At 47.0% G+C, this 47,396-nt stretch carries 45 protein-coding genes, 1 tRNA gene and 1 pseudogene; 21 read left to right on the top strand and 26 right to left on the bottom strand.

Annotation, left to right across the window (positions count from 1 at the left end; all coding sequences use genetic code 11):
• Positions 1 to 192: 192 nt before the first annotated feature.
• Positions 193 to 405 (bottom strand): helix-turn-helix domain-containing protein, encoded by a 213-nt coding sequence (locus tag QUA02_RS24290; RefSeq protein WP_333031585.1) that lies wholly within the window; start codon positions 403 to 405, stop codon positions 193 to 195.
• A gap of 134 nt (positions 406 to 539) precedes the next feature.
• Here QUA02_RS24290 and QUA02_RS24285 point away from each other — a divergent pair, with 134 nt between their 5' ends.
• From QUA02_RS24285 to QUA02_RS24265, 5 genes are all read left to right on the top strand, one after another.
• Positions 540 to 764, top strand: coding sequence for a hypothetical protein (locus QUA02_RS24285; RefSeq protein ID WP_333031583.1), 225 nt, complete (start codon positions 540 to 542; stop codon positions 762 to 764).
• 299 nt (positions 765 to 1,063) lie between these two features.
• Positions 1,064 to 1,243 (top strand): SET domain-containing protein, encoded by a 180-nt coding sequence (locus tag QUA02_RS24280; RefSeq protein WP_333031581.1) that lies wholly within the window; start codon positions 1,064 to 1,066, stop codon positions 1,241 to 1,243.
• A gap of 853 nt (positions 1,244 to 2,096) precedes the next feature.
• Positions 2,097 to 4,004, top strand: coding sequence for a 1-deoxy-D-xylulose-5-phosphate synthase (dxs, locus tag QUA02_RS24275; RefSeq protein WP_333031578.1), 1,908 nt, complete (start codon positions 2,097 to 2,099; stop codon positions 4,002 to 4,004).
• 69 nt (positions 4,005 to 4,073) lie between these two features.
• Positions 4,074 to 4,391 carry a hypothetical protein gene (locus QUA02_RS24270; RefSeq protein WP_333031576.1) on the top strand — a complete coding sequence of 106 codons (318 nt, stop codon included), beginning with the start codon at positions 4,074 to 4,076 and terminating at the stop codon, positions 4,389 to 4,391.
• Entirely contained in the window at positions 4,388 to 4,756 is a 369-nt protein-coding gene (locus QUA02_RS24265; protein WP_333031573.1) for an aspartyl protease, read from the top strand. Before QUA02_RS24270 ends, QUA02_RS24265 begins: the two co-directional genes overlap by 4 nt.
• A gap of 34 nt (positions 4,757 to 4,790) precedes the next feature.
• Here QUA02_RS24265 and QUA02_RS24260 read toward each other — a convergent pair whose 3' ends face one another.
• The 7 genes from QUA02_RS24260 to QUA02_RS24230 all read right to left on the bottom strand — a co-directional run bounded on the left by QUA02_RS24260 (position 4,791) and on the right by QUA02_RS24230 (position 16,017).
• Positions 4,791 to 7,211: a sulfotransferase gene (locus tag QUA02_RS24260; protein ID WP_333031572.1), complete on the bottom strand. Its 2,421-nt coding sequence runs from the start codon at positions 7,209 to 7,211 to the stop codon at positions 4,791 to 4,793.
• Positions 7,212 to 7,512: 301 nt separating this feature from the next.
• Positions 7,513 to 9,585, bottom strand: a complete 2,073-nt coding sequence (locus QUA02_RS24255) for a Wzt carbohydrate-binding domain-containing protein (RefSeq protein WP_333031569.1) — start codon at positions 9,583 to 9,585, stop codon at positions 7,513 to 7,515.
• Positions 9,586 to 10,377, bottom strand: a complete 792-nt coding sequence (locus tag QUA02_RS24250; protein ID WP_333031568.1) for an ABC transporter permease — start codon at positions 10,375 to 10,377, stop codon at positions 9,586 to 9,588. It abuts the gene before it with no gap.
• Positions 10,374 to 11,624: a glycosyltransferase family 2 protein gene (locus QUA02_RS24245; protein ID WP_333031567.1), complete on the bottom strand. Its 1,251-nt coding sequence runs from the start codon at positions 11,622 to 11,624 to the stop codon at positions 10,374 to 10,376. Before QUA02_RS24245 ends, QUA02_RS24250 begins: the two co-directional genes overlap by 4 nt.
• 258 nt (positions 11,625 to 11,882) lie before the next feature.
• Positions 11,883 to 13,205: a glycosyltransferase family 2 protein gene (locus QUA02_RS24240; protein WP_333031564.1), complete on the bottom strand. Its 1,323-nt coding sequence runs from the start codon at positions 13,203 to 13,205 to the stop codon at positions 11,883 to 11,885.
• Positions 13,206 to 13,388: 183 nt separating this feature from the next.
• The gene (locus QUA02_RS24235; RefSeq protein ID WP_333031561.1) at positions 13,389 to 14,582 is read right to left on the bottom strand and encodes a glycosyltransferase family 2 protein; all 1,194 of its coding nucleotides are present in this window, start codon (positions 14,580 to 14,582) and stop codon (positions 13,389 to 13,391) included.
• A gap of 223 nt (positions 14,583 to 14,805) precedes the next feature.
• A complete protein-coding gene (locus tag QUA02_RS24230) occupies positions 14,806 to 16,017 on the bottom strand; it encodes a glycosyltransferase family 2 protein (protein ID WP_333031559.1) in 1,212 nt (403 codons plus the stop codon).
• Between the two features lie 209 nt (positions 16,018 to 16,226).
• Between QUA02_RS24230 and QUA02_RS24225 the strand changes: the two genes are divergently transcribed.
• Positions 16,227 to 16,367, top strand: coding sequence for a hypothetical protein (locus QUA02_RS24225; protein ID WP_333031556.1), 141 nt, complete (start codon positions 16,227 to 16,229; stop codon positions 16,365 to 16,367).
• A gap of 945 nt (positions 16,368 to 17,312) precedes the next feature.
• Here the strand turns inward: QUA02_RS24225 and QUA02_RS24220 are convergent.
• The 3 genes and pseudogenes from QUA02_RS24220 to QUA02_RS24210 form a co-directional block, all read right to left on the bottom strand.
• A complete protein-coding gene (locus QUA02_RS24220; protein WP_333031553.1) occupies positions 17,313 to 17,477 on the bottom strand; it encodes a hypothetical protein in 165 nt (54 codons plus the stop codon).
• Positions 17,474 to 17,887 (bottom strand): annotated as a pseudogene (locus QUA02_RS24215) (phycobilisome rod-core linker polypeptide). The gene QUA02_RS24220 and the pseudogene QUA02_RS24215 overlap by 4 nt, the downstream one beginning before the upstream one ends.
• A gap of 292 nt (positions 17,888 to 18,179) precedes the next feature.
• Positions 18,180 to 18,323, bottom strand: coding sequence for a hypothetical protein (locus QUA02_RS24210; RefSeq protein WP_333031552.1), 144 nt, complete (start codon positions 18,321 to 18,323; stop codon positions 18,180 to 18,182).
• A 980-nt stretch (positions 18,324 to 19,303) separates the two neighbouring features.
• On the opposite strand from QUA02_RS24210, the gene QUA02_RS24205 reads away from it, so the two are divergent.
• Positions 19,304 to 20,938 carry an MBL fold metallo-hydrolase gene (locus tag QUA02_RS24205; protein ID WP_333031587.1) on the top strand — a complete coding sequence of 545 codons (1,635 nt, stop codon included), beginning with the start codon at positions 19,304 to 19,306 and terminating at the stop codon, positions 20,936 to 20,938.
• 479 nt (positions 20,939 to 21,417) lie between these two features.
• Here QUA02_RS24205 and QUA02_RS24200 read toward each other — a convergent pair whose 3' ends face one another.
• On the bottom strand, positions 21,418 to 21,729 hold the full coding sequence (locus QUA02_RS24200) for a DUF6679 family protein (RefSeq protein ID WP_006633466.1): 312 nt from the start codon (positions 21,727 to 21,729) through the stop codon (positions 21,418 to 21,420).
• 189 nt (positions 21,730 to 21,918) lie between these two features.
• Positions 21,919 to 22,140 (bottom strand): hypothetical protein, encoded by a 222-nt coding sequence (locus QUA02_RS24195; protein WP_333031550.1) that lies wholly within the window; start codon positions 22,138 to 22,140, stop codon positions 21,919 to 21,921.
• A 361-nt stretch (positions 22,141 to 22,501) separates the two neighbouring features.
• Here QUA02_RS24195 and QUA02_RS24190 point away from each other — a divergent pair, with 361 nt between their 5' ends.
• The 6 genes from QUA02_RS24190 to QUA02_RS24165 all read left to right on the top strand — a co-directional run bounded on the left by QUA02_RS24190 (position 22,502) and on the right by QUA02_RS24165 (position 28,469).
• Positions 22,502 to 22,657, top strand: coding sequence for a hypothetical protein (locus QUA02_RS24190; RefSeq protein WP_333031549.1), 156 nt, complete (start codon positions 22,502 to 22,504; stop codon positions 22,655 to 22,657).
• A 12-nt stretch (positions 22,658 to 22,669) separates the two neighbouring features.
• Positions 22,670 to 24,751 (top strand): CapA family protein, encoded by a 2,082-nt coding sequence (locus QUA02_RS24185; RefSeq protein WP_333031546.1) that lies wholly within the window; start codon positions 22,670 to 22,672, stop codon positions 24,749 to 24,751.
• A gap of 135 nt (positions 24,752 to 24,886) precedes the next feature.
• Positions 24,887 to 25,756: an aldose epimerase family protein gene (locus QUA02_RS24180; RefSeq protein ID WP_445305201.1), complete on the top strand. Its 870-nt coding sequence runs from the start codon at positions 24,887 to 24,889 to the stop codon at positions 25,754 to 25,756.
• Positions 25,757 to 25,822: 66 nt separating this feature from the next.
• Positions 25,823 to 25,894, top strand: a tRNA-Lys gene (locus QUA02_RS24175).
• A 242-nt stretch (positions 25,895 to 26,136) separates the two neighbouring features.
• Positions 26,137 to 27,216, top strand: coding sequence for a class II fructose-bisphosphate aldolase (fba, locus tag QUA02_RS24170; RefSeq protein WP_333031543.1), 1,080 nt, complete (start codon positions 26,137 to 26,139; stop codon positions 27,214 to 27,216).
• Positions 27,217 to 27,806: 590 nt separating this feature from the next.
• Positions 27,807 to 28,469, top strand: coding sequence for a type I restriction endonuclease (locus QUA02_RS24165; RefSeq protein ID WP_333031541.1), 663 nt, complete (start codon positions 27,807 to 27,809; stop codon positions 28,467 to 28,469).
• 136 nt (positions 28,470 to 28,605) lie between these two features.
• Here the strand turns inward: QUA02_RS24165 and QUA02_RS24160 are convergent, their stop codons facing one another.
• The 3 genes from QUA02_RS24160 to QUA02_RS24150 form a co-directional block, all read right to left on the bottom strand.
• Positions 28,606 to 28,947, bottom strand: coding sequence for a DUF5615 family PIN-like protein (locus QUA02_RS24160; protein WP_333031540.1), 342 nt, complete (start codon positions 28,945 to 28,947; stop codon positions 28,606 to 28,608).
• 3 nt (positions 28,948 to 28,950) lie between these two features.
• Positions 28,951 to 29,292 (bottom strand): DUF433 domain-containing protein, encoded by a 342-nt coding sequence (locus tag QUA02_RS24155; RefSeq protein WP_242722218.1) that lies wholly within the window; start codon positions 29,290 to 29,292, stop codon positions 28,951 to 28,953.
• Positions 29,293 to 29,414: 122 nt separating this feature from the next.
• Positions 29,415 to 30,776: a helix-turn-helix domain-containing protein gene (locus tag QUA02_RS24150; RefSeq protein WP_333031538.1), complete on the bottom strand. Its 1,362-nt coding sequence runs from the start codon at positions 30,774 to 30,776 to the stop codon at positions 29,415 to 29,417.
• 259 nt (positions 30,777 to 31,035) lie between these two features.
• Here QUA02_RS24150 and QUA02_RS24145 point away from each other — a divergent pair, with 259 nt between their 5' ends.
• Positions 31,036 to 31,713: a hypothetical protein gene (locus QUA02_RS24145; protein WP_333031536.1), complete on the top strand. Its 678-nt coding sequence runs from the start codon at positions 31,036 to 31,038 to the stop codon at positions 31,711 to 31,713.
• Between the two features lie 149 nt (positions 31,714 to 31,862).
• Here the strand turns inward: QUA02_RS24145 and QUA02_RS24140 are convergent, their stop codons facing one another.
• Genes QUA02_RS24140 through QUA02_RS24130 form a run of 3 tightly spaced genes read right to left on the bottom strand, consistent with a single transcriptional unit; the run spans position 31,863 to position 32,766 of the window.
• Positions 31,863 to 32,216 (bottom strand): hypothetical protein, encoded by a 354-nt coding sequence (locus QUA02_RS24140; RefSeq protein WP_333031534.1) that lies wholly within the window; start codon positions 32,214 to 32,216, stop codon positions 31,863 to 31,865.
• A gap of 56 nt (positions 32,217 to 32,272) precedes the next feature.
• Positions 32,273 to 32,557, bottom strand: a complete 285-nt coding sequence (locus QUA02_RS24135; protein WP_333031532.1) for a type II toxin-antitoxin system RelE/ParE family toxin — start codon at positions 32,555 to 32,557, stop codon at positions 32,273 to 32,275.
• A complete protein-coding gene (locus QUA02_RS24130) occupies positions 32,554 to 32,766 on the bottom strand; it encodes a hypothetical protein (protein WP_333031529.1) in 213 nt (70 codons plus the stop codon). The genes QUA02_RS24135 and QUA02_RS24130 overlap by 4 nt, the downstream gene beginning before the upstream one ends.
• A gap of 196 nt (positions 32,767 to 32,962) precedes the next feature.
• Between QUA02_RS24130 and QUA02_RS24125 the strand changes: the two genes are divergently transcribed.
• Both QUA02_RS24125 and QUA02_RS24120 read left to right on the top strand, forming a co-directional pair.
• Positions 32,963 to 33,274 (top strand): hypothetical protein, encoded by a 312-nt coding sequence (locus QUA02_RS24125; RefSeq protein WP_333031526.1) that lies wholly within the window; start codon positions 32,963 to 32,965, stop codon positions 33,272 to 33,274.
• A gap of 35 nt (positions 33,275 to 33,309) precedes the next feature.
• Positions 33,310 to 33,570, top strand: coding sequence for a hypothetical protein (locus QUA02_RS24120; RefSeq protein WP_333031525.1), 261 nt, complete (start codon positions 33,310 to 33,312; stop codon positions 33,568 to 33,570).
• A 168-nt stretch (positions 33,571 to 33,738) separates the two neighbouring features.
• Here QUA02_RS24120 and QUA02_RS24115 read toward each other — a convergent pair whose 3' ends face one another.
• The 6 genes from QUA02_RS24115 to QUA02_RS24090 form a co-directional block, all read right to left on the bottom strand.
• Positions 33,739 to 34,335, bottom strand: coding sequence for a Uma2 family endonuclease (locus QUA02_RS24115; RefSeq protein WP_333031523.1), 597 nt, complete (start codon positions 34,333 to 34,335; stop codon positions 33,739 to 33,741).
• A 79-nt stretch (positions 34,336 to 34,414) separates the two neighbouring features.
• The gene (locus QUA02_RS24110; RefSeq protein WP_333031522.1) at positions 34,415 to 36,655 is read right to left on the bottom strand and encodes a phosphoketolase family protein; all 2,241 of its coding nucleotides are present in this window, start codon (positions 36,653 to 36,655) and stop codon (positions 34,415 to 34,417) included.
• Positions 36,656 to 36,852: 197 nt separating this feature from the next.
• Positions 36,853 to 38,106: a COP23 domain-containing protein gene (locus QUA02_RS24105; RefSeq protein WP_333031521.1), complete on the bottom strand. Its 1,254-nt coding sequence runs from the start codon at positions 38,104 to 38,106 to the stop codon at positions 36,853 to 36,855.
• A 101-nt stretch (positions 38,107 to 38,207) separates the two neighbouring features.
• The gene (locus tag QUA02_RS24100) at positions 38,208 to 39,299 is read right to left on the bottom strand and encodes an RNA-guided endonuclease InsQ/TnpB family protein (protein ID WP_333031518.1); all 1,092 of its coding nucleotides are present in this window, start codon (positions 39,297 to 39,299) and stop codon (positions 38,208 to 38,210) included.
• Positions 39,300 to 39,434: 135 nt separating this feature from the next.
• Positions 39,435 to 39,848: a S1 family serine peptidase gene (locus QUA02_RS24095; protein WP_333031515.1), complete on the bottom strand. Its 414-nt coding sequence runs from the start codon at positions 39,846 to 39,848 to the stop codon at positions 39,435 to 39,437.
• 38 nt (positions 39,849 to 39,886) lie between these two features.
• Positions 39,887 to 40,453: a COP23 domain-containing protein gene (locus tag QUA02_RS24090; RefSeq protein ID WP_333031513.1), complete on the bottom strand. Its 567-nt coding sequence runs from the start codon at positions 40,451 to 40,453 to the stop codon at positions 39,887 to 39,889.
• A gap of 692 nt (positions 40,454 to 41,145) precedes the next feature.
• Here QUA02_RS24090 and QUA02_RS24085 point away from each other — a divergent pair.
• Both QUA02_RS24085 and QUA02_RS24080 read left to right on the top strand, forming a co-directional pair.
• Complete coding sequence (locus QUA02_RS24085; RefSeq protein ID WP_333031510.1) at positions 41,146 to 41,751, top strand: hypothetical protein; 606 nt, start codon at positions 41,146 to 41,148, stop codon at positions 41,749 to 41,751.
• Positions 41,752 to 41,998: 247 nt separating this feature from the next.
• Positions 41,999 to 43,375 (top strand): cytochrome P450, encoded by a 1,377-nt coding sequence (locus tag QUA02_RS24080; protein ID WP_333031508.1) that lies wholly within the window; start codon positions 41,999 to 42,001, stop codon positions 43,373 to 43,375.
• 516 nt (positions 43,376 to 43,891) lie between these two features.
• Here the strand turns inward: QUA02_RS24080 and QUA02_RS24075 are convergent.
• A complete protein-coding gene (locus QUA02_RS24075; RefSeq protein ID WP_333031505.1) occupies positions 43,892 to 44,317 on the bottom strand; it encodes a hypothetical protein in 426 nt (141 codons plus the stop codon).
• Between the two features lie 359 nt (positions 44,318 to 44,676).
• Between QUA02_RS24075 and QUA02_RS24070 the strand changes: the two genes are divergently transcribed.
• The 3 genes from QUA02_RS24070 (at position 44,677) to QUA02_RS24060 (ending at position 47,148) form a co-directional block, all read left to right on the top strand.
• Positions 44,677 to 44,946, top strand: coding sequence for a MoaD/ThiS family protein (locus QUA02_RS24070; protein ID WP_333031503.1), 270 nt, complete (start codon positions 44,677 to 44,679; stop codon positions 44,944 to 44,946).
• A gap of 456 nt (positions 44,947 to 45,402) precedes the next feature.
• Entirely contained in the window at positions 45,403 to 46,701 is a 1,299-nt protein-coding gene (thrC, locus tag QUA02_RS24065; RefSeq protein WP_333031501.1) for a threonine synthase, read from the top strand.
• A gap of 171 nt (positions 46,702 to 46,872) precedes the next feature.
• Entirely contained in the window at positions 46,873 to 47,148 is a 276-nt protein-coding gene (locus QUA02_RS24060) for a MoaD/ThiS family protein (protein WP_332985027.1), read from the top strand.
• Positions 47,149 to 47,396: the final 248 nt, after the last annotated feature.

Here is a 47,396-nt window from a genome sequence, read left to right as displayed (position 1 = left end):
TGCCCAACAATAGCTCAAAACCTCTGCCCTAGTATTTCTGAGTATTTATACTCATCGCAAAAGTGACACGCTCCCTACCCTTTCAGCGTATTGTAATTAACCCCTGAGCGCTCGGCCACGTCTTGCAGCGTCCAGCCTTTTTCTTCTGCCAACTCTCGAATCTTTAGCCTAACTCGCCCCATTTGTGCGCCCTCAATCTTCCAAAACCTCAACTAAATCTTCCATTGTCACATCGAAGGCGCGCGCTATTTTGTAGACAGCAGAGAGATCGACTGTATTCAAAGCATCGCGTCGAGCGTAGCTTTTTACTGTGTTGTAATTGACTCCGGATCGATCGGCAACTTCTCTATATGTCCAACCTTTTTGTTCAGCTAGTTCTCGAATCCGCAGTCTCACGTATCCCATGTTTTGACTTGACGTGGGTGCATATATACCCGATAATATCTGTGTACACTTAAAACGATCGCCCTCCTAGCCTCGAAAACTTAAGGGCGATCGCTTTTCTACCACACCCCGCAAACGCGGGGAAGGATTACCCTATGATACCAACATCGAAGCCAAAATTAAACACTCATCCCTGGTGTATTGTGCGGCAATTGCCAAATATGCAGCGATTGGTGGTTGCTCGGTTCCACCGCCGGGGCGATGCAGAGGGATATATGCAGATTTTACGGCGGTTGTTGCCGGCGGCTAAACACGCGATCGTTTTTGATACGACAGGGGCCGAGAAATTGCCAGAAGTTCGATCGGCTCAATTAGATTGAATGCTGTAATTTGTTGATGGGGGCGATCGTATTTGACAATAAGTGCGATCGTTCCTATGTTATAGTTCAAAAGCCAACCCATAACCATACCCCACGCTAAAACTATCACCATTAAATCGATATATTTTAGTTTATTTATGGCTGGCTTCTTGGATTATATCCTTTATTATATTTCACATTTAAATTAAAATTTAATGGTAAACTGCCCTTTTCAATGATATGTAGGTGATATAATTGTGGCGTTGATGGTTTGAAGCCGCATTGGTTAGCTGATGCTGGGAACAGGATAATAAAAAACTATGCTACTGGTCAAAACAAAACTTGGTCTCAGTCCTATTCACGGTATTGGTCTCTTTGCAGCTCAGTTTATTTCAAAAGGTACTGTTACCTGGGAATACTCTCCCTGCTTTAATAAGTGTTATGAAGAGGTTGATGTTAAACATATGTCTCCTTCAGCAAAAGAGCAGTTTCTAAAATAGTAAGGATTCAGGTCACTGAACTCCTTGCTGGGCAAAGACTTTATATCTGGAGCTTGATGCTAAATAAATCTCTATTCTCAATAAATGACAAAAAATGACAGTTTTTCGTCCTTTATTGACAATAACCACGAAAGACAAAAACCCTTGTTTTGCCCTAAAACCCTTGCCAGACAAGCGTTGGAGCCGCAAGTTTTTAGACCTGAATCCTTACCTAAAATATGCCTATTTTGACAACCTCCTGTGTAAATATGTTCTTTGCTTTGACGACCAACGTTTCATAAATCATTGTTCTGATTCTCCTAATATTCTGTCTACTCTGCGACGAGACGTTGCAGCACGTGACATATACGAGGGAGAAGAAATTGTTTGCAACTATAACTGTTATGATGATACTCATTTTATACGTCTTGGTATTCAGGAGATCGCTGTGACACGCACCATTAATTAATACAATTAGCTAAAAAAAATCGGATAATTGTATTATTTGAGGTTAAGTTAAGCGATTGATAATGTCCCATGTACCTGCTATAATACCTTGAAAAAATACATTCATCTTGCATAAATAAAATGGCTTAAAAGTTAGCCATCGCGACAACAAGCAGTTTGAAATTCCTAATAATTTCAGTTAAACTAACAACTAGCCATTAGCAACTAACAACATAAGCTTTTTTTATGTTGACGGCGCACAATTTATTAACTATAATTACCAGGTCAGAAATAATAAAATTGTTACGCCTAACAGTTTTTCCCAAATAACCGTTAAACTATTCTAACCTGCGCGTCCCCAGCGTCGCAGGCTCAACCTATAGCTGTTAAGGATTCGTCCTAATTCACAGGAGCAAGATTTTAAAATATGCATCTGAGCGAACTGACTCACCCAAACCAATTACACGGCCTTTCGATTCATCAACTCGAACAAATTGCCCGACAAATTCGAGAAAAGCATTTAGAAACAGTAGCTGCCAGTGGCGGCCACCTCGGCCCAGGATTGGGTGTAGTCGAACTGACCTTAGCACTCTACCAGACACTCGACCTCGATCGCGACAAAGTTACCTGGGATGTCGGCCACCAAGCTTATCCTCACAAATTGATAACCGGCCGCTACAACCAATTTCACACCCTGCGCCAAAAAGACGGCGTTGCAGGCTATCTCAAGCGCTGCGAGAGCAAATTTGACCACTTCGGCGCCGGTCACGCTTCCACAAGCATTTCCGCAGCTTTAGGGATGGCGATGGCGCGCGACCTCAAAGGCGAAAACTTTAAAACTGTAGCAGTCATCGGCGACGGCGCATTGACTGGCGGCATGGCACTCGAAGCGATCAACCACGCAGGCCATATGCCGAAAACCAATTTGTTAGTTGTGCTCAACGACAACGAGATGTCAATCTCGCCCAACGTCGGCGCAATTACCCGCTATTTGAACAAGATGCGATTGTCGCCACCGGTGCAGTTTCTCAAAGATAACTTAGAGGAACAATTCAAACACATTCCCTTTGTCGGCGAAACTTTTACCCCAGAAATGGAACGCCTCAAAGAAGGGATGAAACGCTTGGCAGTCTCGAAAGTTGGAGCCGTAATTGAAGAATTAGGCTTTACTTACATGGGCCCGGTAGACGGACATAATTTGGAAGAGTTAATTGCCACTTTCAAACAAGCTCATACCATCCAAGGGCCGGTCTTAGTTCACGTTGTGACGGTGAAGGGCAAAGGATATGCGATCGCCGAAAAAGACCAAGTAGGATATCACGCCCAAAACCCGTTTAACTTAGCCACCGGCAAAGGCATTCCTTCCACCAAACCCAAGCCTCCAGCTTACTCGAAAGTCTTTGCCCACGCCCTGGTTAAGCTAGCACAAGATAATCCGAAAATTGTCGGTATTACCGCCGCAATGGCAACGGGAACTTGCCTAGACAAACTTCAAGAAAAACTGCCGAAACAGTACATTGATGTCGGCATTGCCGAACAGCACGCGGTAACATTATCCGCTGGTTTAGCCTGCGAAGAAATGCGCCCGGTAGTAGTAATTTACTCGACCTTTTTGCAGCGGGCGTACGACCAAATAGTTCACGATGTCTGCATCCAAAACTTGCCGGTTTTCTTCTGTTTGGATCGTGCGGGGATTGTCGGCGCAGACGGCCCCACCCACCAGGGAATGTACGACATTTCCTTCTTGCGGTGTCTGCCAAATATGACAATTATGGCGCCCAAAGACGAGGCAGAATTGCAGCGGATGGTAGTCACCGGAATCAACCACACCAGCGGCCCGATCGCCATGCGTTACCCGCGCGGCAACGGTTACGGCGTGCCTCTGATGGAAGAAGGTTGGGAAGAATTGCCGATCGGCAAAGCCGAAATCCTCCGCAACGGCGACGACTTGCTAATCTTAGGTTACGGTTCAATGGTTTATCCGGCGATGCAAACCGCCGAGATTTTGAGCGAACACGGCATAGAAGCAACCGTCATCAACGCGCGTTTTGTCAAGCCCTTAGATACCGAATTAATCTTGCCTTTGGCACAGCGAATCGGCAAAGTTATCACAATGGAAGAAGGCTGTTTGATGGGCGGCTTTGGTTCAGCAGTAGCCGAAGCTTTGCTGGACAATAATGTTGTCGTCCCCGTGATGCGGCTTGGCGTACCTGATACATTAGTAGATCACGCAACGCCAGAGCAATCCTTTGCCAGTTTAGGGTTAAATCCGTCGCAAATGTGCGATCGCATCTTAGCAACATTCAGCCGCAAACAGTCACCTGTTAGCGTCTAATTAGCTAGAATTGTAGGGTGGGCACTGCCCACCTTACTTAACTTTCACGGCACAAAAGGAGAATCAACAATGACTTATCTCAACCCAACTCGCACAGTACCCCGGAAAAGATTGCACCCAAAACGCACACGTTCTTCAGAAGAAATAGCCCAATGGTATGCTGAAAGAGAAGCATTTTATCAGCGCTGCAAACCTATTTTCGATCGCCTCAAACCAGAATTGATTAAAACTCACTACAACTGGTACATGGCAGTTGAACCCGACAGCGGGGAATATTTTATCGACAAGGATGATATGCTAGTTGCAAACATAGCCCATGAGAAATACCCGAAAGCTAAATTGCACGTCTTTCGGATCAATGAAACCGGAGTTTGTGGCACGATATGATTCAAGGAACATTTGGTGATGAGGATGAGCTATTTTTTGAAGTTGAATTAATTGCTGATAACGGCTTAGAATTACCTGTTGATGCTCTGCTAGATACAGGTTTTTCTGGCTGGTTAGCTATGAACGATCAAGATTTAGACGGACTTGATTGGACATATGTCAAACAAGAAAAAATGCGAACAGCTAAGGGAGAATTTAATTTCGATCTTTATGTCGGAAAAGTGCGTATTGATGACCAAGAGTTTGATATTCCAGTTCATGTAGGTGCAGGAGTACCGGAAATTTTAATCGGCCGCCAGTGGTTGAAAAATCGGCGGTTGGTAGTTGATATTTCAGCGGGTGTTTTGACATTGGAAGCGAGTTAAAAGCAATAGGAATCAGTTATAATATAAAGTCCTGCTACAAACCTAATTGCCAGAAATTTTCTGGGGTGACTTGAATGCGTGGTAGCGACAATAAAGAATCATCAAAACTGCTAAATTCTGACCCGTAAGATACACCAAAAGTATACCCACTCGCTCCAATTAAATGCGCTACAATTGGATCGACATCCCCGTAGGGATAGGCAAAATATCTAACAGATTTCCCCAATCCTCGTTCCAAAATCTCACAGGATTTCGCCCCCTCCCGCACAATTTCTGTCGGCGACAATGCAGTCAGAGGTTGATGAGTCGCAGACATAGAACCGAATTCAATCCCTGCATCCCGCAGTTGCCGAATTTCCTGCCATCTCATTAACTGCACTTCTTCAAATTCGGCTTTTTCCCAACTATTTGTCTTTCCTATTGACTCCGCTACTAGAAAAACAGTTGCTGCAAAATCAAAGCGTTTTAGCAGAGGCCAAACATATTGGAAAAAGTCGAGATAGCCGCCGTCAAAAGTCATCAATACAGCCTTACCGGGTAAAGGAGTTCGATCCCGTTTCGCACTTCGCCAATCTTCCCAACTCGCACTGTAATAACCATGCTCTTTAAGATTTTGTAAGTGCTGTTCAAAAACCTGCGGAGTAATTGCCTCTAAACCGTCAGGATAAATGCGGCGGTAGGCGAGAATCGGCAGCCTTTCTGTAACGCTATGATTGTCCAAAACTTGAGGTTTCACCGAGTGAGAAACTTCTCTATACGGCGCTTTTCGCCAAATGATTTCCGGTGCGTAAAATACTTGCTTTGGCAGCTCGTTTTCTCTGGGAATTTGCATTGTCGGTTCCCCCGCGATTGCCGCCGCTGACGCGATTTCCCGCAGCGCAGCCGCCGGGAGTGCGGCCCGGCGGCTGGCACTCGTCCCGATCGCACCTTCGCGCCTGCCAAATATCACCGCATCTTGCGGGTAAATGCCCCCAGAACCCGGTGCATTCAACCAGTCGGGCAAATTAGACCTTTGTTGAGCACAAGAGGCTAGGCGCGATCGCAGCGACATCTCGCCGTTGAGCGGTTTGCCCACCAAAGCTTCTCGCACGCTGGCGACGCACAACTCAAAACCGCTATTTCGAGTAATTGTCGATCGCAATTTTTGAGCAGAAACAAAATTATTTTCCACCGCAACAGTGACAATATCGACAGCAACGCCGCCTACTTTCACCAGCACGTCAATTTCCGAAAGCTCAACTTTTATATTAGCAAATTCCTCGCTAACTTCTAAGGCAATCAATTTTTTTTCGAGCGTAATTGTTGGGACTTTCTCTGCTATTTCTGGCTTGTAGAAATCCTCCAAATGCCAATGAGGACGACGCCATAATTCTTGCAAAAATAGCGTCCAGTCATTTTTCTTGTGCAATGGTTCCAGCAAAGTTTCCCACAATTTATTGCCTCTTTCGCAGCGATTGCGTTGAAAGAAGCGATCGAGAATTTGCCAAGCAAACTGGGCTGCAACCGCATCAGCCAACACCGAACCCGCAACCATGCACTCGCAGACTGGCAATTCAATAATACCGAGTTGAATTCCTTCTAATTTGATGGTACAGCAGAGGGTCTCGCATATTTGCAAAACGTAAATATCAGAAATTGGTTCGCTCACTTCCACCGCAACTTTCCAGGCCATTTCACGCTTGACTCGCTTAATCTTATCCAAAATATATCTAATTTCATTTCTATTAAAAATTTTATGATATTTGTGAACGTTACTCGTTTTGATATCTCTCTCAATTCCTTTATGCCAAGGTAGATTTAAACTAAGATTCGCGGCTTTTTCTTGATAATCAACGAGCATTTTGCCGTCATATTCAATGCCTATAAATTTACAAATTTCTCCTAATGTTTTTGTTTTGTCGTCTAAAAGTTCCTCATACTTAACTAATATATGATTTGATTTATTAACATATTTGTGGCTAGTTAACATCGCGTGTTCCCAGCGACCGATACAGTGGTTTAAATCCCAACCAGCGCCCCACAACTCGTTAAAACTCCTAGTAGCGTCATACATAGAAGCTATTGTATCCATACCGTTTCGCAAAATATGTATGAACTTTGCATCGGGCAAAAAGTGCTCTATGTCATCAATAAAATACATATGTTCCGGCGTTTTTTCCAACCAAATGCTTTTTTTTTGTTCCGCAGCCAAACCATCCAAAACTCGGACAAACCAACTAGCTTTAGTTTCGACAGTTTGACTGTCATCAAAATCTTTCAAAAGTTCAGGACGCTTAATCTCATCCTTAAAAAAAGCTTCCATCCTACTTGGCAACTTTCCCGCAAACTGATCGTACAGCAAATAGTGAAAAAACTTAGATTCAGGAAAAGAAATAACTTCGGGATGAGCGGCTAATAAACTTTGAAGAATTGTTGTGCCACTGCGAGGGGCTCCCACTAAAAATATCCGTTTCATTTTTATAATTTATAAATTGCTTGTGAATGAGATTTTTTTTAATGAACCGCTGAGAACGCAGAGGACACAGAGGGAGAGAAGAAAGAGGTATGATTCATCTTCCTCTCTGCGCTCTCTGCGGTTACAAACTCTTTTCCTATTTATACTTTATAAATTGCTTGTGAATGAGATTTTTTTTAAAATGAACCGCTGAGAACGCAGATGACACAGAGGGAGAGAAGAAAGAGGAAGAGAAAAAAAGAGGTATGATTCATCTTCCTCTCTGCGCTCTCTGCGCTCTCTGCGGTTAAAAAATCTTTTCCTAACTCCAACTAAAATCCTCCTTCAACAAATCAGAAAGTTCCCGATTATAAGGTTCAAAATACTTGCTCAACTCTTGTTCGATCGCCTCCGGCATTTTACTATAATCCTCAACAGTATTAACCTCGTATTCTTTAACTGCGCTAGCACTAATATCCAAGAAATCCAATACCTCAGAAAATACTTTCCCCGGATTTGCCTGAAAATCCTCGCTCTTCAAAATCAGCAACTGTTCCCTTGGGAAATAATCGAGCCAATTCTTGATTTGTTCTACATAAATTCCCCGCGACAAATAGGAATAATGCTGGTGATTGAAACTGTAATAACCATCATCAGAGCGAATTTTCTCTATTTCACCTTTTAGCCGATCGGGTTCTGAAGCGATCGCCTTTTCAAAATCTAGCTTTTCGCAGCCGATCGCCACTTCTAAATTATAGTGCAACCAAGCCCGTTTCACCGGGTTTCGCAGCATTACAATCAGCTTAACATCCGGGAAACACTTGTAAACTCGCTCCGCCACCAAAGGATGATAAACATAGTAAGCAGTCATCTCCCCCAGCAAAACCTTGTCACCCGCAACACTCCGCGTTAACTGCTTGCTGTACCACTCAATTCCCCGGTCAAAATTCAATTCAAAAAAGTGGATATCTCTCAGTCCTTCTTTAATAATTTGTAGGTGATTTTCCAGATAACCATACAAAGCTTCCGCGCTGCACTTTTGAGCACCAAGAATTAAAAAATCTGGCTTTTGTTTGTTTTTTAACTGAGTTGAAATCTTGGCATAGCTGGGATTGTTTTTATTCAAAGCGTGAGTGATTTTAGGTTTTTCTGGTAAATCTAGTACCTCCATTTTGCCCTGAAACTCCCAGCGGTATGGCGGACAAAGAATCGTTTTTTGATGTACGGTCGATCGCACGTACAGCGGATAAACGTGCCAGTGATAGTCGTAGGCGTAAGCCCAACTCTTTTCGTAAACCCCAGCATTCACATAATACTGACCGTTACCCAAATCTAATCTATCCAAATGCAGCCTAATCTTGCCCTCACCTTTAGCTAAGGGAACCAATCGACCCATTTGATTCGTATTAGTATCGAAACAACTTTGCCCATCTTCCCGGCTAATTGTCACCCCAAAAATAGCAGCAGGAATAGACTTGGGTACAGAATAATGAATCTCAATAGTAACAGAATCGCCGCTGTCTATTTCCTCATCCGGCAACACTTTAACATCCGTAATTTCTACTTCCAAAGAACCGAATCGATTGTCATTGATTCGCAGTTGCGAACCCGTACTTGTAACTTCAGGAGGACGCATGGGAGTGCGTTTTTCGGTTTCCGATCGCATTTCCGACAAATACTGACCTGCCACCACTTCCGGTTCCCCGTAAGCGACGATTTCACCGGATTTTAGCCACAAAGCCCGATCGCACATTTTCTGAATTTGCGCCGCGTTGTGAGAAATCAAAACAATCGCACATCCTTGAGTCTTAAATTCAGTTATCTTATTCAAACATTTAGCTTGAAAAGCCACATCACCAACCGACAAATGTTCATCAACTAACAGCACTTCTGGATCGGTGTGCACCGCCACCGAAAAACCCAGCCGCATTTGCATCCCCGTACTGTAAGTCCGCATCGGGCTGTCAATAAACTGTTGCAATTCTGCAAATTCAACAATATCATCAAACCTGCGCGCCGCTTCCCGGCGAGTCAAACCGGCCACCACCGCCCCCACAAACACATTTTCTCGCCCTGTTAAATCTGAGTGAAAACCCGCACCCAAATCCAACAAACCGCCAATTTTGCCGTTAACTTTAACAGTTCCTTCCTCAGCGTGACCGATACCGCCAATAAGTTGCAGTAGCGTCGATTTACCCGCCCCGTTCTTGCCGAGAATTCCCAGCATTTCCCCAGGGGAAACACTAAAACTCACGTCTCGCAGCGCCCAAAAATGAGCTTGCGGTTTCATCCGCCGCCACCCCCACAAAGCCGCCTCCATAATCGTAAAAGGTCGATCGGCACTGTAGCGGTTGAAACGTTTCCCCAAACCCTTGACAACAATAGCCTGACGCATTTACAATTCCTCCACAAAAGTATTGCTTTGCCGTCTAAAAATTGCCAGTCCGATCGGCAAAATAACAGCCACAACCAAGCTCACAATTAACAGCGCCTGCCAATCCGGCTGCGTACCTTTGAGCAGTATGGCGCGGTAAGCTTCGATCAGTGGCACCATCGGATTTAACTGATATAAAGGCTGAAATTCTTTCGGGACGCTGTTGAGGTCGTAGAAAATCGGAGTTAGGTAAAATAGCATCTGCAAAAGGACGCCCAAAGTGTGCTGAGTATCGCGAAAAGTGACATTCAAAGCGGCGAGGGGATAAGCCAAACCGACTGTCAAAACAAACTGAATAACCATCAGCAGCGGTAATACAAACAGCACTGAACTCGGCTGAATGCCATCAACTGCCAGAAAGATAATTAACACCGGCAAAGCTAACAGAAAGTGAATTAGCCCCGTCATCGTCGTGACTACCGGCAAAATTGCCGTGGGGAAATTCGGCTGTCTGATTAGCGCTTTATTGCTGGTAATTAATCCCGTTGCTTGAAATAATGCGGTTTGAGACCAAGTCCAGATTAACAAACCGCTGAAAGCAAAGGAAGAAAATTGCGGAATGTTAATCGGTATAACAGAGCGAAACACAAAGGAAAATACAGCTAACTGCAACAGCGGATTGATTAAAGTCCAAGCAATCCCCAAAGCCGATCGCTTGTAAAGTAATTTCATATCGCGATCGACCAACACCCGCAGCAAATCGAAGAAATGAGCGATTTTGCGCCTGTAAACCAGCCTTCGAGAACTTCTCACCGCACACCCCCGGCGACTTGCGGCGCTTGGGGCTGCGGCTGCTCTTCCGGCTCGATCTCAGCTAACTGCTGCGCCTGCAACTGCGCTTTTCTGTAAGCAAAAGGACTGTCTAGAGCTCCCAGCAGCTCGCTGACTACCAACTTGCGCGGGAGCAAACCCGGAGCCTTCAAGCGGCGCACCAGCCACCAACCGAACCAATTAAACATAGCAAATTTCAAAATTTCCAGGCGCGGCACAGTACGGTTGCGATCGCACGTCAGCAAATAAGCCCCAAAACCGCGCCCGTTATCCTGCAACTGCTTGCTCAAAGCCTTGTCGCTGCGCCGGTGCAAGTGCCACACCAAAGCGCTCGGCTCGTAAAAAGTGGCGTATCCCTTCGCCAAAATCCGATGAAACATCTCAATATCTCCACCACCGCGAGTCGCAGTGCCCACATCGAGAGCAACGTCAAAATTACCAACTTCCGCGAAAACTTGCCGCCGGAAAGCCATATTCGCACCCACGCCGTATTTGCTCGCCCACAGCAACTCCTGCACAGAAAGCTCGCTACCGTTGAATTTGCGGCTGTCGAGGTATTGCAGCATTCCGCCGTAGATCAGTTCAAATTGCTGTTGCGCCACGGTTTCCAGTTCGGCGGCCGCCACTAAACCGCTCACGGCCATAATTTCTGGGTCCGCAAAAGCCGAAGCTATCCCCCGCAGCCAACCGCGATCGGGCCGCACGTCGTCGTCAGTAAAAGCAATAATCTCGTGCCGCGCTTCAGCGATCCCGCGATTGCGCGCCCAGTCTAATCCTGGCCGTTCTTCTTTGACGTAGCGTACTGGTAGTCGCGCGACCAATTCAGCGGTGCTGGTGTTTGCAGGAGCGTTGTCTATAACGATAATTTCGCGGTGGGGATAGTCGAGTGCGAGCAGAGCTTCCAGAGCGCCTTTGAGCAAATCTGTGCGATCGCGCGTGCAGATGACAACACTAATCGGCGGCAGGTGGCGATCCGCCACTGCTTCAGAAACAGCGCCGAACTGCTCTTCTAAAGTCGATCGCACCAACTCTTTGCCTAACTGATCCACAATTGTTTGTCGCACTCGATCGGCGGAAATTGTTTGTTCCCAGGGATTGTTACTAACATAAGCCCAGCCGCGAGGCCGTCCCCGGTAGCGAACTAAAATGCGAACTCCTTCGTATTGTTCGAGTTGCCGAATCGGATTAATCTCTTCGGTAAACTCAATTTCCATCACTTTTATTGCCATTTCTTGCTCCTAAAAATTTTGCAGCGGGAACTCGATAAAAAGTTTTGACTTTTGACTTTTAAGTTGGGGGTTGCAATTTCTCAATTTCCCAACTTTTGAGGTTTGACTTTTTGGTTTAAATTCCCCTACTTAAGTATATGGGTACGAAAAAATAATATCTTCTAGGGGCAGGTTTAGCTAAGGATTGCCAGATAGTTAGCGAGAAGATGAATGCACTCACCCGCCCGACCCCTGTAATGTTTATTTGCACCTACCTACTCAGTCATTAATTGCTAACTCGTAACTTTCAAAAGCAACTATTGGCTTTTCCTCGATCGTTTCAGCAGTGCGGGGCCGAGGCATACCGTTAACCCCGATCGCCCGAGCCAGGGGTTCGGCAAAGTGAAGCGCCAGAATCGAGCGCAAGTGAGCGCCCCGCAGCGGTTCCATCCCCGCTTGCGGAAAAATGTGGCCGACTCTCAGTTGGTCGTAATACAGGTAAACCCCAGCCGGTCGTTCCGCGTCCAGCAGGTTTTCTGCCTCGAACCAACCTTGCTGCAAATCGATGTTAATTTCATGTCCGCCCAAATCAGCACGGGCCGGGCCTCCTTGCATAAAACTAGAAATTGCCGATCGACTTTTGATCTCATCAATCACACCCCGCAAATACCAATAACCGCGCAATTTTGCCCGCAACCACCGCCAAGTTTCCCGCATCCCCAAGCTTTCGAGCAAATCTAGGGATTTCCTGACTCCCACAGCCAGCCAATCCACAACCGCCGGCCAGAAAAACGCGACCGCCACCAAAATCTTGTCTATCCAAGAATAAGGAGTTTCGTAGTCTTTTATGTGCAGCGTCGGTCTGAGTTCCGGGTGTCGCTGACCGATCAAAACATCCGAGCGCCCTTCCTGACGAGAGCGGCGGAAAGAGCGATCGAGATTGTTGGTTTCGTGTTCGTAATGATAGCCCACTGCTTCAGGAGCCAGAACAAAAGATACATCAGCTTTCAGCAAGCGCAGCCCAAACTCGTAATCTTCCCCGCCGCAGTTGGCGAAAGCCGAATCGAAGCCATCGAGACGAGCAAACAGTTCTGCATCCAGAGAAAGGTTGCCGCTGAGCAAATCTTGGTAGTGGAACCGGTGATCCGAGCGGCTCATCTGGTAAAATTTTTCCTCCCACCAAGCCCGCACTTCTACATCAAAAAATCTGGTTCCTCCCTGCAACTTTGGCGGGTAAGGGCCCATGACAGCGCAGCCCGGACGTTCTTGGTGAGCGCGCACGTGGCTTTCCACCAGCAGCGGCATTGCTTCAATGTCATCATCTAGAAATAACAGCAATTCTCCGGTAGCAGCGGCTGCTCCGGTGTTGCGGGCGATGGAAGCACTGCGGCAATTTACCTCGATCGCCTGCAGTTTAAACGGAGCTTTGTATTCTTGTAACATTGCCAAAGTATCGTCAATGCAGCTATCTGCGACTACCGTAACTTCCATCAGGTCGATCGGATAAGTCTGCGAGTGCAAAGCTTCCATTGCCCGCCGCAGCGAAGAACTTCGGTTGTGGCTGGGAATAATAACGCTGACAGTTGGATTTTCTTTGTTCATATTGGTTATTCGTAATTGGTTATTCGTAATTGGTTATTGGTTATTGGTTATTGGTTATTGGTTATTGGTTATTGGTTATTGGTTATTCATAATTATCAACAACTAATAACAAACATAGAACAACCAACAACTAATTAACGATCCATGCCCCATGCCCCATGCCCCATGCCCCATGCCCAATAACTAACTAATGACTTCTTCCTTAATTTCTTGCAACCGCTTCCTTGACGCAAAATAAGCCATCGGGCCGCTAATGCAGCCCCGCAATTGAGCCAACAGCAAATCTATCGGAACCGCATCCGGTTGCTTTCGCATTGAAGCAATTAATTCTGGAATTTGCTTGTAACGCAGCCATGCCAAAGCTAACAGAGGCACGCTAAATTCTCTGTTGACCACAAATATCCGCGTCCAGAAAGCATAGACTCCGATTCCGTAGCATTGCAGCAACTTGCGTAATTCTTCCCAGCTACGGCGGTGGCGGTGCCAGCTCACAGCTCTGGGTTCGTAGACAATGCGGTAGCCCGCGCGCAAAATGCGCGCAAACATTTCGCTGTCTGAACCGCACTTAGCCGGTGTGCCCACGCCCAAAGCTTGGTCAAAGAGCCCTATGCAGTCGATCGCACTTTTCCGCAAAGCCATACTCCCCGAAACCCCCACAGGAGCCACCATCAGCGGATTGCAGTGCGCCCCGTCAAAAACTCGGCGCTCGAAGCCCTGCCCGTAGGCGCTGTAGCGCTCAAACCATTCTTGCGCTTCCGTTTCCAGTTCTAGGGGCATTAGTAGCCCCGTGACACACGTCACTCGCGGATCTCTAAAATTTCGCAAAAGCGATCGCAGCCAGTTCGGATCGGGTACTGCATCGTCATCTGTAAACGCTACGAATTCGTGTTTAGCTTCGCGTAAAGCTCGGTTGCGGGCGGAGCTCTCCCCCGCTACGTCTTCGCGCACATAGCGGATTTTTGGGTAATTTTTGATTAATTCACTGCTGGCGTCAGTAGCCGGACAATTGTCAATTACCAGGTATTCCTGACCGTCATCTGGCAGCAGCATCAGCGCGTCGAGACAGCGCCGCAAATCTTCCGGTCGATCGCGCGTGCAAACCGCTACTGTGGCGATCGGCATTGCCTGCACGGGCCCGCGTTCGTCCCATGCTAGGGCTTCGTAGAGCCAATTTTTCCAAAGGTTCTCGCCCGTAGCGTTCATCAGTATTTCCCGTAATTCGTCACCGTCAATGCGACCTCCGCCTACGGTAACAGTCGCTTGACCGATCGGCTTTCCGTGCAGTCGAATTAAAACCAGGGCTTTGCTGTAACGTTCCTCAACCGCAATTTCTGGCGGAAGTTTGGAGATTTCCAGGTCAAGAATAGCTGTTGCCATGAGTTATGAGATTGTAGATTTTAGATTTTAGATTTTAGGTTGCGAAAAACTCATACATACTCAGTATTTTACCGGATGTATTTTAGCCTTCATTGTTGTAGGGATAGCAACTTATCAATACCATACTTGCTGCTCGCCGATCGCGAATCAAACATAAAGCCTCATTTTTGTGATTGCTGTTATTTATTTTTACTTTCGATTACCCGCTAATGTCAAGTTTTTTTCAGAGATAATTTTTACCGCCGAAGATAACTTTTTGCTTAATTTCTTGCAACCACTTCCTTGACGCAAAATAAGCCATCGGCCCCCTAATGCAGCCCCGCAATTGAGCCAACAGCAAATCACTAGGGATAGAATCCGGTTGCTTTCGCACTGAAGCAATTAATTCAGGAATTTGCTTGCAACGCAGCCATTCCCAAGCTAACAGAGGCACGCTAAATTCTCTGTTGACCACAAACATCCGCGTCCAGAAAGCATAAACTCCGATTCCGTAGCCTTGGAGCGTTTTTTGCAATTCTTCCCTGGTGCGGCGGTGGCGGTGCCAACTCAAAGCTCTCGGCTCGTAGACGATGCAGTAGCCCGCGCGCAAAATGCGGGCAAACAGTTCGCAGTCTTCCCCTCCGACAGTGGGCGTTCCCGCCCCCAAAGCTTCGTCAAAAGAGCCGATAAAGTCGATCGAACTTTTCCGCAAAGCCATACTCGCCGACACCCCCACCGGAGAGACTATCAGCGGGTTGCACTGCGCCCCGTCAAAAACTCGGCGATAGAAGCCCCGCCCGTGGGGGCTGTAGCGCTCGAACCATTCTTGCGCTTCGGTTTCGAGTTCCAAGGGCATGATTAGCCCCGTGACGCACATAACTCGCGGATCGCTGAAATTTTGCAACAGCGATCGCAGCCAATTCGGATCGGGGGCCGCATCATCATCTGTAAACGCTACGAATTCGTGTTTAGCTTCGCGTAAAGCTCGGTTGCGGGCGGCGCTGGAGCCCGGTACGTCTTCGCGCACGTAGCGGACTTTTGGGTAATTTTTGATTAATTCACTGCTGGCGTCGGTAGCCGGACAATTGTCAATTACTAAGTATTCCTGACCGTCGTCGGGCAGCCGCATAAACGCTTCAAGAGTGCGCCGCAAATCTTCCGGGCGATCGCGCGTGCAAACCGCTACAGTGGCGATCGGCCTTGCCTGCACGGGCCCCCGCTCATCCCATGCGAGGGCATCGTAGAGCCAAATTTTCCACAAGTTGTCACCAGCAGCATTCCTCAGTGTTTCCCGCAATTCGTCACCGACAATGCGACCTCCGACTACGGGCAAAAGAGCTTGACCGATCGGTTTTCCCTGAAGTCTAATTAAAATCAAGGCTTTGCTGTAACGATCCTCAACCGTAATTTCTGGCGGGAGTGTGTAGAGGTCTAGGTCGAGAATAGCTGTTGCCATTAGTTATGCCATCTTATATTTTAGATTTTAGATTTTAGGTTGCGAAAAACTCATAGATACTCAGTATTTTACCGGATGTATTTTAGCCGCAATTATTTTAGGGATAGCAACTGATCAATGCCATACTTGCCGCTCGCCGAGCGCGAATCAAACATAAAGCCTCATTTTTGTTATTGCTGTTATTTATTTTTACTTTCGATTACCCGCTGATGTCAAGTTTTTTTCCTACAGAATTTTTACCGCCGAAAACCATCGCCCGGATCTGCTTGTGTCAATTGCAGGTGTTATTGGCGGCTGGCCCGCCACCAAGTCTCGCAATTCATGCCAAATCTAAAGACCCGATTTTTTGAGAAAACCGGGTTTGTGCGATCGATCGTTTCAGCATTAATAGGACTCGCGGTCAACTGGCACACTCGAATCGACTTGTAGGTGATCTACTACTTTGATTATGAACAGATTATCAAGGGTGTAGGATAGTATATCGCCTTACTAATTGTGACACTTGCCCTTAGTCCTGATTAACAAAACTTGAACAAATTTTAAGCCCAAACAGAGCATCGAACCTGCTAAGCAGGTCGGTGGGAAAATTATTAATTATGTAATACAACATTAAGTGGGGTGATTCAAGTTAAATTTAATACGTTGTGTACGGTAGTTTCCTTTTTTTCTCTAACCTCTACCCAATGAATTACGGCATAAGCAAGCTCTAATTCATCATCAAATATTTGCCCTGGAATTCATCTTTTTTGACCTGCGCTAACTCCAATTCAATTCGATTCATTTTCCAACAAGATTTGGGCAAAAAGAAGATGTATAGCAATCCTAAATCATTTGTGAATTTCTTACTCCCTCCCCTTAGCAAGGGGAGGGTTGGGGTGGGGTAAAAAATTTACGACTCCTGCAAGGATTGCTATATAAACCCTGGCTTTCCCACTTCGACCATAACTGTTGGACTTCATGACATCGGTGTATGAGACCATTGTCCTGTACTATTACATACTTGGGTTTTTTCTCACCGAATTACTTATAGGACTCGCGGCCAACTGGCACACTCGAATCGACTTTTAGGATGCTCTACTACTTTGATTGCGAACGGATTATCAAGAGTTTTGGATAGTAGAGAACCTTACTAATTGTGACACGCTTGCCTTAGTCCTTACTTAGCTGGTTGTAACTCACATCTTGCACCATTCTCAAGAACAGGCTTTCCGGCCTGTTCCACAAAGAGTGAATTTTCTTGCGGAACAGGCCGGAAAGCCTGTTCCTAAACAAGTAATTGAGAATGGTGCAACATCTCAGTTGTAACCCATTTCATAAGTTACATTGCTCACCTTCATCCGCGCACCCCTACCCTTGAGGGCCGAGATCCGAAAACGCTTGTCAGTATTGCTGTAAGCGCCGGAACCGCTAGCAGAAGCTTTGATTTTTGTGCCGCAATTAGCAGCTACATCGGTAATCAATTTTGCCTGATTGCTCGCATCGCTGGTAGCATCGCCACGGGGTACAAAGCAAACATCCGATTGAAACCGACATTTTTGCTGCCAACTTGGCTGCGAGTGCTGCGGGGATAGGGAACAATATTCTCGCCAAAACTTGAATTGTAATCGTTGCTATCGAGATAAAAGTCAATTTCAGCGTCGTATGCTTGCTCGTTGTATAGGCGAACGTGCTCGGAAATCTCCGCTTGATATTGAGGCGCTCGACCTCACAAATGTTTGAAGTTGAGTTCGACAAATCGGTAAGGAGAAGCTGTTTCAAAAAAACGGGTGCCGTACATCTCAGATTTGGCGATCGCCCGCACGAAGTCGCCCACCGAAATGCTACGATCGCACAACAGAGATTCTGCACTCGTCAAACGCTCGCTCTCCATCACCTGAGCGTTGCCCAAAACCTGCCCCTAGGCGGCCCGCATCGCGATTTGGATCTCTTCCAAACCGCTCGTCGGCCACAGTTCAACTGGCGAGTCCGAAAAAGCATCAATTCCGAATTTTACTGCTGGTGCTCTACTGACCATTTTTACTTTTTCCCCATCCTTATTCGGCTCTCTGGAACTTACGGTGATATTTTTACCTAATTAGAGAAGCAAGCTAATACGCGCTCTCGAAAGTTATCTTGCGTTATAAAAGCCACATCCTTGTCGCATAATCAACTTAATTCGATTGTTAATTACTGACATCACTCCACTTGTTATGCAATGCCAGAAAGTAGTTACCAATTTCCTCAAAATGATTGATAATTGTCAAGGCAGCTTCTTCAAAAAATATCGGGTCATAATTCAGCCGCTGCTTGAGCTTTTTGTGCGCCATCTTGACGATCGTATTAGTTTGATATATTTCCCGAAACTCTTCCTTCCTCTCCTACGCAATTCTCAAGCATTCTGATTTTTTCAAGGTCGCTGCCCACCTTTGAATTTGCCCGGAATTAAGGTTGCTCCCATTACTCAACAATAAATATTTGCTACCTCTAAGCTGTTCAGCATTTAAATTGTATGTCAAAAAACAATCAAACTATTGTGGGGTGTCCCGCCCGCCTCGACTATGCAATTTAAATGCGCGACAGCTTATCTGTAATTCCTACTGCTCGACGCAACTTATTCAAGCCTTTATTAACGGCTTTCATCACGTGGAAACCGTCAATAACAAGTTTCGCGGGAATAGCGGTAATAAGGCACTCTATCTTCAAATAAGGTGACGCCCAATTGAGATGCAGATCCAAAAGCCATTTAAACTCTCTCCTGGATAGCCGCAAGTTTTGCTTAAAAAATGTATCAAACTTTTACAAATAAACAGAGCGAACTCATAAAGTCGCTATTTGCCCTGACAGCAGCAGTTAGCTAGCACGAGTCGGGTTCTCTCAGTTTTGATTGGACTATACACGGCCCACAAAACCAGATAGATGAAGATTTGTAAAGTTTTGTCAACATCTTTGGGCTGCTGAATTAAAATCTTCTCATAAAAAAGACTAGCTTTTAGCGGGCGCAAATTGTGAAAAAAGGTTGAAAACTCAGAGTATAATATCGAGTTCGCTGCTCTTACAAGGTGCAATAAAATGTAACTTTTGAGGCAAGAACCAGTAGCATTAACTTTGTCGAAGGCCGAATGCCCAAAAGCCTTTGATAAACCGGGTTTTTTTTACCGGGAGCGAGGGCGGCAACAAAGTCTTTTCGTCCATCTTTCCCCGGTTTCTGCGTCCGGGACTGAACTCAATCGACTGAATGCAGTCGCGACCGATGTTTAAATCTGGCGATACTGCAAGTTTCGCGCAAAGCAGGGAGCTAACCGCAGTGATGGATCTCGATTGTTTACCTTACGGCGCAGGCCACGCACAGGAAGGGGTCTGTCTGCTAGTCCGAATGGGGCCGCACCGCATTTTACTCGACTGCGGTGTAGAGGATATCGCCCCCCTGTCAGCGACACTAAATCGATCGCTGCCAGCCGATTTCGTGGTGTGCAGCCACGCCCACTCCGACCACGCCAGAGGTTTGCTAGCACTCCATCAATCTTTCCCCCACTTGCCAATTTACGCCAGCGAAGTGACAGCGCGACTGCTACCGCTCAACTGGCCGTCTCTGGCTACTGAGCCGGAGTCCCGGTTCTGTCAGGCACTTCCCTGGCAGTCGCCGATCGAACTGCGCCGGGGACTGAGCGTGCAGTTGTTCCCGTCGGGCCATTTGCCCGGAGCGGCGACTGTGCTGCTGACTTATGCCGCCCCCCACCGCACCTACACCCTGGTTTATACCGGCGACTTTTTTCTGTCCAATTCTCGTTTGGTGGAAGGTTTGCCGCTGGGAGAACTCCGGGGTATGAAGCCGGATGTCTTAATTGTCGAAGGCAGTTACGGCACGGCGCGCCACCCTCACCGCCGACAACTGGAAAATCAGTTAGCCGATCGCATCCACCGCGCCATCGCCGACGGGTACTCGGTACTGCTGCCGGCGCCTGCCCTCGGTTTGGGTCAAGAACTGCTGATGCTACTCCGCAGCCACCACTACTTTACCGGCCGCGACTTGGATATTTGGGTGGACGGCACTGTCGCCGACGGGTGCGACGCTTATCTGGAACTGCTGCCCCAATTTCCCACCGCCGTCCAAAATTTTGCTCTGCACCAACCTTTGTTTTGGGACGAAAGGGTGAAACCCCGCGTCCGCCGGCTGTCTGCCGAACAGCGCCCCGGATTGGGTTCCACGCCGTGTATTGTGATTACAGACAAGTTTACTGATTTGGGTTTGTACGTTGCCGATCGCACAATTCCTTGGATTTTGCTCGCACCTCAAAAACCCGGATATCCCGTCAGGGAATGGCTGGGCAACTGGCCCGAATCTGGAGTCAGAAGCGTTGAAACTTATCTGCTAGCCGAACACTGCGACGGCCCGGGGACTACGCAGCTCATCCACAATTTGCGTCCCCAGCACGTAATTTTGATCCACGGTTCCCCTGCATATTTGGCTGACTTGGCTAACTTGGACGAGCTGCGAAACCGCTACCAGTTGCACACTCCGGCGGCTGGAACACTTGTCGAACTGCCGATCGGGGAAATGTTTTTGCAGCCCGCTATCCCGGAAACTAACTATGAGGGAGAACTCAGCGAATTGGGGACAGAGGTAGCAATTAGCTTGCCGAGTCCGATTACAGCCGATCCTCGGTGGGCCAATTTTGCCGATACCGGTTTGGTAGAAGCGCGCTGGCAAGGCGAAGAACTGGTACTGCGCGGCCTCTCCCAGCGGGAACTGCTTTTTCAAGGCGGTGCCGTTCAAGCCAACCTCGAATGCTGCGGCAATTGCCAGCACTACCGCGGCCAGCGCTGTTGGAACCAGTCCAGTGCTTTGTTTGGCTTTAAAGTTACCCCCGACGGTTTCTGTCCGGTGTTTGAAGCGATACCGGAGTCCGAACTTTTCCTAGATGGGGAAACAGACGGCGAATAAGCTGTCGGGCACCTCGAAACCAGCCAGCAGGCCTGTGATATCAAACCCGGTAGCATCGGAATTAATATTACCGAAATCAGGACACCGCGAGTGCCTAAGTCGCTACAATTAATCTGGGTAGTCCAAGGGCACGGCGCCGTGTCCTTGGTATCATTCCGATGCAACCGGAAACGATAGGAAAACAACAGAACAGTCCTGGACGCACCCAGACAAAAAACCCCGTTTAAGCAGGGGTAAGCTATCGCGCATTGAGTTTTTAAACTGCGAATTTTTAAACTACTGTGTACTTAAGCTTTTGTGGGGTGGGCAGGAGAGCCCGCCATAAAGCTTAAATTTAAAGACAAAATAGCTTATTTGGCCACCAGCCAGAAGATTTTTGGCCTAAACCGGGTTTTTTGCGTAATTCCTCCAGAAAAAAGGGATAAAAGTCGTTTTCTTTTCTCTCAAGTTTTCCTTGTGCCTCAAGCGCGAGATCGAAACTATTCCAAATTCGAGTCCGGGTAGTGATTGCGAATTTGTTCGGCTTCGGGACAATCGTCAGAAACTAGGGGTTCGCAGTTAGTTCTGGACACCGAAGCCAACTTCTGGGACACAGCTCCAATACTTTCGAGACGCACCATTTCTTCCCAGGAGCTAATTTCATCTTCTTCGTCGGTTTCGTAGCGCAGCGTGACTAGATCCCCTTCAATATCTAGGATACGAGCGCGCTCTATCCAACGTTGCTGATCTCGAAGAAAAATAGAAACCTCACGACCATCACAACAGAGTTGATAGATTTTGCGCTGTAGCATTTGTCAGTTCTCCTGCGCAGTGTAACTTGCTTAAAATATGGTCTGTTTACAGTAACGTACTTTGGGTTTTACATCGGAAGGCACAGCCCTATAGACTAGCCAGTTTCACGTTTTCTCAAACTTTGGCACCGATGGGAGTTACCAAATTTCATTTTACCACCAAATCTATCCAGTACGCCATTTATCCAATTACAGGTTGTGCAGCCGGTGGCATCCCTCGCGGGAGGCATTTGCCAGCATAGATCGAAGCATTAGGACTTGACGGACGCGATCGCGATAGACAGCGACAATAAAAACAGACTCTGCCTCATAAATCTCGCTTTCTTCTGCCTCAAGTCCCCCAGAAACCTCTTGTTTGGACGGCAAGTTCGATCGCCCGCTAACGCCTCTTGACTCAATCTCCAATCTCAAAGCGAAACCTCCAAAGCGACACTCAAACAGCGACAATAAAAACAGACTCTGCCTCAGAAATCTCGCTCTCTTGTGCCTCAAGTCCCCCAGAAACAAGAGTGTTTCGACGGCGAGTTCGATCGCCCGCCAACCCCGTCAAGGCTCAATCTCAAATCTCCAATCTCAAAGCGAAAGCTCCAAAGCGACACTCAAACAGCGACAATAAAAACAGACTCTGCCTCATAAATTCAGAAATATCGCTCTCTTATGCCTCAAGTCCCCCAGAAACAAGAGTGTTTGGAGGTTATTTCTAGCCCCCAGTACCCCCTCTGAACTCAATCTAAAATCTAAAATCTAAAATTTAAAATCGATTCACCGGAATGTGATAAAAATCACTGACAGCAGGCAGCCCCTAAATGTAGAAAATGGTGGCGGCCAACAACTAGCTTCAAAGCGGGCAGCGGAACCTGTGGCGGTTAAGCTAAAAGAATTGCAGTTCCGTTCAAAACAAATTGGAGTCAGCACTCAAGCGTGTTAAGGAGGCTAATTGATGGTATACGCAGAAAATTGGTCGCAGCCGTCTATCTTGGAGCTAGCGCGATCGGGCAACTTTCAAGCCCTGAATTACTGGATTGACAGCTTGCTGAGACCCGAAGGGATTTATGCCCGCGTCGAACAGGCCCAGGCCGGCTGCGTCCAAATCCTAGTAGAATTCCAGCGCGGATTGGCGCCTGATAATACATTACTGGGGAGCACACTCCGGGAAGGCTTGGTCAAATTTATTTGTCACCAACTCTGGAGACTCAACTCGCCAGCAGTAGAAGGGGTGCGAATTCACGCGCGCTTGGCTGGGGAACCAGAAATTCTCTGGAAACAGTCAGTGCGAATTGTCACTCCGGCAAACCGCCAGCGGCGGCGTTACCGTTCCCTACTGGTAGTCGATTGGGTTAAATTTAAAACGTATCGTTCTCTGCTGCTAGTGGGATCGGCACTTGCCTCATTTATTTTAGGGTGTTGGGTGAGCTACCACGAGGCTCTGGCCATGCGGTTAGTACCCCCAGTATCCCCGTACCAGCAAGCTGCGGTAATGTCGGGGCCGCCCCCAAAACGTCCCGATGCGGTGCAAGCGGCTTTAGAAGTAGTACCCGTAGTGCAACAAAAGCAGGTTGCCAATCCCTATGACCCAACCGTAACGCTGATGTTCGGAGGAAATGTGAATCTATCGGATGCGCTCGGAGCATCGGTCGGCAGCGATTACCATTGGGCTTTCGCCAATATGGACGAGTACCGGCAAGCAGATGTGGCGATGGTTAACCTAGAAAACCCCTTGACTCGCTCTACCTTGGGCCGGGGCAAAAAACAATTAAATTTTAAAGCCGATCCAGAAGCGGTGAAAGTATTAACAGCAGGAGGAGTGGATATTGTCAATCTGGCAAATAACCACGCTATGGATTACGAGGAACCGGGGCTGGTGGAAACTATAAATACTTTAAATAATGCTGGGATTCAGCATCTGGGAGCTGGCCGAGATATTAAAGAAGCGAGGCGTCCAGATATTATTGAGGTTAAGGGTCAACGGATCGCGTACCTCGGTTATTACGATGCCGACCTTCACGCCGCCGACCAAGGGAAAGCGGGTACTAACCCCCGGCGCAACAATCGTGTGGCCGAGGATATTCGAGCTCTCAGGGGTCAGGTAGACTGGATTGTTGTCAATTACCACTGGGGAGTCGAATTGGCAGATTATCCGGGGGACTGGCAGATAGATTTGGCTCGGTTCACGATCGACCAAGGAGCAGATTTGGTAGTGGGACATCACCCCCACGTCCTGCAAGGTGCAGAAATTTACAAAGGCCGCCCGATTGTTTACTCGCTGGGTAATTTTATATTCGGCGGGAATGCTCGCAGCGATTACGATACCGCAGTCCTGAAAGTATCGCTCAAAGACAGGAATATGAAGGTAGAATTTTTGCCCGTGGAGGTAAAAAAGTTTCAGCCGAAGGTGGTGAACGGAGCCGCCGGGGAGCGCATCCTCAAACACGTCGAGCAAATTTCTAGTATTTTCGATCGGCCGATGCGATCTTCTGTAGTTCTCGATGCCCCAATCAACCAAGGAACAGCACCAAAGACTCCAAATTCTCCATTGCCAGGAGCAGCAAAGAGCGGTACCTACGGGCCCGGGCCGGGTTCCCCAGTCAAGCCCGGTGAAAGCAATATGCCAGGCCCTGAACAACCCAAACCTAATTTGATTTTGCCCGCTTTGCCTGCTGCCCCCAAACAGCCGGACAACTCCTCATTTTTTCAGAACGGGACTGGGCCTGCAATTGAGTCAAGCCCGCCTCCGAGTCAAGATTTGCCGCCGCGCATCTACCGCACTCAACCTCAAAATCCCAGCCGGGAAGCAGAGCCGTTTACTAAAGAGCCATTCATCAAAGAACCGTTTATTTCGCCTCCATCTCCCAGTCAAGGAGGGATGCCCAGTCCCCAAAGCTATCTTCCCCCGACTCGGGATCTATCTTTCAAAGTCTCTGTCAAAGAGCAGCGGACAAACGCCGCGATCGTTCCAAACACAATCCGCGACCCCTCCGGGCCGCGGATCGCCCTGCCTCCTATCGCTGCCAGCATTGGTTAGCCGGCGGGGGTGGGAGCTTTTGATGCAGGGGGAGGATAGGGGCGGTAATGGGTGAACATCAACATACCAGCGACCACTTATTAACGACCGATTTACTGACAACCAATGATCGATGACCTACTACCGATGACAAATGTGTTTGCGATCGCGCTGAAGCAAAAGCAGTACAAAACCTATATCCTCTCCGACGAAACCGCTAACTCTACTCTAGAAGTTGTGCCGGAACGGGGCGGTATTGCCACTAGCTGGCTGGTTGAAGGCAAAGAAATCTTCTACTTGGACGCGGAACGGTTCGCCAATCCCGATCTGACTGTACGCGGCGGGATTCCCATCTTGTTTCCCATCTGCGGCAATCTCCCCGACAATACTTACACCCACAAGGGAGTGCAGCGAAAGCTCAAACAGCACGGCTTTGCTCGCGACTTGCCTTGGACGGCGACGGAACAAGTTACGGAGGGTTGCGCGGCTCTTACCCTGGTGCTTGAGAGCAGCGAGAAGACCCACCCTGTTTATCCCTTTGATTTTCAATTAGCTTTTACTTATCAAATTAAAGGCAATTCTTTGGAAATTGTGCAGCAATACACTAATCTTGGTGCCGAACCCATGCCCTTTTCTAGCGGCTTGCACCCTTACTTTTTAGCTCCAGACAAGACAAATCTGCGCTTTGAGATTCCCGGGATGCAGTACAGAGATCAGAATACTCACTCCAAAGGTTATTTCACTGGGGTTTTTGACCAGACGCTGGATGAAATTGATGTTTCTTTTGACGAGTTGACCGGCCTGGCTGCTACTGTCACTGACGCGGCGCGGGGTTTGCGGCTCACAGTCAGTTACAACTCCAGCTACGGGAAGTTAGTTTTCTGGATGGTGAAGGGCAAGGATTTTTACTGTCTGGAACCCTGGACTGCTCCTGGCAACGCCCTCAACACTGGCGCGCACTTGATTAATTTGCAGCCGGGAGCGACTTGCGAGATGCTGGTTCGCATGACTGCAACTTTTTTGTAAGAAAGACTTGCTATTTCAAATGATGGGTGCTACTATTAGAAATTGTGTGCGGTACAAGGTTTTCGCGGGTCGCTAGCTCAGCGGTAGAGCATTCGGCTTTTAACCGATTGGTCTCGGGTTCAAATCCCGGGCGACCCATTTTTCAAGCCAGAAAGTAGAAAGTAGAAGGCAGAATTAATTCTAGCTTTCACAAGCAATTCAGGACAACCCCAGGGGAATTGGCCTGAATTTTTAGTTCGGGAATGTGGATTGTTTGAGGCTAAATTGAAATCTGGAAACATAATGCGCGATCGGCTACAAATTGTCTTAAGATTGTCGTAAGAATTGAACTTGTCCAAAATTCACTGCCCAAAAATCACAAATAATTAGGAGGAATATCTATGGCGCTTGTACCTATGCGACTGCTGCTCGACCACGCGGCTGAAAACGGTTACGGCCTACCGGCTTACAACGTCAACAACATGGAGCAAATCCAAGCCATCATGCGTGCTGCTGACGAAACCAACAGCCCCGTGATTCTGCAAGCTTCTCGCGGCGCTCGCTCCTACGCTGGGGAAAATTTCCTGCGCCACTTGATTTTGGCTGCGGTTGAAACCTATCCTCACATCCCCATTTCCATGCACCAAGACCACGGCAATGCCCCCGGTACTTGCTATTCTGCCATGCGCCAAGGTTTCACCAGCGTGATGATGGACGGTTCTCTGGAAGCGGATGCTAAGACTCCCGCTAGCTACGAGTACAATGTTCAAGTTACTCGCGATGTGGTGAATGTTGCTCATTCGATCGGCGTTAGCGTTGAAGGCGAACTGGGTTGTTTGGGTTCTCTGGAAACAGGGATGGGCGAAGCAGAAGATGGCCACGGCTTTGAAGGTGCCCTTTCTCACGATCAGTTGCTGACAGATCCCGAACAAGCTGTTGATTTCGTCGAGCAAACGGGCGTTGATGCTCTAGCAGTCGCGATCGGCACTTCTCACGGCGCTTACAAGTTCACTCGCAAGCCGACTGGCGAAATTTTGGCAATCAGCCGCATTGAAGAAATTCACCGCCGCTTGCCGAATACTCACTTGGTAATGCACGGTTCTTCTTCTGTGCCCCAAGAATTGCTGGAAATCATCAACAGCAACGGCGGCAAAATCCGCGAAACCTACGGCGTACCTGTGGAAGAAATCCAAAAGGGTATCAAGTGCGGTGTTCGCAAGATCAATATCGATACTGACAACCGTTTGGCGATTACCGCTGCGGTGCGCGAAGCTTTGTTTGCGAAGCCTGACGAGTTTGACCCCCGTCACTTCTTGAAGCCGTCGATCAAGTATATGCAGAAGGTTTGTAGCGATCGTTATAACTCTTTCGGTTGCGCGGGTAATGGTACGAAGATTAAGCAAATGTCTTTGGACGATTTTGCAGCTAAGTATGCTAAGGGCGAATTGAGCTCTTCTGCTAAGAAGACTGTAGCTGTTTAAGAATTTTAAGTAGGGACACGGCAATGCCGTGTCCTGAAGTCTAAAGTTTGGATTGCCGGGTAGCTTTGAAGTTGCCCGGTTTTTATTTGTGGACAGAAACCCATACTTTTGCTTATACTAATTCTCAAAACTCATGCAACAGTATTTGTAGGGTGCGTCGCCACCCTTAAATCTTAAATAATATCCACAATCTTTGAGCGACGCACCTTACACGAGCGGGTGAGCGTAAAAAAAACCACACTCATCATTGTTGCAAGACTTTGGATAATTGGTATAACTTCAAGCGAAAAGTTGATTCATACCGTGAATCAGCAACGCCCGGAATTGTATCTGATGAAGTTCTGTAGATCCCGTAGGTGCGTCGCTATCAACAATCTACGGGCGTCAGCTTGAAAATCTCGCAGCGACGCACCCTACAAGGGGCGGGTTCGCCGAGATATTCGATCGGCTATTGAGGACACGGCATTGCCGTGTCCCTACTGTATTTCATCCGATTAGAAACTGCGATCGCTATAGCAGTATCCCTACTTTTGCTTGCAATGAAGCTAATGTTCGTGGGAAATTCAACGGTTTGAATCAAAGGTGAACGAATGGCAAAGGTTATTGCAGTTACAGGAGCTATTAAAAGCCTGGCTGAGGCTGAATCAAGGTTGAATTTGAGCCGAACTGAGGATGAGGCTTTTTTTACAGAGTGGCAAACCCAATTGCCAACTCTCAGCGATTCTGAACAGGCTGCTTTGGATACGCTACGACGCAGATTGCTATATCATAGAGCCGATGGAGAATTGTTAGAAGGGGCAGTGACTTTGCTGGTGGCATCACCTTTGTTAGAACTGGCGGGATTCTACGATCCACCTTTCAGGATGAAGGCTGAAGCTGCGATTCCCTACGGGATAGCTTCGCTTCACGAAATTGCGATCGATGATGGGGAAGAAACTCTGCGCGGACGAATTGATATTTTGATTTTGCAGAATCAGCTTTGGGTAATGGTTTTGGAGTGTAAGAAGACTACGATTTCGACGCGATCGGCATTACCCCAAGCATTAGCATACATGATGGCCAATCCTGATTTGGATAAACCGAGATTTGGTATGTTGACGAATGGCGATGATGTGTTGTTTGTGAAACTCAGGGCTCAACCTACACCCGAATACGGGTTATCGCGCGCATTTTCGATTTATACTGTGCGAAGTGAATTGCGATCTGCTTTTCAAGTCTTGAAGCATTTAGGGCAAGCTATTACTGCCGTTTAATACCAATTCTCCAACGCCTTGCAACAATGATGAGTTTGTAAGGTGCGTCGCTGGGAGATTGTCGCTATGATTGAGGATTTTTGAGAGCGACGCACCCTACAGCTATTGTTGCATGAGTGTTGAGAATTAGTTTAAGTTACGGTGAAGGGCGCACAACACGAATTAGTTTACCTTGCAAAGATTCTTCTGCTGTAATAGCCGCGTTGATTCGGTTAGCCAGTGCTTCCCAATTGCGATCGTTCGTACAGGCGATAATACCAGCATGAAGGGGCTGTATGCGGTGCAGCCGAAAGAAATCTTTACGGTTTTCGGTAATGACGGCACGTTTTTCGCTAGTAGCAAAAGCTAAAACATCCGGGTCAGGAATTTTCTGATTCGCTCTGCCTGCTTCTTGGACTGTCAAAACATCGTGTCCTAAAGCTCTCAGTAATTCTACAACAGGATAGGGGTATTGCTCATCGGCATAGAGACGTGCCATCGGCTACAAATCCTCGTCCATCACTTCATCATTTTCCCGAATTTCTGTTTCAATTTCATCGGAGAAAGCTTCAGCATAGGCCCAAGCGTTAGCAATATCAGTAGCAGATAGCAATCGATAGCTTGTGAGTAAGTCAGCTTCGCTATAACCAATGCGACGAGCTTCTACAAGTCCCCAAACAGTGATGCGAGTTCCAGCAATGCAGGCACTCCCGCCACAAACATCAGGGGTTTTTTCAATACCGCGCCAAGGAGTGATTTTACCTTGAGTGAGGAGTTGAACGACTTGAGCTTTTTCGTCGTCAGAGAGTGCCAGCAGTTGAGGCTCTAATTCTTTCAGCGTCATGACAAACAATAGAATTACTACCAATTATTCTATCGAACCGATCGCCCTATTTACCCGATCGCCGATTGCCACTCCTAATAATTTGGGTGAAGCGCGGGGAATGCAAGCATTGGTTGTATCAATTACACTGCACGGGCGATCGCATATTGCCTCAGTACAGGTGAAATCGTGTAAAAATTTGCTTGTTGTTCTATCAAGCAGCGCCGCGATAGAGATTGCAGCGCATTTAGCAAATCTGAAGCCGGAATTATGTCATTTTCTAGCAATTTTGCCCGGTTGATTGGCTGGCTTGCTTTCGCCAACAACGAGATTACTTGTTTTTCCAGTTCGGATAGGCGATCGAACTGCTGCTGTAAAACATCTTTCAAATCTTCTGGCAACAATATGGTATCATTTGGTAATAACTCTGTCACGCCTCCTCCCAAGTCTTGAATCAGAGTTGCCACGCTTTTTAACCATAGGGGATTGCCTTGGTAGCGATGAATGAGTCCTTCAGTGTTGTCGATTTCTTCTAACCCATAATCTCTGAGTATTTCCCGTCCGGCGGCGATGTCTAAACCTTTGAGTGGTAAGGTGCGAATGGCAGTATTTTGGTTTTTAACTTGAGTCAATTCTCTCGGTTGTTCCCAACCGATTAACAAAAAGCAGCTTTGATGGGATAATTTTTCGATTTGTTTGAATAAAGAGCGATATTCTTCGTATTGTGGTTTATACTTTCCTGCCAATTCGCCGCTACAGAAAAGGTTGTGAACGTCATCTAAGATTATTAAACAGCGATATTTTTGTAAATATTTAATTAGAGGTAAGGGTTTCAGCTTAGTTGCAGGGGAATCTAGCTTTTCTGACTCTGAGAAAAACTGGATTAGTTGATGTTCAAATTCATCTGGGGTGTGGGATTCGTTTATGCTGCACCAAATGACGTACTCAAATTCGTCTTTTATTTGTTGTACGAGTTGTACTGCTAGGGTTGTTTTGCCGATACCGCTGATGCCGGTGAGGGTAATGAGGCGGCTGTTTTGTTGTAGAATCCAGGTTGTGAGGGTTTGGAGTTCGGGGGTGCGATCGTAGAAAGCACCTAATTCTGGCATCTGGCTTAAATCTTGATGGGATGTTTCTTGATTTGGTGGGTGTGAGTTTGGTATGTTCGGCGTGTGTCTAGCTTCTCCACAAAAACTAATATTCCTAATTTGCACTGAGTCTTGTGCAACATTTGATGAAAATATGGAGACTTGAAACCTCTCCATTGCCGATCGAAAATTCTTTTTATTAACATCTTCCCCTAATTCTTCTGAAAGTATCTGCCATAATTCCGATCCGATTTGCCTCACATTGCTTTCAGAGCAGTCAAATTCTTTGGCTATGTGCTTGTATGTCTCGCCTTCTAGAGTGCCTTTTAATACCGCTTCCTGTAAGTCGTCAAGGTGCTGACCCGTTTTATCGAAGATTATGCGATCGGCTATTTTTAACGCTTCTTTTAGGTTCATCACGCGGGGGAGATGTGAATTTTTTATGTATTGTAGCTCACATCTGCTAACATTTCCATACATTTTTGTACAAAACGAGATTAAATAGATTGAAAGCGAGGGACAAACGGTGACAAAATTGAACATTTTTAACTAGACACAACTTTGATTTATTAAGGATAATAGAAAAATAGTGTAACTATGTGCTAAAGCGCTGGGAACAGTCTCACATATATTTCGCTAAATTATTATGGTTACAAAATTAGGAGTAAGACAATAGATGAATTGGTACGAAAACCCTACAATTGCGGCAATTCTTGGTGGGGTTGTTGGCTCGGTGATAACGGCCGGAGTATCTATGTGGATCACAAAAAAAACCACTCAAATTAGACGAGTTGATTGTATTATTAATGATGCCTCCTCATTATTGTCTTTTTCAGATACAATTCGCACTAAATTAGAGATCAAATATTCAGGAGAACAGGCAACCTCTGTGTTTTTGTTCAATCTTGAAGTATTTAATTGTGGTAATCAAGCAGTTGCCAATCAACCATGTTTGATACGGTTGGATGATAAGGCAAAGATTATTGGTTACAGTATAAAGACTCAGCCGGCAGTGGGTTTTGGGGAAATTAGCAAGTCACAGAGTCAGAATAGCCTTGATCTAAGCATTCAATTATTGAATCCAGGAGATCGTGTCTACCTTGAGTTAATATCTGTGAATAACGCATCTGAGGAGATAGACGTGTACATGAAAAATGCGAATGTTATCTGTCGTTCGTATACCCGTCAAGCCGCAGAAAGCGCAATTTTAGGAACTCTTAGTAAAGCAGTTGACCCAAGGCTTATGTTCTTGGCTATAATACGCTCACTTCCATTCTTGGGGGGAATAGCAGAGCCTTTCATGATGATTATTCTGACGGAGCGGTTTGAAAAGGCATTGCGTCAAAGAAAGTAGTCCGATCGCCCATCTTGCCTATTCGCTTAACCCTCGTGTCACCCCAACATCTTTTTCCACTCACAATCTGATCCATTTCCACCATTCCCCTACAATGATTGTACAGATATCGATCGCCCCATAACACATAAAGAGCGATCGCCCACCATCTAATTCACCGCCAACAAACCCGACATATTCAGCACTTTCTCCGACCAAATCCTTCCCTCTTCTCCAACTCTCATTCGTTGTTCCGCATCCTCCCAAATCCTTGCCCAAGAATACTGCCAGCAAGCTAACTGAATCTGCAACTCAACTAACTCAGCAGCTATTTCTATCTCTGCATCTTGAGCAGTCCATTCAATAAACAGCTTACTTTCTTGCAGCAGACTTTCAATTATTGCGCCATTAGCTGCATTTTGACAGCGAGATTTAATTCGTGCCAAATTAGATGCTAAATTTCCCAAACGAATGGGTAGATCATCTCGCAAATAGCGTTCCTTTAAAGCATTCCAATCTCTCATAATCCTCCTAATAACTTTATCACGATAGAGTTATGTCTATTGCTTAAAGGATGAACTCAATAAACTTCGTCATGGCTACCAATATCAATCATAAGGATCTCTTCAACATCTGAATCTGAATATTTTTTGAAATTGAAGACTATTCGACAGTCGTACTCTACAGTACAAGCCCAAGCACCAGATAGTTTACCTTTCAGCTTGTGGGTCTTAAGTGAGGGATGAAATGGATCGTTTGCCAATAGTTCTAGTCGCTCAGCTATTTTTTCCTCCATTTCAGGTTCTTGGCGGATTAAGGATTTGAAAGCTCGTTTGAACGAAGAGGCTAAGACAAGAGTTCTCATCTTTTTAATTCTGCCATGATATCATTTACTGTGCCTCGGAATACCTGTTCATGCAAATACTCTTCATCGGCACGAACAATATTAAGAGCGATCTCATCTCTCCGTTTTTCCCTAAGTCGTCGTCCGATCAAATCGATGAGAGTGATCTGTTCGTCATCAGACATTTCTTCGACTAACTCTATAATGGCATCAAAGCTATAGGTTTTCATGGTTCTAAGCTTCGTAAGTCTACAATTATCAGTATAACAAATCACTGCACCCAAGCGATCGCCCCTCACACCAAATACCAAACAATCCGATGATTCTACGGATAGCGATGCTTGAGTTAAACAAAAGATCGATCGCACTACGGGCAAAAATTTCTGATAAAGTATAGCGCGTACTTGAATCAAACAGCCTACACTTGTGGAAAGAATTCCAAACGACGCCCTAGTAGTTCGCGGCGGTCGCAATCGCCCTGAAGATATTAAAAGCAGCACGGCAACTCACCCCAGCGGCATCACGGGAATTTCTGTAGAATGTGCAGTAGGATTATCTGTAGCAGAGTTAGCAGTGACAATCGCTCACGGACAAGTTGGTGTGACGACAGTTGGTGAGGTGCGATCGTCCGTCCGATGGAGATGTCATCCGTACGAATGGCCGAAGTCCAAACCATGCAACATTAACTGGCTTAACACCAGAACAAGCAAGTCTGCTGCTAACACCAACAATTCCTAATCCATCACAACAATCATCCTGAGTAAAGTAAAAATATGAAATATCCCAGAATCTTTGCAGATTTTCATAATGCGGATGAGCAGGGTCGCCTTCGCCTAAATTGCGTTGGTACGATTGAAGATTTGAGTCGCCAAAATATTAAGTTGGAAGATGGTCAATTGCTAGCATTGTATGACGAAGAGTTAGAAGTTGATGGCGTGGTGCAGTATTCAAAAGAGGAAAGTCTTTGGGTGGCAGCAATTGATTGGAAGAAAATTAGGCAGGTAGAGGATATGCTTGTTCAAGCAATAGTCTAGGTAGCGCGCATAGCACAACAAATCACAGCCAATATGCGAGATCAGTTTCATTGTTTCCTAGTCAGATTCCAGAAACTTCGAGCAATTATAGTTTACCTTATAAAACAGCGATCGCCCTATCAAAACTCATAGCGATCTCGCACTTTAATTCTTCCTCCCCTATCTCAATTACTGTGGCCGAATCCCCTGAATAAACTCCCTCCTTGCCTCAATCCTTGAAGGCATTAAAACACAACGCACCAACAATTCTAAATCCAACTCCGGCAACAACTCGCTTCTTGAAACTTGCTGATAATTATCCTCGCGCAGCCCATAAACAGACAACTGATTATTTTTACAAAACCAGACTTCAGGAATGCGAAGTCGCAGATACTTAGCTAGTTTATTTGTACTCCCGCTAGTAACTGTCACCTCCACTGCTAAATCGGGATGCTCTTTCTTTGCACCTATATAATAAGAGTCATCCGGCTCAAAGGAAACATCTTTTTCTCGATTTTTGCGAGTCGCACTTCCTACAGGAATATATTCAATTCCCATTTCACAAAAGTAGAGTTGTAGCAAAAAATTTAGAATACAACTGATTGTCTCATGTGCTTCGCCCAGTGTCATAAACTCAATCCACCCATCAAGATAAGTTATCCGCAAACCAGGAGAGTCTGCCATCAAAGATTCGATCGCCTCAAATTGCTCCCAACTATAATAACCGGGGAGAATTAATCGCTGTTCGCCAAGCGTAACTGTTTCTTCTAAAAGTTTTGCTGTCATAGGTATAGCCATTCTATTTTAAATATTACTAGCCCCTACCCAGTACAAACCAGGCAGGGGCATTCTCTCACATTCTAGCTTAATGAACTAACTCGATCGCCCTTTTAGTCAACGCCTCAGCAGTCAACCCGTTAAACGCCATCAACTGACCGGCACTAGCAGTAGTTTCCCCCCGCTTCCAAGCAAAAGTATCCCGCTTGCAATTGCTCCGTAGCATCACAGGTTCCAACATCCCAGAAGCACCGCCTGTCACGCCAATCAAGGCATCTCCGCCAAACATTTCGGCAAATTTATCATCGCTCAAAAAGCCGCCGTCAGCCTCGGAACAAGTATCCCAAGCAACATCAGTTGGGCGGTACAAACGCCGGGGATTCACAACAGAAACAATCCGCACTCCAATGCCTTCTGTTTCCAAAAATGCTGCAGCTTCAAACACTGGCATTAAAGTCATGTCGCCGACAACTGCAAACACAACTTTCTTGCTCCCGCCTTGATTGTGGGGAGCTTGGGGAGAATCGACTTCGTGCAGCACTATCGCACCGTCTTGCAAACCTTGGCGAGTCTGTGCAAATGTGGTGCGAATTGGCAGCGGCGACTTGCTCGCAGTAATCACAACTCCCTTATTTCTGGCAGTCAAAGCCCACTCGTAACAAGCTTGAATGCTGTTAGCATCGGGTGGAAACAAAGGAAACACATTTCCGTTGCGCATCATCGCCGCAAAATAAGCTTCAATTTCCGGGCGCTGGTGCGTCCAACCGTTGCGGCCTTGTTCTAAAGCACCTGCCGTAAATAAGGTGACAGTTGCCGGAGTTGGACGGCGCAATTCTGCCATTGCTTGGGTGACAGTTTGCCAAATTGGTAAACCGTTGATGGCAAAAGATTCGTAAGAACACCACAAACTCCGCGCTCCAAATAGCGATAAACCTACAGCTAAACCCGCGCAAGCATCTTCGCTCAAAGGTTCGTAAACTTGACCGTTTGGCGATTGATTGTACAAGTCATCTGTCGTCGGGTGAATAATCTTGAGAGCTTGGTTGATGTTGGCAATTGCCGATGCTTCATTGCCGTCAGCATTAGTGACAAGAAAAGTTCGATCGCGCTCGCCGACTTTTCCTACCAAAAGCCCCATTGCAGTTGTCGAAATCTTCGGTTCTCCCCCAAGCGCAAATTCTTCTAAAGGCAATTCGCCCAAATCTGCCAGCGGCAATGTAAACTCAGTCACAACTGTTTTCGCAGCAGGCCCGCCGCCCGCGCGCTCGCAATTTGTCCGCACCAATTGCCAAGCTTCAGCAGTCAAAGCGCGCTCTTTTAAAGCACTGATAATGTGCGGTGCATCCAGCGTATCTTTCGGATAAAGGTTGTGAGATTTTGCGCCCCGCGCGTGCACGCCCGCACCTTTCAACTGTTTGATGATAAACACAGTTAATTTGCCACCTAGAGCAGATTTTGCTGCTTTGTCAACTCCTTGTAAAACAGCTTTGGTAAATGCCATTCGCTGTTCTAGTGAAAAAGCAGTGCTGTCAACATAATCTTCCGGTTGATTTTTATCGTCAAATTCCTTAGCATCAACTAAGATGACTTCTTCAAAACCGTTTCCCTGCCAATAAGCAATCATTTCCGCATTAGTTTTAGTCGAAACCATGCTGTGATGTTCTTGAGAATATCCGTTCCAAACTAACACTGGCAAAAAGTTAGTAACGCTGGGATAAGCAGTGTGGAAATGCCCCATGCTGCTCATCGGATAGGGTTCGCCCATGCCGCCGTCGCCCATTGTGAAAGCAAACAGTTTGTCGCGGTGCAAAAGCGCTCCTGCCATTGCGAAATGCTGTCCTTGTCCGAGGGGGCCTGCCGGTGCTAAAAGGCCGGGAATGAAACCGGAAAGATGTCCTAACAAACCGTCTTTTTCTCGGAATTTGTCGCGCACTTGCTGCACGTTGACAATTCCCATGTCTTCCAAAGATCGATCGAGAAACATGGCACTGTAAAATCCCGGTGCGTGGTGCCCGACTTCGGTGACAATATTCTTGTGTCCCAGCATCACCAAAGCGGCGTAGGCCTCTGCTTGGCTGGCAAAACCGCCCGGATGTCCCGATGCCTTGCTGGCGGTGACTTGCAGCGTCAAGTAGCGCAGGGCGTCTGCTCCCAGCATCGTTTGAAAGACGGCCGCAGGATCGGCTGGATCGGCAATTGCCGAACTCCCGGTAGCGATCGCAGGTGCTTTCCCGTAAGTCTCAAAACCCGGCACATTTTCGGAGAAATACTGGATTCCTTCGCAAAAACTGGGGATTGCTGACGTTGCCTGGGGCGTAGTTGCAGTCATGCTTTATACCTGAAAATTTTGAATTCGATTAATGTAACAGTAATTTTATAGCTTTCTTGTTGCAAAAAGTCATCACTTCTGCTAGTTGGAATGATAAATAATTAAAATATCTCAAATTTGAAGCTGAGAGCGCCCCGTATTTCAACAATATAATCGGGGCAATTCCGCCGGATAACAAAATCATTGCTGAGTACCAATTAAGGTTCGCTAATGTCTAACCCCAGCCGTTCCCCGACATTAATATAAATCACAGTGCTGCTTTCAAAAAGAGAAGGCCTAGCCTTCTGATTAGCAAGCCAAACAAAAAAACTGCTGAGTGCAGGAGCAGGATCTTGATCGCGGCGGAGGGTGTAGATCAAACCTTCGCAAGGCCCGTTAAGGCGGCTGCTCGTGCAAATCGCTTTCTGATTGTTGACTATACCGACAGTTACATAATTTAGCTGTTGGTTGCGGCTGTAATTTTCTAGGCGCTGAGTAACTTGTTTGCAGCGAGTCAGAGGATCGTAGCCAGAACTAGAAAAGAAATTAGAATTCCAGCGAATCCAAGGCTCTCTGAACCCTTGCGGATTTTGATACACAGTCACCGGCTCGCCCGTCGAGGTATCGCACACAAAGCCTCCCTGACCGAGGTTCTGTTGGCTTTGGCTATAGGCCCGGCTGATAGAAATATTGCTGAGAATATCAAACCCCCTAGGCTTAGTTGGTGATAGCAACGCCGTAAAAGCATCGATCGGGATTGCTGCATTCAACCCGGTTTTAATCTCCTCCATCTGACCGTTCCACTGGCTCATCACTGTGCCGACAGTATCTCCCTGGCCGTGAATTCCCACAACTCTCCCATCAGCATCAAATACAGGCCCGCCGCTCATACCGCGCCTTGTCACAGCTTGATAGCGCAGTCCGTACCCCGATGATGCGCCGCCAAGGCGAGAAGAGATAATACCAGCCGTAAACTCCAGTTTTCTTTCAGATCCAAAGGCAATGGGCAGCGGATAGCCAGCAACGTAAATAGTAGAACCGACAACAGCACGTTTCGACTCGCCCATTGGGGCTACTGGATACTGTTCTCGGCTCTGAAACTGTATCAAAGCTAAGTCTATATCCCGGTCGTTTTTCGGCAGCCGCTGTATTCTGATGGCTGTATAATTTTTTTCTAAATGAGTGCGAATGCTGTATTCTTGGGCGAGGCTTGCCACTACGTGATTCGCCGTCAGAACAGTGTAAATGTTGCCCTGTTTAGCAATAATTACTCCTGAGCCGCTAGTAGAAAAACCCAGCGTATTGTTAACTTCCACCGTTGTGAACATCGCTAGCTGAGCAATTTCTTGACCTGTTTTGGCACAAGCAGCATATTGTTGGCTGACAAACGCAGCCACCGTTACTGCACCGGTCAAGATGACTGTCAGCGCGTCAAACCGCAAACCCCACGAATTCATCGCTAACTGCTTCATAAAACTTACCTAAACTTACCCAAAGCTGTCTTGAGATAATTAGTGTTCACTTCCTACGCTGTTGGGTAGCCGGCTATCCCAAGATAAGTAGGCTATCCCCCTCAAGCCGAGGGTTCCCAGTTTAAAATATTTATGCTGGCGTTCAAATCACGGTCAAGCGATATGGCACAAGAAGGACAATCATAAGTCCTAAGACTCAGTGGCATATCTTGTTTATTTCCACAATTTGAGCAAGTTTTAGAACTAGGAAACCATTGATCTACCAGCACTAAACTCGCTCCATACATCCGGCATTTGTACTCAAGTTGACGCCTAAATTCATAAAAGCCAAGGTCAGATATCGCAAAGCCAAGTTTATGATTAGCCATCATCCCTTTCACATTCAAGTCTTCAATTTTGATCAGTTTAAAAGTTTTAACCAGATAAGTCGTCAACTTGTGCAAGAAGTCCTTACGAATGCAAGCTATTTGCGCGTGACTACGGCTGATTTTTTTGTAGGTTTTGCGCTGATTGTTAGAGCCTTTTATTTGTTTTGAAGCTTGACGTTGTAATATTGCTAGCTTGGTTTTCGCTTGCTTCAACGGTTTCGGTGCATTAAAAACTTGATTGTTTGACAGAATAGCAAAAGATTTGACCCCTACATCAATACCTATGGATTCCTGAAGTTGCTGGAGCGGCAAGCGCTCCGCGTCAACGCAGAATGAGACAAACCAACGACTTCCTTCTTTTGATATGGTAAAAGTCTGGGAAACGAAGCCACATTCCAGTGGTTCATAAAGTTGGAATGTTCCTACTGTGGGAATCTTAATCGTATTACCAGCATTCAGTAGAACCTTTCCGTTTGACGAATCCACTGTAAAGGATTGACCATCTCGACGACTAGCGAATCTGGGATGGCCTGACTTTCCTGAGCGATACCGACTAAAAGCATCCTTTAAGTCAATTAATGCGTTTTGATACACCCGGCTGGATAATTGATTCATCCAAGCAAATCCAGGTTGTTTTTTGACGTGATTGGTTAAAACTTTCTTGATTTCGTTAATTACTTTCGAGTCTGAAAGCTTGACGGAGCCATACATCTGAGTCCGAAGACTCAATCCCATATTGAAGACAACCCGTCTAAATCCTGCGTGTTTCGCCATCAAGGTCGCTTCTCTATTATTTAATTTGAGTCCTCGTTTGACAGCAAACATATTTAGACCTACCTACAGTTGTGTTTTATGGGGGTACAGTTTCGATGCCTAGACTTATTTAACACTCCAACTAATTTTCCCAACTCTGCAACTTTCCACAGGGAAAATTCCTGTAAAGATTAACTATGAGTAAGTTTAGCAAAGTATTTGCCGATTGAGTTGCACTCCAAAATCGGGTTCTCGATACTTGCCTCGACCGTTAATCCCAACCAAGAAACCTTTGGCATTAAAAATCGGGCCGCCGCTCATACCGATTTTAACCTCATTTGTATAGCCCAAGCTATAACCTTGAGGCAAAGATTTCGACAGCAGCAGTTCTAGGAACGCCGGCGCTACAGCCAACACCTCAGCACTCGCAGGGAATCCGGCATCGAGCGGCTCTCCCACCGTTACAGGCTCGCTGCTAATCGGTGCTACTTTATACTCAATGGTGCTGCGAAACTGATCGATCGCCCGATCGGTATCCCCAGCGGTCGGTGCAGGAGGCTGCCACCCGTGACAATTGTCCGATCGCCCCTGTCGAAAGCCACAAAGAGCCAGCAACAGCACCGTATAGGTTCGATCGCCCCAGAAGCAGAAGATTTCGCTTAAGGCAGTCTCGACGGCGGGGAAAAAGGGGGCTGCTGCGCCTCATCCTCCGTGTTTTCCCCTAGTTTTTCTCTCACATCAATGTAAGGAATTATACTGGTTTCATCAAAAGACGGCATCCCGACATATCCTTGCCGCCAAGCCAACAAATTATACAAAGAGCCGATCGGGTCTTGGCCGGGTCTGAGGGTATAAATCAAATTTTGACACAGCCCATTGACTTGATTCGCCGTGCAGATGACGTTCTGGCCGTTCATCTGGCCCGCAGTAATATACTTGAGCACCCGTTGGCGGCGATAGGTTTCGAGGCGTTGACTCACTAATTGACACCGAGTTGCCGGATTGTAGCCAGAACCGGAGAAATAATCCGAAGTCCACTCAATCCAAGGCTCTACGGCACCTTGAGGGTTTTGGTACACCGTCACCGGCGCACCGGTCGAGGTGCTGCACCAAAATCCACTTTCCCCCGGTGCTCGCCGACCGTAACTCGGTCCAGAAGCAACCGTCATGCCGCTGAGGGCGATCGCTGTTGCCACCAAAACTTTTGTCAATAATTGCTGTTTCATGATGTTCTCACTCTTTTTGATGGAATTCGACATAAAAATTCCCAAATGCTGCGATAACACCCTTGAAGCGCCAGTTCATTACAGATCCGCTGACTTCGGAATTATCTTGTTCGCTCCGGGCCCAGAAACCAAGTTTTTTTACGAAAACACGCGTTGCAGCCGTTAGCCCTGGTTAAAAAACCCGGTTTCTTTGGTCTTGATGCGTAAGTCCTGATATTGTTCGCGACTTGCGCCTTCCCTGTAACTGCGCTTTCGGCGCCGTTCAAAAAGCGCTCCGAAGGCGAGCTTAAAATGCGCGCGCAAGTCTGAATTCTGTCGTCATTACTACTAATCCAACTCAGGCTGTCGCAAACCGGAAAGAGGATCTTCACCTCAGACATTGGGATGGCTCGAATTGCAACGGTACATCACACCTACTGACACGGTATTTGATATCACTTTGCGATCGGGGTCGCTAGCTTTATCTGCTGAGATACGGAGACGGCAGGGTTGCACCAATGAGGAGTATTACTTCCTGTGCCAGATCGATCGAACACGAAAATGAAGGTATTAACCAGAACTCTTAACTTGTTTTCATCTCCGTATTACGGATACCGAGAAATATTTCTAAGTGAGTGTAATCAGGGACTAACTGCTTTCTACCGCCAAAGTTCACCCTCCGTACACTGACGTTTAGTTGAGTATTAAAAACTATGAACCGTATCTGCAAACAGTTCGGGTATTTAGCGAGTGGATTAATTCTGATCGGCGCTAGCAGTTGTTCTAGCCCAGATGCAGCTAACTCGGCAGCAAACCAGAACCAACCCCCAGCAAGCGCCCGTCAGTTCCGACACCTACAGCTAACGGGAAATCAACTCGATAGTCGATCGAGTCAAGTAGCGCAGCCCTCTAACTCTGTTGCCCAAATTTTAGGCAGTTCCCCAGTATCAGAGAATACTGTCACCGTTACGGTTTATACCGTAGACAATCTCTGTCAAAATCTGAAGCCGGAAACAGTGACAGGCCCAGACAACCAGTTAATGTCATCGGCCGTTAATGAAGTGTTAAAGCAGCAGATTTTCGATAGTCTTGGTTTGGTTGGTTATCGGCTCAGCATCGATCGCGACCTCGGAATAGCTACCGTGGATCTGCGAGCCTCCGGGACTTCCCGGCAGAAATTGCAAAATCTGTCGAGTTGTCAGATGTTAGGTTTGTTCGGGGGCGTGCGCCAAACTTTAACCAGTTACGATCCTTGGCAAATCAAAACTGTGCGTTTTACAGAGCTTGGAGAGGATATTTTGAACACCGTTCGAGAATAATCTATTAAAATTATTGAAGATAGGACTTACCCAATTTCCGCTTACAAAAGCGGAGTTCGGAGACTTTGAATAAACATTCAAAGCCTTTGATTCTTGTCGATCGCGACTTACGCACAAAAACTCTAGAAACCGGGTTTTTCTAACCAGGGCCGATCGCAAAGCGCGATGTTTTTTCCTAGAAAAACCCGGTTTTTGCGCCTAAGAGTATTGATGTTCCTCAAGTCCTACGACAAACACCACAATTTCTATGACACTACCTGACGGCCCCAAAAACCCCCGCTTCGTGCAGCTAATTCAATGGATTGCCGATCCGCTGACATACATGGATGTATGTGCCAAAAAGTACGGGGAGATTTTCACGACTCGATGGGGCAACCTCGAACCATTCGTGATGATCCACAACCCGCAAGCGATCGAGCAAATGCTCAACAGCAAAGCGCTTCACGCTCCAGGCGATATCAACGGTATTCTCAAACCCTTGCTGGGAGAACAATCCATGATTGTGATCTCTGGAGAAAAGCACAAACGCGACCGCCAATTATTGATGCCGCCCTTTCACGGGGAACGGATGCGGAATTACGGTCAACAAATTTGCGATATCGCTGCTGATGTCGCCAGTAAATGGTCGGTCGATCGACCTTTTGTGGCCCGCACCGCTATGCAGGAAGTCACCATGCGGGTAATTTTGCAAGCTGTCTTCGGTCTGGATGAGGGGCCGCGGTTGCAGCAACTGTCCCCGCTGCTGGCTGCGATTATTGATACGATCGACTCTCCTTTGCGATCGAGTATGCTATTTCTGCCCTGGATGCAGCAAGATTGGGGTTCTTGGAGTCCTTGGGGACGGATGAAACAGCAGCAGCGGAAAATTCAGGAACTGATGGACGACGAAATTGCCGAACGCAGACTGCAACCAGACGCCAATCGCACCGATATTCTCAGCTTAATGATGGCCGCGCGCGACGAAAACGGGCAACCGATGACGAATGAAGAATTGCGCGACGAGTTGATGACACTGCTGTTTGCAGGCCACGAAACCACAGCAACGGCACTAGCTTGGGCATTTTACTGGATTCACCATTTGCCCTCGGTGCGCCAGAAGTTGCTGCAAGAATTGGACAGTTTGGGGGAAAATCCCGACCCGATGGAGATTTTCCGCTTACCTTACCTGAGTGCAGTTTGTCAGGAGACGCTGCGAATTTATCCGGTGGGAATGCTGACGTTTCCGCGAGTAGTGCGTCAGCCCGTGGAACTGATGGGACATCAACTCGAACCGGGTACGGTTGTTTTCGGCTCGATTTATTTGACCCACAGACGGGAGGATTTGTATCCAGAACCGCTGCAATTTAAACCGGAACGGTTTTTGGAGAGACAATTCTCGCCTTACGAGTATTTGCCCTTTGGAGGCGGCAGCCGCCGCTGTATCGGTTTGGCGCTGGCGCAGTTGGAGATGAAACTTGTGCTGGCAACTATTTTGCGGGATTTCGACCTAGCATTGGCCGAGAAAAAGCCCGTACAGGCAAAACGCCGAGGGGTGACTTTAGGGCCGGCCGGCGGCGTGCGGATGTCCCTGCTGGGGCGGCGGATGCGACAGCAGAAGCCTGAACCTGTTCTTAGTGAGGTTTAAAGTTGCAGCGGTTACAGCGGACGATCATCGAACTTTCAGCTTTGAGTGCAAAGAATTTAGGGAGAATGTGCGATCGTCCGCGAATGCCACCATTTTTTGTAGCACCCGCTACAGATAAACAGCTAGAATCCTTAACCTGTAACCATCGCCCGCTCTCTAATTTCAAATTTTTAGTCTAAAATGGTATGAAGCTTGCAAACATACCCTGAAAGCAAAAGTGGGTGATTGCAATAGTCCTCTTGATCTCTCGAAAGCCTGCCTGCCATACTTTAAAAACATATGCATACCCTGTTATTCAGCAAGGTCGGAAGCGTGTTGGCATTGCCTGCAATCTTCCGGCCTCTTTATTTTTTAGAAGCAAAAAGGAAGAGGGAAGAGGAAAGATTTTCCCAATTCTCCCCCTCGGACACTCTCCGACTCTCCCTTATTATTGAACTAAAATCCAATAGCAAGTTTAAGGAATCACTAAGGAATAATTAATAACAAGTTAAACAATGATGTATTTCTATCGCTCCCTCAATCTTCTGTTTTGAGAAATTCCGAGACCGAGACAGACTTTGGGAGACTCTCGATATCTTGAATTTCGCTTTCGTGGGCAAAAAACTCGACTTCTTTGTCGTCAATCTCGATCTGATAGCTAGCGGTAGCAGTCACAATTCGCCGCTTTTTTTTATCTTCTATTAAAACCCAACACACGACAGGTCTTACCCACCTCTCAACGTGCTGGCTTTGCTTCGTACTCCCAAAGGCATACCAGCCTTTAGCTTCAATAATTTGAAGCACTTTAAAATCGTTATTTGCCATATATATCTCGATCGCGTTAACTTCACTATTATTCTTAGATAGAACGGCACGCCGGCTTCGCCCTGCTAAGCTTTGGGAATTCCAAGCTGCACTTGACCACCAGATTTTTAGTCTGAAAGCAACGGGTTGGCAGAGCATTGTCTGCGTTGTTGCTAGCTAAATTTAGTGCGATGCTTTTGTACTCTCCCACAATTACCGTAAAGTATCTATACCGCATTCTCAAAAATTAGTCTCGCAGTAGCCTCAACAGCAGCCAACTCGACCTTAGCTAGCTGCATATAAGTGGATGCCAACTGCTTCTAACGCCTGGTTGGTGAGAGCGAGCGGCATACAATACTGTTCGGAGTTTCTGCTGCAATCAACTGTCATTTTTGCCCGATGGGGTAAAACTTGACTAGAGATTACCGCTTTCAATTTTAAGCCTCAGTGCGCCTAATTCCCAATTAATTGTATGGTGTAGTTGATCATTGCCAAATCATCGATCGCACTAAACTGCCGTGTCTAACTCTTCGATTACCGTCACCGTTAAACTGTTCGCCGCCTTCAGTGAAGCCTACGGCGTTTCGGAACTTACACTAGAATTTCCTCTCGAAACCCCAGTTTCTCAAGTGCTCGAACGTTCGATCGCACAATATCCTCAATTAGAACAGTGGCGCGATCGCACCCGCTTCGGCCTCAACCTGGAATTTGTCTCACCCGACACCATCCTCCAAGACGGCGACGAAGTTGTACTCATCCCCCCCGTCAGCGGTGGATCGGGAGAATAGTTTCGTTGGCGATCGCGCCCGCTGACCTCAGAAACCCGGTTTCTTCCTATATTTCTCGTTCCTATTCACAAAATCTCGTAGAAACCGGGTTTCTAGCCCCCATGCGCGAGCCCTGTAGTTGTGAGTTGTAGAAGCGGTGTCAAGAGTGCCGACCAATAGTTGTGAGTTACCAAGCAAAAAAAAACTTTTATAAAGTTTTGGAATAAGTTTTGCCGGCAAATCTTTCTTGAGTTCGGTTGGAAGAGAGGCTTTTCCTCTCGTTCTGCATTCCCCCGCAGAGCCTGGAAACGAGTCGGAGAAAGAGATTGAAAACGATCGCAGGTACTGCGATCGGGAACTAAATACTGCTGTTAAATCAATCCCGACTAAAAAAATCGGGTATGGTTGACGCGGTAAATTGACCGTGCTAATCTTTCATAAGACTTAGAAAACATCGCAAAACTAGAGAGTTGAGCTATGACCCAGGCGACCAGAACACAATCCACAGCAGCAACCTTCACAGCCCTCAAGTGCAAAGAATGCGGCGAAGAGTACGAACTCCAAGCCAAGCACGTCTGCGATTGCTGTTTTGGCCCGCTAGAAGTCAAGTACGACTACGAGGCCATCCGCCGCAGCGTCACCCGCCAAACCATCCAAGCCGGCCCCAACTCGATCTGGCGCTACCGCGAATTTTTACCAGTCGCTACAGATAACGTAATCGATGTCGGCACCGGGATGACTCCTCTAGTAAAATCCCACCGCTTGGCGCGCCGCCTCGGTCTAAAAAATCTTTATATTAAAAACGATGCCGTCAATATGCCCACTCTCAGCTTCAAAGACAGAGTGGTGTCAGTCGCCCTCAGCAGAGCTAGAGAATTGGGTTTCACAACGGTATCCTGTGCCAGCACCGGCAATTTAGCTAACTCCACCGCTGCGATCGCCGCCCACGCCGGCCTCGACTGCGTAGTCTTCATCCCTTCAGACTTAGAAGCTGGCAAAGTCCTCGGCACTCTGATTTACAACCCAACTGTCATGTCAGTTCACGGCAACTACGACCAAGTTAACCGCCTCTGCTGCGAAGTCGCCAATACACACGGCTGGGGATTTGTCAACATCAACTTGCGTCCCTACTATTCCGAAGGCTCGAAAACCCTCGGCTACGAAGTTGCCGAACAGCTAGGCTGGCAACTGCCCGACCACATCGTCGCCCCCCTAGCCTCCGGCTCCCTGTTCACAAAAATTTATAAAGGTTTTCAAGAATTCATCGAAGTCGGTTTAGTTGACGAAAAGAAAGTCCGGTTCAGCGGCGCTCAAGCTGACGGGTGTTCGCCCATCGCCCAAGCATTCCGGGAAGGTCGCGATTTCGTCAAACCGGTGAAACCGAATACAATTGCTAAGTCGATCGCGATCGGCAATCCAGCCGACGGTATGTACGCCTTGGAAATCGCCCGCAAAACCAACGGCAACATCGAATCCGTCAGCGACACGGAAATCATCGAAGGCATGAAACTGCTAGCAGAAACCGAAGGCATCTTCACAGAAACCGCAGGCGGCACGACGATCGCAGTCTTAAAGAAACTCGTAGAAGCAGGTAAAATCAACCCCGACGAAACCACCGTCGCCTACATCACCGGCAACGGTTTGAAGACTCAGGAAGCTGTTCAAGGCTACATCGGCGAACCCATCACCCTGGAACCAAAAATAGAAGCTTTCGAGCGCGCCCTAGAACGTGCTCGGACACTCGAACGTTTAGAATGGCAGCAAGTTTCTGTTTAATAGTCATTAGTTAATAGTCAGTAGTCATTGGTCATCAGTCATTGGTTGTGGATTGTTGGTTATTGCAACTAACAAACAATAAATAATAAATAACTACTGACTACTGACTACTGACTACTGATTACTGACTACTGACTACTGACTACTGACTACTGACTAAGGACTAAAAAAATGACTGTTAAAGTTTTAATTCCCACTCCCCTGCAAAAATTCACCAACAATCAAGCCACAATAGAATGCGGCGGTGGCAACATTTCCGAACTGATTGAATCCCTGGAAACAAATTGTCCCGGCATCAAAAAAAGCCTGTGCGACGAAAAGGGAGAACCCCGCAGATTTCTCAACTTCTACGTCAACAGCGAAGACATCCGCTTTTTGGAAGGTACAGAAACTGCTCTCCAAGATGGTGATGAAGTGAGTATTGTCCCGGCGGTTGCCGGCGGTTAAATTTGCGATCGCAGATTCTATTATGTGGAACTCGAATATACTGCGGAGAGTTATTCAAGTTCGATACAAAATCTATAAATAAACGCAGATAACTATCTAATTTATCTGCGTTTATTTGCGGTACAATAAATTTCCCTTGTTTAGGAGTTTGGCCGATCGGTCGTTTGCAACTCATATCAATTCCGGCTGCACCGGAATGATATAGAGGACACGGCAGTGCCGTGTCCCTACAATTGATCGTGGTAGGG

The organism is Microcoleus pseudofavosus SVA1_A4 (assembly GCF_036700565.1).
GTDB lineage: Bacteria > Cyanobacteriota > Cyanobacteriia > Cyanobacteriales > Microcoleaceae > Microcoleus.
The sequence above is the reverse complement of the archived record's forward strand: the minus strand, read 5'-3'. Positions and strand labels throughout refer to the sequence as shown.

Coding starts and splice junctions, on each gene's coding strand:
- QUA02_RS24290 (WP_333031585.1), bottom strand. CDS start 405: ATGGGATACGTGAGACTGCGGATTCGAGAACTAGCTGAACAAAAAGGT.
- QUA02_RS24285 (WP_333031583.1), top strand. CDS start 540: ATGATACCAACATCGAAGCCAAAATTAAACACTCATCCCTGGTGTATT.
- QUA02_RS24280 (WP_333031581.1), top strand. CDS start 1,064: ATGCTACTGGTCAAAACAAAACTTGGTCTCAGTCCTATTCACGGTATT.
- dxs (WP_333031578.1), top strand. CDS start 2,097: ATGCATCTGAGCGAACTGACTCACCCAAACCAATTACACGGCCTTTCG.
- QUA02_RS24270 (WP_333031576.1), top strand. CDS start 4,074: ATGACTTATCTCAACCCAACTCGCACAGTACCCCGGAAAAGATTGCAC.
- QUA02_RS24265 (WP_333031573.1), top strand. CDS start 4,388: ATGATTCAAGGAACATTTGGTGATGAGGATGAGCTATTTTTTGAAGTT.
- QUA02_RS24260 (WP_333031572.1), bottom strand. CDS start 7,211: ATGAAACGGATATTTTTAGTGGGAGCCCCTCGCAGTGGCACAACAATT.
- QUA02_RS24255 (WP_333031569.1), bottom strand. CDS start 9,585: ATGCGTCAGGCTATTGTTGTCAAGGGTTTGGGGAAACGTTTCAACCGC.
- QUA02_RS24245 (WP_333031567.1), bottom strand. CDS start 11,624: ATGGCAATAAAAGTGATGGAAATTGAGTTTACCGAAGAGATTAATCCG.
- QUA02_RS24240 (WP_333031564.1), bottom strand. CDS start 13,205: ATGAACAAAGAAAATCCAACTGTCAGCGTTATTATTCCCAGCCACAAC.
- QUA02_RS24235 (WP_333031561.1), bottom strand. CDS start 14,582: ATGGCAACAGCTATTCTTGACCTGGAAATCTCCAAACTTCCGCCAGAA.
- QUA02_RS24230 (WP_333031559.1), bottom strand. CDS start 16,017: ATGGCAACAGCTATTCTCGACCTAGACCTCTACACACTCCCGCCAGAA.
- QUA02_RS24225 (WP_333031556.1), top strand. CDS start 16,227: ATGTCAAGTTTTTTTCCTACAGAATTTTTACCGCCGAAAACCATCGCC.
- QUA02_RS24210 (WP_333031552.1), bottom strand. CDS start 18,323: ATGGCGCACAAAAAGCTCAAGCAGCGGCTGAATTATGACCCGATATTT.
- QUA02_RS24205 (WP_333031587.1), top strand. CDS start 19,304: ATGGATCTCGATTGTTTACCTTACGGCGCAGGCCACGCACAGGAAGGG.
- QUA02_RS24200 (WP_006633466.1), bottom strand. CDS start 21,729: ATGCTACAGCGCAAAATCTATCAACTCTGTTGTGATGGTCGTGAGGTT.
- QUA02_RS24185 (WP_333031546.1), top strand. CDS start 22,670: ATGGTATACGCAGAAAATTGGTCGCAGCCGTCTATCTTGGAGCTAGCG.
- fba (WP_333031543.1), top strand. CDS start 26,137: ATGGCGCTTGTACCTATGCGACTGCTGCTCGACCACGCGGCTGAAAAC.
- QUA02_RS24165 (WP_333031541.1), top strand. CDS start 27,807: ATGGCAAAGGTTATTGCAGTTACAGGAGCTATTAAAAGCCTGGCTGAG.
- QUA02_RS24160 (WP_333031540.1), bottom strand. CDS start 28,947: ATGGCACGTCTCTATGCCGATGAGCAATACCCCTATCCTGTTGTAGAA.
- QUA02_RS24155 (WP_242722218.1), bottom strand. CDS start 29,292: ATGACGCTGAAAGAATTAGAGCCTCAACTGCTGGCACTCTCTGACGAC.
- QUA02_RS24150 (WP_333031538.1), bottom strand. CDS start 30,776: ATGAACCTAAAAGAAGCGTTAAAAATAGCCGATCGCATAATCTTCGAT.
- QUA02_RS24145 (WP_333031536.1), top strand. CDS start 31,036: ATGAATTGGTACGAAAACCCTACAATTGCGGCAATTCTTGGTGGGGTT.
- QUA02_RS24140 (WP_333031534.1), bottom strand. CDS start 32,216: ATGAGAGATTGGAATGCTTTAAAGGAACGCTATTTGCGAGATGATCTA.
- QUA02_RS24135 (WP_333031532.1), bottom strand. CDS start 32,557: ATGAGAACTCTTGTCTTAGCCTCTTCGTTCAAACGAGCTTTCAAATCC.
- QUA02_RS24130 (WP_333031529.1), bottom strand. CDS start 32,766: ATGAAAACCTATAGCTTTGATGCCATTATAGAGTTAGTCGAAGAAATG.
- QUA02_RS24120 (WP_333031525.1), top strand. CDS start 33,310: ATGAAATATCCCAGAATCTTTGCAGATTTTCATAATGCGGATGAGCAG.
- QUA02_RS24115 (WP_333031523.1), bottom strand. CDS start 34,335: ATGACAGCAAAACTTTTAGAAGAAACAGTTACGCTTGGCGAACAGCGA.
- QUA02_RS24110 (WP_333031522.1), bottom strand. CDS start 36,655: ATGACTGCAACTACGCCCCAGGCAACGTCAGCAATCCCCAGTTTTTGC.
- QUA02_RS24105 (WP_333031521.1), bottom strand. CDS start 38,106: ATGAAGCAGTTAGCGATGAATTCGTGGGGTTTGCGGTTTGACGCGCTG.
- QUA02_RS24100 (WP_333031518.1), bottom strand. CDS start 39,299: ATGTTTGCTGTCAAACGAGGACTCAAATTAAATAATAGAGAAGCGACC.
- QUA02_RS24090 (WP_333031513.1), bottom strand. CDS start 40,453: ATGAAACAGCAATTATTGACAAAAGTTTTGGTGGCAACAGCGATCGCC.
- QUA02_RS24085 (WP_333031510.1), top strand. CDS start 41,146: ATGAACCGTATCTGCAAACAGTTCGGGTATTTAGCGAGTGGATTAATT.
- QUA02_RS24080 (WP_333031508.1), top strand. CDS start 41,999: ATGACACTACCTGACGGCCCCAAAAACCCCCGCTTCGTGCAGCTAATT.
- QUA02_RS24075 (WP_333031505.1), bottom strand. CDS start 44,317: ATGCTCTGCCAACCCGTTGCTTTCAGACTAAAAATCTGGTGGTCAAGT.
- thrC (WP_333031501.1), top strand. CDS start 45,403: ATGACCCAGGCGACCAGAACACAATCCACAGCAGCAACCTTCACAGCC.
- QUA02_RS24060 (WP_332985027.1), top strand. CDS start 46,873: ATGACTGTTAAAGTTTTAATTCCCACTCCCCTGCAAAAATTCACCAAC.